Origin of the sequence: Microcoleus sp. Pol11C3, assembly GCF_036701485.1 — a bacterium.
In the GTDB taxonomy this organism is placed as follows: domain Bacteria; phylum Cyanobacteriota; class Cyanobacteriia; order Cyanobacteriales; family Microcoleaceae; genus Microcoleus.
The window spans coordinates 375-58,045 of the sequence record NZ_JAUBQW010000022.1 but is presented as its reverse complement, the minus strand read 5'-3'; the positions used below and the strand labels follow the sequence as shown (position 1 = coordinate 58,045).

Genomic DNA, 57,671 nt, shown 5'->3' with positions numbered 1-57,671 from the left:
CAATAGTATTTGGAGATACTTGCTATCAAGTAGGGCAAACACCTCAAGGAGAATCCCTCAAATACTTAACTCAGTGGGTGCAAAAGCATTTAAATCAAGAAATTTTTTATACAGACTCGCTCACCAAATGCTATCCAGAAGCTGAGGAATTTAAAGACACAGCCAGCGGGTGTTTGGCTATAGCAATATCGCCGACTCAGAAAATATACATTTTGTGGTTTCGCCCGGAAGTAATTAAGACGGTAAATTGGGCGGGCCAACCCAACAAACCAGTTGAAACCGATGAAAATGGCAACCCTCGACTGTCTCCTCGGAAATCCTTCGAGCTGTGGAAAGAAAATGTTAGGTGCAAATCGTTGCCTTGGAAACAATGCGAAATAGACGCTGCATTGGAACTTAAAAAAGCAATGATTAACATAGTGCTGCGCCAAGCTGATAAACTAGAAAAATTAAATACAGCACTAGAAGCATCAGTCACCAGAGAACGCGAAAAAACTGCTAATTTAAAAACCGCGATGTCCGAGCTTAAGCGGGCGCAAACTCAATTGGTGCAAAGCGAAAGAATGTCAAGTTTGGGACAGTTGGTGTCGGCGGTAGCTTATGAAGTCACTAACCCGATCAACTTCATCTACGGCAATGTTAGCTATGCCAATGAATACAGTCAAAAAATGATCAATTTATTGCAGCTTTACGAGCAGCACTATCCGTCGCATTCGCCAGAAATTCAAGCACAAATAGAAGCAGTTGAATTAGAGTTTATAGTTGAAGACTTACCGAAGTTGCTGGGTTCAATGAAAGTAGGAGCTAACCGCATCCGCGAGATAGTTCAGTCGCTGCGAAACTTCTCTAGAATTGACGAAGCAGACATTAAACCAGTTGACATTCACGACGGATTGGACAGCGCTTTGCTGATTTTGAGCAACCGACTCAAACCGAAGCCCGATCGCCCAGCAATTCATCTCAGAAAAGAATATGGCTCTCTGCCTTTGGTTGAGTGTTACGCAGTTCAAATCAACCAAGTATTTATGAATGTCCTGACAAATGCAATTGATGCTATCGAAGAGGCTTTTGTTAACCATAATTTATCGTCGCCCGGCGGGGACAAAGAAGAGCCAGTCAAGTGCGGACAAATTCGGATTGTAACTGAACTTTGTCCCGGAGAAAAAGCCGTAGCAGTTCGGATCAAGGACAACGGTTGGGGCATAGAAGAAAAAGTTCGCCAGAAAATTTTTGAGCCGTTTTTTACCACAAAATCGGTGGGCAAAGGTGCGGGGATAGGTTTGGCGATTAGTCACGAAATAGCGGTAGAACAACACGGTGGCAAATTGACTTGCATTTCCGCCCCCGGAGAGGGAACCGAGTTTATTATTGAGATTCCCTTAAGCCAAACTCATCCCACACCCATTGTCAAGTGAAAAAAAGTCAGCGCTAGCGAAGCTATCTTCCCGCAGGGGTTCCCGAAGCGTAGGCTAGGAAATAGCCCAAATTCAAAAATCGAAAACTCGATTAAAATACAAAAGCAGCTAAGTAGATTTGAGCCCATTCAGAGGAAGCTAGTATGACGGAAAAAAAAACCGCCCAATGGGATGCCGGCAGGTTTCTCAAAACCTTGGCTTATTTCGGCGTCATTCCCTTCATTGGCAGCATTAGCTGGCTGCAACAACTCTTTGGAAGCAGCAGCAAAACTAAAAAAGACCAACCCAAACTGATACTGGTAGCCGGTGCCACTGGCGGCGTCGGGAAGCGAGTTGTCAAGCGGCTGCAACAGCGGGGATATAGAGTACGCTGCCTCGTCAGAGATACCAAAAGAGCAACAGAAATTATCGGCAAAAATGTCGAATTAGTCGAAGGAGATATCACTCTCCCAGAAACGCTAACACCGTTAGTAACCGAGGGCGTGGAAGCAGTTATCTGCTGCACTGGCACCAAAGTTCAACCAGTAGAAGGAGACACACCAACCAGGGAAAAATACTATCAAGGCATCAAATTTTATATGCCGGAAGTTGTGGATGTTCCCGAAATAGTCGAATACAAAGGCCTCAATAATTTAGTGCAAGCTGTTCGCCGCCAGCTAATTCAAGCAGGCGAAAAAACAATTTTTGACTTCACAAAACCCAGCCAAGATTTAAAAGAAACTTGGGGAGCCCTCGACGACATAGTGATGGGTGGCACCAGCGAAAGTTCGATCGTACTTACAGACAATACAGCGATATTCACAGGCAATGTTTCTACCGCCAACTCGGGTGGCTTTGCTTCGGTGCGTACCCGCAACTTCGATCCTCCGATCGATCTGGCAGGATTTAGCGGCCTCCAACTGCGCGTCAAAGGAGACGGCAAGCGCTATAAATTGATTGTTCGCAGCGAAGCTAAATGGGATGGAATTGGGTATTGCTATTCGTTTGATACTGTTTACAATATCTGGATTACTGTCACCATTCCTTTTGATGAGTTAATTCCAGTATTCCGCGCCAAAACTGTTAAAGATGGCTCTAAATTGGATGCCAGCAGTATTTTTTCTTTTCAGTTAATGTTGAGCAAGTTTGAATATGATGGCGCACTCAACCCGAAATTTACACCGGGTATTTTTCAACTGGAGTTAGAATCTATTAAAGCTGATGGGGGACAGACTTTGCCGCGATTTGTGATGGTGAGTTCGGCAGGAGTTACCCGCCCGGGCCGCCCGGGAATTAACTTGGAAGAAGAACCGCCGGCAGTCAGGATGAATGATATGTTGGGGGGGATTTTGACTTGGAAGTTGAAAGGCGAAGATTGCGTGCGATCGAGCGGCATACCTTATACTGTTGTCAGACCTTGCGCTTTGACGGAAGAACCGGGAGGCAAAGCTTTAATATTTGAGCAAGGAGACAATATTAGGGGCAAAGTCAGTCGGGAAGATATTGCAGAATTGTGCGTGCAAGCCTTGGAACAGCCTCAAGCTTGCAACGTTACTTTTGAGGTGAAAGAGGGGGAAAATGGCAGTTCTCCCGGAGACTGGCAGGGTTTGTTTTCTGGAGTTAAATAACATATAGCACTTCTTAGTAAAATGAGGTACGCTTGGTAATTGCTAATTGAGAAAAAGGCGATCGCCGGCCAGCATACCTCACTTCTTTGAGAAATGCTAGGGGATAACCAATATTGATCAAGATTAAATGAACCGCGAAGACGCAAAGGACGCGAAGGAAGAGAAAGAAAAAGATCCAGTTCTTCCTTCGCGCTCTTCGCGTCTTCGCGGTTTAATCATTCCGATGCAACTGGATTTGGTATGATGAGTAAAACAATCACCAATAACTAATAACCAATAATTAATAACTTATTTATGCCTTTGACTTTTTTGCGACGAAACCTGACTCCTTATTTATTTTTGCTACCTGCTTTGTTTATTTTGAGTTTGACTGTTTTGTGGCCTGCGGTGCAAGCTTTTTATTTGAGTTTTACCAACTACGAATATGATTTAACTCAAATGCCGCAGTGGGTGGGGTTGAAGAATTTTGAGAGGTTGTGGGGCGATCGCACATTCTGGCAAACTTTGACGAATACGCTGCTGTATCTCGCTTGCGTTGTGCCTGTATTGGTTGTTCTACCGTTGGTAATGGCGATTTTGTGCAACCAAAAACTTAAGGGGATGAACTGGTTTCGAGCAGCATACTACACGCCAGCGGTGATTTCAATGGTTGTCGCCGGGATTGCTTGGAAGTGGCTGTTTGCTGAGACTGGATTGCTGAATCAGTTGGGGGAATTGTTGGGTTTACCTCCTGTTTCTTGGCTGGCTAATCCGAAGTTAGCAATCTTTAGCGTCATGGCGGTTACTATCTGGAAAGGATTGGGTTATTACATGGTGATTTATTTGGCAGGGCTGCAAGCTATTCCGGCAGAACTGTATGAGGCGGCTGCTATTGATGGTTCTGATGGTTTGGGAAAGCACTGGGATATTACTGTACCGCTGATGAAGCCTTATTTAGTTTTAGTTGCGGTAATTTCGGCTATTTCTGCTACTAAGGTTTTTGAAGAAGTTTATATTATGACTCAGGGCGGGCCTCGCAATAGTTCTAAGACTGTTGTTTATTATCTTTACGAACGGGCTTTTAAAGATTTGGAAATTGGCTATGCTTGTACGATCGGGCTGGTTTTGTTTTTGCTAATTTTGGGTTTGTCGATTTTGCAAGTTAGCCTTCAGGGTTTGACTCGCAAGGATTAAGATTTATGACTGATTAGAACTGACGCACTCCGGGCATCATAAACTCGGTTTCTCGTTCTCATTCCTGTGATTACCAGGACTTTCTTACATTCAGAAACCGGGTTTATTGGTCTAATTTCTACTAATTTTAGACGGGAATCTCGAAGTAATGCGATCGCTCACGGCTTTGGGCAGGTCTTATTGGGGAAATCACAGCTATAAATGTAGGGTTTCTGCCAGTTAAAAGGAATTTCTAATAAATCCCTGGTTCCGGTCATTCCCTGTCCCAGAAAGAGTAGCACAGCGATCGAGTTCAAGATGACATGGATAGTGCGCCAGCGATTCGATCGATCTTTGTAAATATCTTGAACAATCGCCAGCGAAAACACCATAAGCAGCGCAGCGGTGATGCCAATGTAGTAGTGAGACCAATACCATTCATTAGTTAGCCTATAAACGCCATCTTGAGTGCCAAGAATAACCAGGCCAGTACCTGTTAGGGTCGCAAATATGCCGCGCCATAAAGCGGGTGTAGCTCGATATAGCATGACCAAAGAGGCGATAGTTACAACAAACATCAGCACAATGAAAATGACCTGAAACGAGTTTTTGCTCCAAACATCCTTGCTCCAAATATGCTCAAAAATCGGGTAGGCTAGACCCAACAAGGTCACTCCTACCACAGAACCTGACAGAATTCGACCTGCTTTGACGTGTTCTGGACCGACTACAGGTGGAATTTTGCTCTTGGTGTCGATCGCAATTTGCTTCCGACGCTGCATAGTTTGCCATGCCATATTGAGAACAATACCAAGCATAGGAAAAACAATCGCTACAGCTAAAATAGGATGCAGCAAAGCCAGAAAATCTTTAAATTCCATAGATCACCTTTTTGTTGAAGAGGGTTGGCTTCATCAACCCGGTTTTTGCGATACATAATATCATAGCCGGTGATCTAACCACAGTAAGTTTGTAGTCAGGATCAATAGTTATTATTCACCGGCATATAGAGTGCTAAAGTCCTTACTACAAAAACGCTTTATGAGGGGTAATTCACCGGAAATGTTGAGCAATAAGAAGATATAGCAGTTCTCAGTTACGTGAGGTACAGCTTTCTCAATTAAGCAATGGAGCAATTACAATTACCTTGTTCTCAGGCCAATGAAAACTGCTCGCGGTAATGTCAGTGGCGGTTAGCGACTAATTCCCTGCATCACTTTGAGCCTATATCTTACTAGCCTTTGAGTATGGAAGAACTCCTCGCGATAGTCAAAGCAAGTCTGCGCCGAACTCAACCAAATGACCCGGATAATTTACAATTTGAAGACCTAATCTTGAGCGGTTTAACCCGTGAAGTTTATCGAGGCAGTCAACTAATTGAACTCACTGCCAAATAGTTTGATTGGTTAGAATTTATGCTGCGAAATTCCCATCAAGTGATTACCCGCGACCGCATTCTAGAAAAAGTCTGGGATTACGATTTTATGGGCGAGTCAAACATTATTGAAGTGTATATTCGTGGGTTACGGATTAAATTATAAACAACTAACTCCAAACGCCTGCTGCATACTGTTCATGGAGGGGGCTATGTGTTGCGAGATCCCAACTGAGGAGGGGCGGATTTACAAATACTTGGGATATGAAGTATGGATAATGGTCAACCCGCTCCTATTATACTACCTATTGTTTTGTACCAAATAGACCTATAAATCCGGCCGTTCCTGATAATCTTCCGCAGAACTCGGGTCTAATTCCCACCGACTTTCATCTCGATGTTCAAGCATATCTGTTGTGTGCAAAATAGCCCCATCTGGCATTTCTATGCCCGCAGCAGCTCCAAGTTCGTCAACCAGATCCAGGTCGGGAGTAGGCGCAGTTCCGCCCACCGATTGCTCGCCAGTGGCACTTTCTTGTTCCGCAGCCGGATCGCCATCCTCGCCACCGATTCGGGAACTGGTGGAAGAGTATTCCGAACTGCTGTCCTGCAGGTTTGTTATGTCGTCTTGGCTCAATCCCGGTTGATCGATGACGCCGGTACCGTAAGATTCGGTAATTTCTTGAGGCAATTCGCCCAAATTATCGCGTTCTGTTGTTGTTTTTGCGTTGCTTTTCTTTTGCTTGGCCACGATACTTGCTCCTGTTTGTTTTTGAACTCAATTAAATTAAAAATGTCCGAATTTGGCTTTAACTGAATTGTTTTTAGTAATTGCCGATGGCTATAATTAAGTGGTATAATAATTTCTATTTAACCTTTTAGCTTCTATCCTAGGAAATATATTGATTCGGCTCAGCTATTTCATTGGGAATACAAAAAGCGATCGCCCGTTTGACAAGGGCGATCGCTTTTTAATGGGGAGGCTAATTCTATTCGGGAAAATCAGGAATTACCCATTTGGGTGGTTCCGTCCGTTTCCTTCTCACCGCTTCCTCTGCTATTTCTAGCATTTTATCCAAAGAAGTATTTTCAATAAAGTTGGACGTTGCTTCTGCGTATTCCCGCTTCGGGCACTTGTCGCCCAGAACGCAGCCATTGACGCAAGCTACAGCACAATCGACACTGTTCTCCACCATAACTTTTTTCCTTTCACGCTTCCAACAACTAATAGGCAGGTACTCTGGGTGAATTGGTCAAGAGACACCTGTATATCTTTATTTTACTTCACAAATTGTCATCAAAGGTCGATCGCCAGCGCAAAACTGTTATAAAATTAAAGCAACCTACCTAATCTGCCGATCGTGAACAATTTTCTGCGGCGCTTAAAGCTTTTACCTTGGCGAGAAATGCTGCAAATTGCCGCCCTCGTCAACTGCATCGTGGTTGGATTGGAGTTATTTTTAGCCTGGGGTTTCACGCAATCGCAGGCAATCCGCAACGTCGTGACGCTTCTCTACGGTTCCTCCCTGGGGATATTGATACCTTTTGCGGCAGCATTGGGAATGGGAGCTTTAGCAGTGTACTTTTTAGAGTATTGGCAACAACAATTTTTGCTCAACCGAATTAGTTTGTGGGTTTTAGTTGGGTGCGTGCTCTTGGGTTTGGTGTTAAAGTCATTCCTACCCATACCTCCTTTATTAGCAAGTTTATCGGAAGCTGCACTAATCGGAGTTACGGTGGGAGTTTTTTGGAAGGGCCGGCCTTATTGGCGATAGTCATTAGTCAGTAGTCATTAGCCCATATGTAGGGGAGCAATGACATTTTCTTACAGAAAGCATTAGTATGACGCACCTTACCGCTAAGCTGTTCCCCATCTAAATTGTATTTTTTGTGCGGGCTACGAGAACCCACCCTACAAGAACTTTATCAAACTTGACTATACAATTTAAATGCACAACAGCTTAACTATTAACTAATGACAAATGACCAATGACAAATGACCAATGACTAAAAATTATGGCAGCCAAAAATCGGGAAGGAAAGTTTTAGTCAAACTGCGAGTAAACTGATTAATTTTTCTCCCGATTTGAATATGCGGTTCGTCAGCTTCCACGGGAATAATTGCCGCTTTGTTTCCGATTCCGAAACGCGAAATTACCAAATTTGCCGCCTCCAAACCAGTAACATAAGCCTTTTCCTGCGACCAAGAACCGTGACGGGTCACAACCCAATCGCCACTCATCAATACATTATCATAACTTGTTACTGCCGGCAACAAATACTGATAGCTGCCAGGGGCAAAATGCGTCACCGCCCGCGACAGCCGAATCACGCTGCTGTCAATTACTTTGGCCTCCCGAAAAGCCGGAATGCAAGTCCCTAAATCCCCCTGAACTAAGGAAACTATTTCCTCATCTTTTAGGGGAATTAATTGGTTGGCGTGATAAAAGTCAGCTTCGACAACTGTTCCCGGTTCGTCTCGAAATTCGTCGTGCAAAGCATTCAAATCAAAAAACGTCCAACCTGTAGTTGAACTAAATCCAAAACAGGCATTAGAAGGCAGGGGAATGTCAATTTTTCTGTCAAACCACAGGCGAACAGCTAACACGTCAACTGCACCCAAATTCATCGCGTCCCGAAACTCTTGGCGACTTTGCAAAGCTGGACTGCTGCTGATAATTTTTTGCATTCCCGTGACGCCAACTGCAAAAATAACTGCATCTGCATCGAAGGTTTCTTCGCCGCAAACAACGCCTGTTGCTCGGTTGTTGCTGTCAACTATTACATCAGTCACTCGCCGCTGAGTTAATACTTTGGCACCGATTTTTTCAAGGCGCTCCACCCACGGGCGAAAGATTTTTTCTCCGACTGTTCCGCGACACCAAACTACATCAAAATCCGGTTGGTGTGCTAAGATAAAATAATAAAGCATTCCCAAAGCTGCGGCGGCAGAACACTGTTCTCCTGGCGCAAATAAACCTACTAATAACATCGGTTCAAAAGCATCGCGGTAAAGTCTTGCAGAAACGCCAAACTGTTTGAATAATTCGCGGGCTGTGACGCGATCGTACCTGCGCCACGCTTCGTCGGAATTGTCGAAATCTAGGACGGCGTAGAGTAAGGGCAAGGCTGAAAGCCGATCGACTAATGGCAGCCTTTTAAATCTGGTGTAAAGAAAGGTTCCTAACGGTGTGGGAAGGATCGGTTCGTCCTGAAAAATCGGCGATTCTACTTCCAATCCGGCGGGTGAATACTGACAAGAACGAGTCCAAGGCGTGAAGGGATCTAGTCCTAATTCCTTGACTAAGGAAAAGATATTTTTGTAGGGATACCAGAAGCCGTGAATCCCAGCTTCTACGGAACGCCCGCCGGCGGTTTTCCACCCTGCAACTAAGCCTCCCGCATAAGGGCCAGCTTCTAGCAGGGTGACATCATAGCCTTGCTGGGCTAGGTGATAGGTAGCGCCTAAACCGGCCCATCCTGCACCGACGACGACTATTTTGGGGGTTGACGATTCTCCTGACATTGCGTACCTCTTGATAATTTATTAATGATGACATAATTCATAAAATGCGGATTTGATATAAAATGTGTTGAATTATGTGCTAAATTTGCCTTGAGTAAATAATGAGTGTCAAAAACCGCCAGCAAATTAACCTCTTGCTGCTCTTATTTCCTGCCACCGTCTGGCTGATGGTTTTCTTCATTTTGCCCGTGCTAATTGTACTGTTGTACAGTTTCTTAGAACGCGGTACATACGGCGGCGTTACTTGGATATTTACTCTCAGCAACTACCAGCGTTTGTTCAGCGGACTTTTCTTAGGAGTAATTGGGCGATCGCTCTGGCTGGCTTTTCTGACAACGGCCGCTTGCTTATTAGCTGGCTATCCCCTCGCATTCTTCATCGCCACCCGTTCTCCCCGCTGGCGAAATGCTTTGCTTTTGCTGGTAATTATTCCATTTTGGACTAATTTTTTAGTGAGAACTTACGCCTGGATCATACTGCTGCGGAGCGAAGGAGTAGTTAACACAGCCTTGCAAAGCCTGCAAATTATTAGCGAACCGTTAAACTTGCTTTTTACGCCTTTCGCTGTGGCGATCGGTCTTATTTACGGCTATTTACCTTTCATGGTTCTGCCTTTATATTCTAGCATAGAACGCTTCAATTTTTCACTGGTAGAAGCAGCTCACGATTTAGGAGCAAATGATATTCGCACTTTCTGGCGCGTGTTTTTACCATTAACAAGTCGTGGCATTGTTGCAGGCTCTATTTTAGTTTTTGTTCCCGCAGTCGGTGCTTTTATCACACCGGATATATTGGGGGGTTCTAAAACAGTTATGGTGGGAAATTTGATTCAAAATCAGTTTATGAAAGCTCGCGACTGGCCTTTTGGTTCGGCGCTTTCTATGCTGTTGACGGTAATCATATTGATTCCGGTTTTAATTTACTTCCGCGTGTCTGATGAAACTCAATAAGGTAAGGTATAAACGAATCGTTACACCCGGCGTTTAGGTTAAGATACGCTAATGATTAATGACTACTGACTAATGACTAAAACAAAACTAGATTTACTCGTGCGGGCGATCGGCAAAAAGTGGCTTTGGGTACAAGCTGGACTAGCATTTGCCTTTCTTTACTTGCCAATTCTCATCTTAATTATTTACTCGTTTAACGCCTCCAGATTCAATGCCGTTTGGCGCGGTTTTACCCTTGACTGGTATCGCAGTTTGTTTAGCAATGCAGGCGCGACGATTGCTACGAGTAGCAGCGCAGGAATTTTGACAGCGCTCAACAACAGCTTGCTAATTGCAGCTATTTCGACTTTGCTGGCCACCGTTTTTGGTACAATGATCGCGCTAGCACTGGAACGCTTTCATTTTCCAGGGCGCAAAGCAGTAGAAGCTTTACTGTTTTTACCCATTATTATGCCCGAAATTACGATCGGCATTTCGCTGCTAGTTTTCTTTACCCTAGTATTTCGGATCGTAGAAAATCTCACGGGAATTCGCCTCAATCTCGGCTTACCTACTGTAATTATTGGTCACGTTGTCTTTAATATTTCCTTTGTGACTATTACTGTCAGGGCGCGTTTGGCGGAACTAGATCCTCAATTAGAACAAGCAGCTTTTGACTTGGGCGCTAACGAATGGCGGGCTTTTTGGCGCATCACTCTTCCTCTAATTTGGCCCGCTATTTTCAGCGCAGCACTCCTGGCTTTTACTCTGTCGCTGGACGATTTTGTCGTGACATTCTTTACCACCGGCGTCGGTTCAGTGACGCTGCCACTATTTGTTTACGGCATGATAAAATTTGCTGTCACGCCAGCGATTAATGCCATTTCAACTTTGATGCTGTTAGCTTCCTTATTGCTGGTTTTATCATCGCTCAAAGTTCAAAAAAGTTAAATAAATTGCTTTATGTGTCATAATTATTATCTTCTGCAACTAACAAAACCTATGAAACGCCTGCTGACTTTCCTACTTTTGTTTGTGATGAGTGCAACGGTGGCTTTCGGCTGTAGCCGCACAGGTGGCAACCAGCAGCAAGTGCTTAGCATTTACAATTATGCAAGTTATATCGCCCCAGAAACGATCGCCCAATTCGAGAAAGAGAACAATGTTAAAATTCAATACGACACTTTCGAGAACAGCGACGCACTATATGCCAAACTCAAACAGGGAAACCCCGGTTACGACTTAATATTTCCCGCCGATTATATGGTGAAAATCATGATCGCAGAAAATATAATTGAGCCTCTGAATTTAAACAATATTCCCAACCAAAAAAACCTAGAACCTAAGTTTATCAATCAAGCTTTTGATCCGGGGAATAAATATTCCCTGCCCTACCAGTGGGGAACGATGGGAATTGGCTACAACGTGAAAGCAACTAAGGGCGATATCAACAGTTGGGCGGCGATGTTCGATTCTAAATATGCCGGAAAAGTTGCGTGGCAAGACGATGCCAGATACACATTTGCAGGCGTTTTAATGTATTTAGGATTTGACCCAAATACAACCAATCCCGAAGAGATTAACAAAGCCCGTGATTTGCTGATTAAAAGTAAAAACATCATTGCAGCTTTTGTCCCCGACACGGGTCAAAATCTGCTCGATCAAGGAGAAGTAAATCTGACGATGGAATGGAGCGGCGATGTTTTTCAAGTTATGAAAGAAAATCCTAATCTTCGCTACGCTATTCCCAAAGAAGGAACAATTATCTTTTCTGATAACATGGCAATTCCTAAAGGTGCGCCCCAGAAAGAGTTAGCGGAGAAATTTATTAACTTTATTTTGCAACCAGAAGTAGGCGCTAAAGTGTCTAATTTTACCCACTTCGGATCGCCCAACAAAGCAGCAATAGATCAAGGTTTAATTGACCCGAAAGATTTGAAAAATCCTCAAATTTACCCGCCGGCTGAGGTGTTTGGCAAAATGAAATTATTGCAGGATGTCGGGAAAGCAACTGCATTGTACGATCGAGCTTGGACGGAAGTTAAAGCAGGGGCCGGAAAGTAGAGAGAAAACAGGTCGCGGCTGGGGCGGGTTTACTTAAATTTTTAGCTTGTATTGGAGTTGCACCCTTCTCAAGAACAGGCAAGATGCCTGTTCCACAAAGAATAAATTTCTTGTGGAACGGGCATCTTGCCCGTTCATAAAAGCCTTATTGAAAATGGTGAAGTATCTCAGTTTAACCGGGTTCTATCTCAGATTTTTATTACTCATAACTCACACATACTAACACAATGCACGCCGTCGAAGTTTTAGACGTTTCCAAAGTATTTAAAAGTGTCCGTAGTCAAGATTTCTTAGCTGTAGACAACATCAACCTGCAAATTTACGATCGCGAATTCTTTTCTTTACTCGGCCCTTCCGGCTGCGGCAAAACTACAACTTTGCGAATGATAGCGGGTTTTGAAATTCCCACAGCGGGCGAAATATACATTCACGGTCAACCGATGCAAAATCGCCCACCGTTCCACCGCCCTGTGAATACCGTATTTCAAAACTATGCTTTATTTCCGCACATGACAGTAGCACAAAATGCCGCTTTTGGGTTGGAAATGGAGAATTTACCTCAGAAAACAATTCGCGATCGCGTTGCTGAAGCCTTAGCATTAGTACAGTTAACCGAGGTTGAAAAACGCTATCCCCGCCAACTCTCAGGCGGACAGCAGCAGCGAGTAGCGCTAGCAAGAGCATTAGTCAAACAGCCGTCTGTTTTGCTGTTGGATGAACCCCTAGGAGCGCTGGATTTAAAATTGCGTAAAGAGATGCAATTAGAATTAAAAAAAATGCAGCAAAAATTGGGAATTACATTTATTTATGTAACTCACGACCAAGAAGAAGCCCTAACTATGTCGGACAGAATTGCAGTAATGGAGGGAGGAAAACTGCAACAAGTCGGGACGCCTGTTGATATTTATGAATATCCTAAAACGCGGTTTGTTGCTGATTTTATTGGCGACAGCAATTTTTTCAGCGGGCAAGTAGTAGAAAAGCAAAATGGTAAAATAATCGTGTTGATTGACCAGCAGTTGCCCGTGTTAGTGGCGACAGCAGAAGAGTTGCCCGCTGGGAAAGTTGTTACCCTGGTGTTGCGGCCAGAAAAAGCTGCTATTTATCCGGCTAATTATGATGTTGAAAATAGCTGGCCGGGAATAGTAGAAGAGGCTATTTATATTGGCACCGACACGCGCTATACGGTGCGGTTGACTGCTAAAAGTTCGATCGCCCTTCGCCGACAAAACTTGCACAGAGATGACTTGCAGCGACACAAAGTCGGCGACAGCGTTCGAGTGGCCGTGCCGCCGGAAAGTATCTGCATTTTATGAAAGGTTCTGCTTAATTCAAACTCCCTTACTACGGTGATGGCGAAGGAGTTGTCGCTTCTTCGGGCAAGGGAATTTCCGCAGGGTTCGATGCGGGCGACGGCGAGGGACTTTCGGCCCCTGGCGAGGGAATTGCCGCAGGAGTCGATTCTGGCGACGGCGAGGGACTCTCCGAAGGAATCTCAGCCCCTGGCGAGGGAATTGCCGAAGGACTTGGGGCGGGAGTTTCCGGCGGTGGCGGAAGTTGTTCGGGCCCTGGCTGGGTGCTTTCGAGGCTACGCACCCACAAACCTAAAGCGCCGCAGGCTAACATCAGCCCCAACAGCCCCAGTAGGGGCAGCAAAAGCTTGAACCGCCGTTTTTTAACTGGTTCCTCCGGGGCGGGGGAAGTTTCGGGGTACAGCAACTGTTTGGACGATTCACGAAGCGGAGGTTCTGCACGGAGCCCCGACTTCTGGAGGGAGCGCGGCAGGGACATCGGCAACGACACCGACGCTGCTGACACCGGCGCTGATGCCACCGCTGATGCCACCGCCGGATCGAACAGTACCAATCTCTCCGGCGACATCCGACAGTGAGTTGCTACCACAGAGGTGTTGTCATAACCGTTTTTCTCGTTGGCGAGACGAATCCAAGATTGAACCGCGGCTTCCAAAGACATTTTGCCCTCAAGCACCTCTGGGCCATAATTCTCCCAATAGTGCTCTACCAAATCGTTGTCGCTCAAACCGTCGGAACACAGTAGCAGTAAGCCTTCCTCTTCGACAATAAATCGCTGAATCGTCGGGCGCAGGAAATCGCCGTCCCGCGTGCCCAAAGCTTGAGTCAGGGCTCCTGCATCCGATCGCAGTTGAGTTTCCCAGTATAAACAGTGTCCTAGCTGGACTTCCCTTGAGGCTACGTCGTCGTCCACAGTCAGCCGCTGACAGTAATTTTTGCCAATCCAATAAGCGCGGCTGTCTCCAACATTGACTAAATAAAGTTCGTGACTGTTATTCGACGGCAAATCCTCGGAACTTTTCACTTTTTGAGGCAACTGGAGGGCCATCACCAAAGTCGTCCCCATCCGCTGCCGCAACTCTTTTCCCTGCTCGTTATTTTGAGCGGAAATCACATTATTCACAACTCTCACTATTTCTTCGAGTTGCTTAATTACCATTGGTGGCGTCATCAACTCTTCTTGTTGAGTGATTTCTGCGAGCAAATTTTGGATTAAAGCTTTCAGGGACTGGACGGCTAATTGACTGGCAACTTCTCCTCCTTCGTGGCCTCCAACCCCGTCGCAAACCATTGTCAAGTAAGGAATTAATTTGTCATTCCCTGAAGTTTTGCTCGATTGAAAATCAGCAGCAGTTGGATAGCAACTGTCTTCATTTTGGGAGCGCTGCGGGCCGGTATCAGTCATGCCGACTACTTCTAAGTGCAGAGGCAATTTAGCGGCTTGTTCTAATAGTAAATCGTTGAGTTCCAGGGCGATCGCGTCCAAATTCATGCTGCTGCGGCGCATAAACTGACAAATCTCTCCGAGTCTCGACTGCACCTCGGGTTGCGCTGATTCCACCAAACCTGACCACACATCTCCCAAATCCCGCAGCGTCGGTACAAAATTGCCGGGGTGCAGTTCCCGCAGGCGTACCCGCCAACCTTCCACCCGCAAATTTTCCGGTACCAGCAAACTCGAAGCGACTCCCTGTTCCGATAGCGGCGCCCACAGTTGGAGCATTTGCCACAGCCAGTAAACTTGCCGCGCGGCGCTTGTCCCAGACCAAGCTTGTAAAATAGAAGGATACAGGCTGCCGAAATTATTTATTGGCACATTTTCCAACAACAGCACCTCTGTCGCTTCCGGTGCTTCCCCAAGCGAACATAAACCGTATACTTCCGGCGTATGCAGCCGTTGGGGATACAAATGCAGGTAAGGCATAATGCTATCCGGCAGTTGTTCCGGCACGCTGGGAGGCACAGCAGGACGGCTGTCGAGCCAGATTTGGGGTGCAATGACGAAGTATCGATCGGCTATTACCTTACCCGTCGGCACTTCCTCGGCTGCTTGCCCCACCACCCACACATAGCGATAAATTAAATCGGTTTCGCAAGCTGCACACTGCTGGCGGCCAAAGGTATTGCGGGGATCGGCACAGCTAAGATTCGGGCAATAAATGGGTTCGGAGAAACTGCTGATCATATCGAAATAGTTTGTGTAAAAACATTCTGAAGATATATGATTCGCAAGCGCAAATTCATGAGCTTGAGAATAAACTGATTTTAGCCCCTATCAATTTCTTAACTGCCTTTGGGCCCCTAGAAATTGTAGTTTCTGCCAGTCTGCACCGGCTTAAATTGTAATTTAAGTTACTAAACTCAGACTTGGATTAGGATGGAAGCCTCAACCTGGTACGGCTGCGCGAAAAATCGCACTGAGGGCCCCCAAGTGGCAAACCCTTGCAGAGTCAGTTGTTGGCATTTCTTAAATCTTAAATTTCAAATCTAAGATCTAAATAGTATCACCTATTCTTTTTATGATCTTGACTCCGACGCTCCTTTGGCTGCTAGCTGGGTCTTTGCTCTGTTTGGCAGAGCTATTTCTCCCGACTGCTTTTGTGGCTTTTCTGATGGGACTGAGCGCTTTCGCCGTAGCAGTTAACAGCGCCAAAGGTAAGGCCCAAGCGCAAGTTCTGGATGCAGAAGCGCGCCAAAAAGCGACTATTTTGGAGGCGGAAGCTCAACAAAAGGCGATCGTCCTGAAAGCTCAAGCAGAACGCCAAAGTCAGGTTTTGAAAGCTCAAGCTACTTCTGAGGCTTTGCAGATTATCGGCAAAACTCTGCAAAATGACCCCAATGCGCGCGAAGCTTTACAATTTTTGTTAGCTCAAAATTATTTGGATATGGGTTTAAAAATTGGCACCAGCGACAGCAGCAAGGTGATGTTTATGGACCCGCGCAGCATTCCCGCTACGATGGAGGGATTGCGATCGATTGTTGGGGAAGGAAGTAAGGCTGATTAGCCAGTTAACTGTTGACTTTTGACTGTTAACTGTTGACTTTTGACTGTTGTCATTACCTATTACCTATTACCTATTACCTATTACCAAATTTAAGATTCTTGAGCCAAACTACATCGATCGCACAATCCGAAAAACTCCAAAGTGTGATAATAAATCTTGAAAGAATGAGATTGTTGTAGTTGGCTTTCTAAGTGGTGGACGGGGCATTCGTCGATCGTAATGGAGGTGCCACATTCCAGACAAGTTAAGTGATGTTGGTCTTGGTGGGCTGCACCATAGAGAGATTCGCCACTAGCGAGGGTTCTGACGTGAACGAACCCCTCTCGCTTTAAACCGTCGAGGGAGCGGTAAACGGTTGCTAAGCCCATGCTTTGGTCGCTGTTACGCAGTTCTAAGTAGATATCTTGCGCGGAGAGCGATCGATTCAGGACTTTGAGCAAGTTTAAAATACGCTCCTGACTGCGGGTGTGGTTGGTTCTCATAATTTTTTTCTCGAATCTGCTGGAATCAAATCTGTCCCTATTTCTAGGCTATCTTACTTGGGCGAACCAAATGGCGATCGGCGCGCAGCTCAGTTGTAGAATACAATGGGGCTAACTTTCACATCACCTACCGCAACATTCCCGTGACTCAGAAATATCTTGCCCAAATCTATGTTACCCTCCGCCCTTCTGTTTTAGATCCCGCCGGCACTGCCGTACAGTCTGGTTTGCAACACATGGGATACGACAATGTTGAGGGCGTGCGAATCGGGAAGTATGTTGAATTGACGCTGACTGCTGCTGCTGAGTCAGAGGCCCGCGAACAACTCGATCGCATTTGCGACCAACTTTTGGCCAATCCAGTGATTGAAAATTATCGCTTTGATTTGACTGAAATTCCTGTTGCTGTGGAGACAGCGGCGGCATAAATGCGATCGCCCCTAGGGTGTTTTTAAACTCGGAGATCCCCCCTAACCCCCCTTAATAAGGGGGGGACAAGAGGTTCTCAAAGTCTTTGTTAAAAACACGAAAATTCCGAACACTCAAAGTCCCCCTTTTTAAGGGGGATTTAGGGGGATCGAGACTTCGATACAAGGGAGAAAAACATAAAATTTTAGTCTTATGTTGACACCTCTTCCTTCTTCCTGACATCCGTTACATCCGTTACATAATCCGTTGCCGAACTTCCTTCTTCCTTCTTCCTTCAGCTTATGAAATTTGGAGTTATTGTTTTTCCGGGTTCAAATTGCGATCGCGATGTGGTGTGGGTGACTCAAGGGTTACTCCACCAACCGACGCGGATGATTTGGCACGAAGATACCGATATTTCGGATATTGATATCATTGTAATTCCCGGTGGTTTCAGTTACGGAGATTATTTGCGGTGCGGCGCGATCGCCCGTTTTTCTCCGGCGATGCGGGCTACTGCGGAACACGCGAAACAAGGAAAGCTTGTATTAGGCATCTGCAACGGTTTTCAGGTGTTGACTGAAGCTGGTTTGTTGCCCGGTGCTCTGGTGCGGAATGCGGGATTGAATTTTATTTGCGATCGCGCTTCTTTGAAAGTCGAACGCGGTAATACTCGTTGGACTGCGGCTTATACTTCGGGTGAAATCATCGATTTGCCGATCGCCCACGGTGAAGGCAACTATTATGCCGATGCAGATACTTTAGCAGAGTTAGAAGAGCACAAGCAAGTGCTGTTTCGCTACTGCACTCCGGCGGGCAAAATTAACGCTTCTGGGAATCCCAACGGTTCGTTAAATAATATTGCAGGCATTTGCAATCGGGCGGGCAATGTGTTAGGAATGATGCCGCATCCTGAGAGGGCTTCCGATCCGATGTTGGGCGAAACTGATGGGATGAAATTGTTTCAAGGGTTGTTGATGGCAAGTGTTGCTGCTGTTTTGTAGTTGCAATATTTGTCTCTGATTTTATGAACAGGCAAGATGCCTGTTCCACAGTAGATTAAATTTGTTGTGGGGTGGGCCGGAAAGCCCGCCCCAAATCAACAGGCAAGATGCCGGGTCCACAACAGATTAAATTCATCTACAAATAGACATCTCCAATAATTACTGTGGGACAGGCATCCTGCCTGTTCTTGACAAGCTTTAACTGGTTCCCAGGCTCCAGCCGGGGAACCTATATCCAGAGGCTCTGCCTCGCTTTAAAGCGACGCACCTACCAAATTAAAAATGCTAAAATGATTTGAAAGTCAATACATCGGAAAACAGTCCTATGCCTTCACCCTTTCCTGGAATGGACCCCTACTTAGAACACCCCGATTTCTGGCAGGAAACTCATCATTGGTTAATTTCTGCGATCGCAGCATCCTTAGTCCCTCAAATTCGCCCTAAATATGAGGTTGCAATCGACAAACGCATCTATGAAATTACAGATCCAAATGACAGTAACAGCGACTCCCTTTTAGTAGGTATCCCCGATGTCGCGATTAAGCGTCAATCTAATAACCCGAATATTCCTACAGGTTCAGTTGCCACTTTAAATATAACACTTCCGACTACCGTTAAAGTGCCTGCTCCTGAAAAAATTAAACAGACTTACCTGGAAGTGCGAGAAATGGCAACTAAACAAGTTGTCACCGCAATTGAAATTCTTTCTCCTGTCAACAAACGTAGTGGAGAAGGAAGAATTACTTATCTCAAAAAACGCCAGAGTATTTTAGGTAGCTTAACTCATTTAGTGGAAATCGATTTACTACGAAAATGGGAATCTATGCCCATTCTTAATAATTCTATTCAAAGCGATTATCGGGTTTTGGTCAGTCCCAGTAATCGCCGTCCCTTTGCCGAACTTTATGCTTTTAATCTCCGCGATTCTCTACCTATATTTCCGCTTCCCTTGCGCGAGGAAGATGTAGAACCTATTGTTAATTTACCTGAAATATTTGCAGGTATTTACGATCGCGCTGGCTATGATTATCGGATCGATTACAATCGAGAACCCATACCGTCCCTACCGGAAGAAGAGCGGGTTTGGGCAACCCAACTTTTGCAAGAGAAAGAACTTCGAGATAATTAATTATATTTTACTTTATATCCTAGAGTTAGTCGCGATCGACAATCTCTAAATTTACTTGAAAATTTCGCATCGACGGACTAAACGGCAGCCGGCACTATATAATTACTACCAACTTTTAAAAAGAGGAATATTTATTTTATGCCACTAATTGACTTAGCTAATTTTAAAATTAGGGTTATTGGATGCAGTGCGGTGATGGCTGTTGGGCAAGTTATTTCAAATGCGATCGCCAATCCGGCAACTCAAGCAGCAGCGGGTATTATCGGCGGCCCGATCGCACTTGGGGGAGTTTCTATCTTAGCAGCAATTGCTGGTAGTATCGCTGAGACTATGGCCGCTGATGAACTGGCAAATCGGATGACGGAACGGTTGAGCAAAAATCCGAGGATTCTCGACAATCACGATTTGATTAAGGCCGCTGGTGAGGCGATCGGCTATATTTTGAGAGAGGTTGCGAAGTCGGATCGCCTAATTGCGATCGCCGAAACCAAAAATTTGCCTTATCCAGAAACAGCACTCAGTCAATTAGCCGAGAAAACTCCTGAATACTGGCTGGATATTAACACGAATACAGCCGATTTGTCAAGGGATTTAAATATTTCCGAAGACCAGCTAACTCGGATTTTTTCTGCGGATGCCGAGGAGTTCGATCGAGTTACCGGATTGGCAACGGCAGATTGGGCAAGTTTCCTCAACGAATTCGCCGCCAGCGAGGGCAAATCCTTGGATGCGGAAATTGTGGAATTTGTGGCGGACAAGCTGTACGCAACTTTCCCGAAAGCGTACCGCGAAGTGCTGAAACTGGATGCGGCGAAGGGAGGAGAAAAGTTTGCAGCGATGCTGTTGAACCTGCACCAAATTGCTTTGGCGGAACTCAAAGACTTAGGGCTGCAAAATGGGGAAATTCTGCAAAAGTTGGAGGCCGTGGCAACTGGGCAGCAGATTTGTCAAGTGATGGTGAAATTGGAATCCATAGAAATTGGCATCCGATCCGATTTGGGGCAAATTAAAACATCACTGGAACGATTTGTTGATACTTCCGCGCCCAGATTGCCGCTTCCCTACGAGTGCGAAACGATTATTCAAGACCGCACTCAAGACTTTATCGGCCGCCGATTTGTGTTTGAAGCAATTATCGAATTTTTGCAGAAAAATCCCAAAGGATATTTTGTTTTAGAAGCCGATCCTGGTGTCGGGAAAACTTCAATTATGGCAAAGTTAGTGCTGCTGCTGAAGCGGCGCTGTGTTGTCCATTTTAACTCGCAATCTCAAGGCACGGTTAAGGCAAAGCAATTTCTCGAAAATGCCTGCACTCAGTTAATTCAAGCCTTTAAACTGGATTACCCAAAACTGCCAGACAATGCAACTACAGATGGCAATTTTCTCAGTCGATTGTTGGGGGAAGTCAGTGCTAAATTGGGCGGAAAAAAGTTAGTTTTTGTTGTGGATGCCCTCGATGAAGTCGATCTGAGCGATCATGGGCGTGGTAGCAATGTCCTGTATTTGCCAGATGCTTTGCCGGATAATGTTTATTTTATTGTCTCCAAGCGGCCGGAATCTCTGCCTTTGCCAAATCATCAGGTTTTTGATTTGATGCAGTACAGTGCAGAAAGTTTGGCGGATGTCAAGCTTTATATTGACAAACGCACCAGCAACAGCGCGTCAATTCAGAGTTGGATTAACCGTCAAAATTTGCAGCGCGAACAGTTTGTGGCGGCGGTTGCCCAAAAAAGCCAGAATAATTTTATGTACCTGCGCTATGTGCTGAATGATATCGACAGCGGCAAGTACAGCGATGTGAATTTGCAAGATTTGCCGAGGGAGTTGGAAGGATATTATGAGAAGCATTGGGCGCGGATGGAAATGGCGGTTAGAGATAAAGAATTGCGCCGCCGGAAGTTGAAGGTGATTTATTTGTTGACCAAAACTCGCAAGCCGGTTTCCTGCGATATTTTGGCGGATTTTGCCGAGGAAGATGCTTTGGATGTGCAGGAAGTTCTCGATGATTGGGAACAGTTTCTGCGGCGTAGCAGCGACACTCCGCCGGATTACAGTATCTATCACGCGAGTTTCCAAAGATTTCTGCATCGTAAGGATGTAGTGCAGAAAGCTGGGGTTTCGCTGCGGGATATTGAAACGGCGATTTCTGATAATTTGTGGGAGGATTTGTACGGCGATGAGTAAGTTTAAAGAACGGTTGGGGAAACTGTCGCCGAAAAAGCGGCTTTATGCTTTGGAAACTCTGCCGGGGCATTTGGCTGAGAGTGTTCAAGGGGAACGACTGCATCAGTTGTTGACGGATTTTGATTTTATTGAGGCGAAGTTGGATGCGTTGGGGGTTCAAGCGTTAATTGAGGATTACGATTTAGCCGTAAATTCTGATGTGTTGGTGTCGGGGGATCAAAGTCAAACTCTGAGATTGATTCAAGGAGGAATTCGCAAGTCGGCACACGTTTTGGAATGGGATAAAACTGAATTAGCAGGGCAATTGTTGGGGAGGTTGCTAGATTTTGAAGTGCCTGAGATTCAGGGCTTGCTGGAACAAGCCAAGCAGTCGTGGAAAGATAGTGTTTGGCTGCGGCCTTTGAGGGCTAATTTAGAACGGCCGGGAGAAGGATGTCTGCGAACCCTCACCGGTCATACTGAGTCGGTATATGCAGTGGCGATCGCACCAGACGGCAAAACCGTGATTTCCGCTTCATACGATAAAACCCTGAAAATCTGGGACACCGAGACAGGTACGGAAGTTAGAACCCTTACCGATCATACTGACGTGGTAGAAGCAGTGGCGATCGCACCAGACGGCAAAACCGTGATTTCCGCTTCATGGCATAACACTCTGAAAATCTGGGACACCGAGACAGGCACCGAAGTTAGAACCCTCATTGGTCATACTGACGTGGTAAATGCAGTGGCGATCGCACCAGACGGTAAAACAGCGATTTCTGCTTCATATGATCACACCCTGAAAATCTGGCATTTGCTCAGTGGCACCGAAGTTAGAACCCTCACGGGTCACAGTAACTTCGTAACAGGAGTGGCGATCGCACCAGACGGTAAAACAGCGATTTCCGCTTCAGGTGATCACACCCTGAAAATCTGGGACACGGAGACAGGCACCGAAGTTAGAACCCTCATCGGTCATAGTAACTCGGTAACAGCAGTGGCGATCGCACCAGACGGCAAAACCGCGATTTCAGGTTCAGAGGATAACATCCTGAAAATCTGGGACACAGAAAGTGGCACCGAGCTTAGAACCCTCACCGGTCATACTAGCTCGGTAACAGCAGTGGCGATCGCACCAGACGGCAAAACCACGATTTCAGCTTCATGGGATCAAACCCTGAAAATCTGGGACACAGAAAGCGGCACCGAACTGAGAACCCTCATCGGTCATACTCACAAGGTAACAGGAGTGGCGATCGCACCAGACGGCAAAACCGCGATTTCAGCTTCATGGGATCAAACCCTGAAAATCTGGGACACAGAAAGCGACATCGAACTGAGAACCCTCACCTGTCATACCAACTCCGTATATGCAGTGGCGATCGCACTAGAGGGCAAAACCGCGATTTCCGCTTCAGGGGATAACACCCTGAAAATCTGGCACACAGAAAGCGGCCTCGAACTATTAACCCTCACCGGTCATGCTGACTCGGTATATGCAGTGGCGATCCCACTCCATGGGAAAACCGCGATTTCAGCTTCATGGGATAACACCCTGAAAATCTGGGACACAGAAAGCGGCACCGAACTATTAACCCTCACCGGTCATAGTAGCAGGGTAACAGCAGTGGCGATCACACCAGACGGCAAAACCGCGATTTCAGGTTCAGAGGATAACATCCTGAAAATCTGGGACACAGAAAGCGGCATCGAACTATTAACCCTCACTGGCCATACTAAATCGGTAACAGCAGTGGCGATCGCACCCGACGGCAAAACCGTGATTTCAGCTTCAGGGGATAACACCCTGAAAATCTGGGACGCAGAAAGCGGCGCCCAACTGAGAACCCTCACCGGTCATACTAACTGGGTAAATGCAGTGGCGATCGCACCCGACGGCAAAACCGCGATTTCAGGTTCAGGGGATAACTCCCTGAAAATCTGGGACACAGAAAGTGGCACCGAACTGAGAACCCTCACCGGTCATACTAACTCGATAAATGCAGTGGCGATCGCCCCTAACGGCCTCATAGCAGTTTCCGGTTCATCCGATAATACCCTGAAAATCTGGGATCTACTTAGTGGCAAAGAGGTTGCTAGTTTCAGCGGAGATTGTAGCTTCTATTGCTGTGCAATTTTGCCTGATGGGGTGAGTGTTGTAGCGGGCGATGCGTCGGGCTGGGTGCATTTCCTACGATTGGAGGGAGTTAGCGGCGGGCGATAATCGGATTTTTGGGTTGATTCGGGCGATCTAATTTGAAATTATCGGCGCTTGAAATCCCGGCGGTTAGAAACCGCGTCTACACAAACGATGTCCGCCTACGCGGACGAAGAGGGTATTCGGAGATTGAAAATCATCGGCTGAAATTTTCAACCCGCGAAGGCGGGTTTTGTCTGTGTAGACGCGGTTTCAACCGCCGGGGTTTTTGGGTTTCAACCGCCGGGTTTTTGGTGGATGGGCGATCGGGTTTTTTGTGGATGGGCGATCGAAGTTGAGAGAAATGTGCGATCGGGTTTTTTGTGGGTGGGCGATCGGATTTTTGTGGATGGGGCGATCGATTTTGAGAGAAATGGGCGATCGGGTTTTTTGTGGATGGGGCGAACGGATTTTTTGGTTGATGGGCGATCGGGTTTTTTGTGGATGGGCGATCGGGCTATAATACAGAAAACTTGACAACAAAAATGACTGTCATGAGAGAGTTAATCCAACAAGAATTAGAAAAGTTCGATCGAGAACAACTCCAACAAGTATTTGAATTTATTAGCTTCCTGAAATTCCGTGCCAGATTAGTGACTATTCCCGCGATCGATGAAACTAACTTAGCTGCACTCTACAGCGAATTTGCCGAAGAAGACCGACAACTGGCGGAACTCGGAATCAGCGAATATTCAGAACTCCTCAAACATGAGGATTTGGCATGACAATCAGACGAGGTGAAATCTGGATTGCCAACCTCGATCCCACACAAGGTTCCGAACAAGCAGGCGTGCGTCCCACAATTATTTTTCAAAACGATACAATTTCGAGATACACAACTACTGTTCTCAGTATTCCTCTCACAACTAATCTGCGTCGCACATCTCTTCCTTCCTGTGTTTTGATTCCCGGCGGTGAGGGAGGATTAACTCAAGATTCTGTGGCATTGTGCCATCAACTGCGAGTTTTGGATAAAACAAGATTGCGAAATAAAATTGGTGAAGTCAATCCAGAGATACTGGTACAATTAGAAAATATCATATTATTTACCTTGGGTTACTTACCTTAAAAAATAAATCCTCCGCGATTTAAACTGCCATTGAAACCGCCGGGAATCTAATCATCCTCATCCAATCCCAGCGGCACAAAATATTGACTGTAAACCACACTATCCGATGCCCAAAGTGGCCGCCAATAAACATTTTGCATCACCGCCTTCTCACCATCACCCTCAGCAGGCCACTGAAAACTGACGATCGCAATATTGCTATATCCCACAATCTCATCACCCTCTTGCAGCCAGCGATTGCGCCACAACAGCGATATAAAATTCCACAACCTACGCAGCCGTGGCAATCGTTTATCTTTATGCGATCTATTTGACGCAGTTCCCTTTTCTAGCTGCAAAAACATCCGAGCTTTTTGTCGTTTAATCCAGTCAATCCGATATCCCCAATCAGGCAGAGATTGTCTATTCCTGACAGCAGCCGCCAGAGCTTTCTTTTTGCCACTCCTCGGAATTTTCATTAATTCCAGCGGCTCATTCCATCCCAAACATTCGTGCGATCGCTCAGGAAACAGCGACTTAATCTTAGTATGAATTAAATGCGTTTTCCACTCCTCATTGATAAAAGCACTAGCCGTCAACTGCGCCAACACAGAATATTGACAATTTGATTGATAATTCCCCCCCTTCAAAGGCTCAATATTCGCTCTAGAATCGCCAAAATGACAATCAGACCAATAACTCAGTCGCACAGCAGCAGCATAGTGAATATCCCCCGTCAACAGAATCACCCGATCGCGCTGCTTAAAAAACTCCGACAACAGCTTCACAAAAGCCAACTCATGAAAATTCCAAGCATCCCCCGCATCGCTATTAAAAACCTTCCCCTGTTCCACATCCCACTTTTGAACTGCATCAATAATCCACAAACCCACCAAATTTGTCGGCACAACCACCAGCGTCGCCTCAATCTCAAACTCCCCAGTTTTATTCAGCAAATCAGTTTCCTTCAAAGGTTTCTGAATTTGCTCCTCAAAACCTTTGTGAGTCAAAAGCATCGGCGGATCGATCGCGCTTTTCACCGGATACCCCCGCCAACTCCGTGTATCCAGCACAATCACTTCGTGCTTAAAACTTCTGACAGTAAAATGCCAATTCAAAACCTCATTTACACCCTCGTCATCTCGATCCAAAATAAAAACATCTTCATCTAATTTCAACTTCGGCAAATGAGTTTTCGGATCGAGCTCTGGAATTCCCAAATACTTAGCGGCATTCTCCCAAGCAGAAACATCAGTCCCCGCCGAATTCGACCATTTTTCAGCAGCTTTTAATAATTTATCTCCCGGTTTTGCGCGATCGAACTGTGCAGGCGTATTTCCCCAAGCCTGAAACACAGCGTAAGCCAGCAAAGCATTCTGCACCACCCGCCGGCCCAGCGGCTTTCCCAGCACCCGGTAACACCACTCTCGATTCAAATACCAATCGTCGCTAACATCGTGATCGTCGCAAATCATATAAGTAGGAATATTCGCTAGCGCCCTCCTCACCCTCCACAAATTGCGAGCAAAACCGTCAAGTTCAACAACTTCTCTATCCCAGACTTTTGCCTGCTTAGAATTTGGGCAAATATCCTTACCCTTGGGAAAACGCTCGCACCAAAGTATCGGCGACCAAACTAACAAATACATCGCATAATATTCGCCCAAACTAAACAAGTGACTTTTAGCATTGTTGGGTTTATTCACCAACATCGCCGTAAAGCCACCACAATCTCTGGCAATATCGCTGCGAGTCCCCGGCTGTAACTCAATAGGTTTTTTGGACTCATACTCAACATCAGACGGTTTCTGAATTGGCGACTCTCTAAAAATTTCTCTCTCTTGGCCAACTGCATTTTCGTTTTCCGAATTTTTAGGTATACTGATACACAAATTCTTTTTTATTTGGGCATCATCCATCAGGGGTAGACTTTCTTCCCAGCCCAACAGTGTATCGCCAGCGTCAGTCAAAGCCCACAGCATCGCATCGGCAACATCGTCGCCGTAAATTTGGTCGCCCGTTAAAAACAGTTGATGGGGCCTGCTATTTGGCGTTCCTGCAAACTGTTCGATCGAATTATCCAAGATTGGCAGCGCATCTCTGCCGTCTCCGTGGGGCTTGCGACAAGAACCGTGAACAATCCGCAAATAGTTTAAATCCTGCGGTGGCAAGGCAAAAGTCGGCAACTGGTGAGCGAAATAACTAATCGTCTCCGGCCCCAAAGCCGACAAATCAGGGGATGCCGGCCACAGGCAAGAAATGAGATTTTCTTTCTCATTTTCTGGGACTGCAACCCCGACGTTCGACTCGCGACTCCCAGCAAACTCGATGTCATAAGCATAAATTTGCCCAGATGTCAAGACATTGCTATTAATTGGTTTAGCAGTCACCGCCACTACGTGTAGGTATTTGCCGAGCTGCACGGTAGAGTTCGCACCTTGGAGCAATGGTCGATCGACAATTTCGCCGGTTCCGCCCTCTGTCGAATAAACCTTGAGTTCGACTTGGCGGGGTGCTTTCAGAGCGAGCCAAACTGTCACGGCCTGAGTTTCAGTCCGGCGCAAAATCGGGCCCGCAAGGATGAGCGGCAAGTGATGAATTCGATGACTTAAGGGCGTCCACGACATAGGAATTAAAAATTAAAAATTAAATAAGGGGTTTTCGAGCAATCAGATTTTAAGCGATCGAGCATTTGTCACCCGGTTAATTAATGCTAAGTCTGCCAACCCAAGTCTCCAAAATTGTAACAATTCATTAACTTAAATTAATAATCATGCTACAAGAAGAACAATTACAGCATTTCCTAGATTCCGCCCCGCACTCCCCAGCAATTAAAGCATCACAACCCGTCGGACAGCCCAACAGCCAGCCACTTTACTCGTCACCTTTAGATCGGGCGATCGACCGCCACCCCCTCACCGTGGCTCCAGAAACCCCGATCGCCCAAGTGTTAGCTCTCATGAACCCGATGCGCGTCTCCTGTCAGCTTTGTGGGGAAAAACAAAACACTGTTGCAAGCGCAGCCAAGCGCAGTTGCGTTTTAGTCGTGGAAGATAATCGCCCGATCGGCATTTTTACAGAACGCGATATCGTCAAGCTAACTACCGTCGCAGCTTGTACGGTAGGACTGACAATTGCTGACGTAATGACTCGATCGCCCATTACCCTCAAACAATCCGAGTCTCAAGATATTTTCACAGCGATGTTCACGTTGCGCCAGCACCAGATCCGGCATTTGCCCGTAGTGGATGAGGACTCGCAACTTCTCGGCCTCATCACCCGCGAAGCCATCCACGAAGCCCTGCAACCAGTTAACTTGCTAACCAATTTGCGCTGTGCGGCAGATGTCATGACAAATCAAGTCATTTCGGCCCCAGCAACTGCCTCAGCCCTCGATTTAGCCGAGCTGATGGTCAAGCATCGAGTTAGTTCCGTCGTCATTGTCCAAGAGCAAACTCAGCATCCCGAGCTGGCCGCACCAATACAAAATTACCAAATTCCGATCGGCATTGTCACCGAGCGCGACATCGTGCAGTTTCACGCCCTGGAATTAAACCTCTCCCAAATATCGGCTATAGAGGCCATGAGTGCGCCTTTATTTTGCATATCTCCCGCCGATTCCCTCTGGAGTGCCCACCAGTCCATGCAGCGCCACTGCGTCCGCCGTTTGGTAGTAGTTGGCAGCCAGGGAGAACTTTTGGGCGTTGTCTCTGTGACAAGTTTGCCGCAAGTTTTTAACCAATCGGAAATGTACGGGACGATCGAGCTGTTGCAACAAGCCGTGGACGATCGAGCCACCCAATTGCAGAAAGCCAACGAACTTTTGCAGCAAGAAATTGTAGAACGGCAGCGAGCCCAAGAAGCCCTGCGCCAAGCTCACGACGACTTAAAAAAACAAGTTGAAGAACGCACCGCTCAACTTTTAGAATCCAATGAATTGTTGAGACGGGATATTCTCAAGCGCCAACGAGTCGAAGAAGCGCTGCGGCGAAAGCAGGCTTGCTTGAAAAATCAAGCGCTGCAATTAGAGGAAACTGTGCGAAAGTTGCAGCAAACTCAAACTCAATTAGTGCAAACCGAAAAAATGTCTTCTTTGGGACAAATGATTGCCGGTATTGCTCACGAAATTAACAATCCTGTTAATTTTATCTACGGCAACCTTTCCCACGCCAGCCACTACATCAAAGAATTGTTTCAACTGTTGGAACTTTACCAGCAGCACTATCCCGAACCAGTCTCGGAAATTAGGGAAGCAGCAGCAAAGATGGAAGTCGATTTTTTGGTAGAAGATTTATCTAAGATCCTGTCTTCTATGCAAGTAGGAACCGAGCGCATCCGCCAAATAGTGGTGTCGATGCGTAATTTTTCGCGATCGGATCAAGCTAACATCAAACTCGTTGACATTCACGAGGGACTAGATAGCACTTTGTTGATTTTGCAGCATCGGCTCAAAGCTTACGGCGCACATCCAGCTATTGACATTATTAAAGAATACGGTAATTTGCCCCTGATCGAGTGCTGTGGCGGTCAGATAAATCAGGTGTTTATGAATATTATCGGCAATGCTATTGATGCTTTAGATGAAGAAATCCAGAAAGGGGAATGGGCGACGAGAAATGCGAAAAATTCACCCCCGTCAAATCCTAATTCTCCATTGACTGTTCCCACAATTACAATTCGTACTGAAGTTGTTGGCGGCGATTTTGTCGCGATCCGCATTTCCGACAACGGGCGGGGCATACCGGAGGAGATTCGCCGCCAATTATTTGACCCGTTTTTTACTACCAAACCAGTCGGCAAGGGTACTGGGTTGGGACTGTCAATTTCTTACCATTTAGTGGTCGAACAGCATGGGGGGCGGCTCGACTGCGTTTCGGAAGCTGGACGGGGCACTGAATTTGCGATCGAGATTCCGATAGTCAGCAGTCATTAGTCATGAGTTATCAGTCATGAGTTATCAGTCATTAGTCAGATGTTCAAGGAAGAAAGAAGATTTTCCCAATCTCCCCCTCTCTCCCCCTCGGACACTCTCTCCCCCTCGGACACTCTCTCCTCTCTCCCCCTCTCCTCCTCTTCCCCTCCCCAATCTCCCGCCAATTCCTAAAAATTCACAATTTTTTACACAATACTCAAAACCCCAGCAAAATCATCCGCAACAGCCGAAAGCTAACATCACTTTGCCCTCCCCAGACCCAACTGGGCAGAACTCACTCTCCCGTTTACCTCATCCACTAGCGCCTTTGTGCCCGTTCAAGTTACCCGCACAAGCCATCAACTGCCTGCATCCTAGCCCCAAAGCCAAAAGCCCAGATTGTTGGAGAAGTTAATTTTTGTTTTATTTTTGTTTTACTTTTGTACCTCTTTATAGACAAAAAGTATCCTAAAACTAATTAAAAATCTAAAAAAAATCTAAAAATAGATTTTTAGGTCAAAAAAACAGTTAAGATTCCCTAAAGTGCAAAATAAACAAATTTACTAGCATTTTCATTTAGACGCCCCCTTTCTTTTCATCGCAAGTTAGCTAATAATGCTTTCAACGAGGTGAGTTAGGGCAGGCTCCAAAATTGGCCTAACCCAAAGACGGATACAAGTCCCAAACAAAAGTCGTCGAGAGCGAAAAATTTTAGACATTAGGGAAAAACCCCAGATTCATCTGTGGAATCAATCTAAAATCTAAAATCTGAAATCTCAAATCGACTGACAGTAAGGGCACGGTAGTTGGGCTATTGCTACGTCGGCTATTGCAATTGGGCGATTGCAGTTGGGCGATTGAAAAAAAGCATCAAATCCCAGCCCTCATAGTTTTGATAGAAACCTATAGGAGAACAAAGAGTGAAACTCGCAGTTTACGGAAAAGGTGGAATTGGTAAATCGACAACAAGCTGCAACATCTCCGTTGCCCTAGCCAAGCGCGGCAAAAAAGTTTTGCAAATCGGTTGCGATCCAAAGCACGACAGTACATTTACCCTCACTGGGTTCTTGATCCCCACAATTATTGACACCCTTCAGCAAAAGGACTATCACTACGAAGACGTTTGGCCCGAAGATGTCATCTACAAAGGCTACGGCGGCGTTGACTGCGTAGAAGCAGGCGGCCCTCCCGCAGGAGCTGGCTGTGGTGGCTATGTAGTCGGCGAAACAGTCAAACTGCTCAAAGAACTCAATGCCTTCGACGAATACGACATCATCCTGTTCGACGTGCTCGGCGACGTAGTGTGCGGCGGTTTTGCAGCCCCCTTGAACTACGCCGACTACTGCATGATTGTTACCGACAACGGGTTCGACGCTTTATTCGCAGCCAACCGCATCGCCGCCTCAGTCCGCGAAAAAGCCCGCACTCACCCGTTGCGACTCGCCGGTTTAATTGGCAACCGCACCTCAAAGCGCGACTTGATCGACAAGTACATTGACTCTGTACCCATGCCGGTGCTGGAAGTGCTGCCCCTGATTGAAGACATTCGCGTTTCTCGCGTCAAAGGCAAAACATTGTTTGAGATGGCCGAAAGCGATCCTTCCCTCAACTACGTCTGCGATTACTACCTCAACATCGCTGACCAGATTTTGGCAATGCCCGAAGGAGTAGTGCCCAACGACACGCCCGATCGCGAATTATTCGCCTTACTTTCAGATTTTTATCTAAATCCAGTGCAACCGGTGGTCAAGAAGGAGGAAGATGAGCTAGACCTGATGATGGTTTAATAGGTCTAGCGATCAGGATGAGGATAAAGAGGTTATGGCTTTTTTTGATACTTTTTCAGTTGCTCTCAAACAGAAGTGGTTGGACTACTACCAGGTAAATCGGGCTTGGCTGCTCCTGCACATGACGGCTGAGAACACGGTCGCCACACCCGACGGCGGGAAAAGGCCTGTTTCTTACCTCATCCTGGGAATTGCGGCTGCCCTGGAGCCGGAACTCCAGCAATTAATGCTGCCCTTCTCAAAACTGAAGCCGGATGCAGACAGCCTGATCGAAGTGTTGGGGCTAAATTTTGACCCGGATATGGCGCTGGGTATGCCCTCAATTACGGCGCAACACACGGCCAGCCAAACTCCAACAACTGTGGCACCCGCAGCGACTAAAACTGCAACTGCTGCACCCGCAGCGGCTCAAACTGCAACTGCTGCACCCGCATTGGCTCAAACTGCAACTGCTGCACCCGCAGCGGCTCAAACTGCAACTGCTGCACCCGCAGCGGCTCAAACTGCAACTGCTGTACCCGCTGATGCCAAATCTAATAAATTAGGCGGTGCGGCCTTAGCAGCAGCCGGAGTAGTCGCCGGAGTCGCCGGAGCAGCCGGTCTGGCTGCTGCTTCGTCAGCACTGAGTTCCGACGAGGAATCCTTCGATGACGAGGAAGAAGCAGTCTCTGACTTCGACATGGATGACGATGAGGAAGAATCAGTCTCCGACTTCGACATGGACGACGATGAGGAAGAAGCAGTCTCTGACTTCGACCTCGGCGACGATGAGGAAGAAGCAGTGTCCGACTTCGACATGGACGACGATGAGGAAGAAGCCTCGGCTTTGGACGGTCTCGACCTTGGCGACGATGAGGAAGACGCGGTATCTGACTTCGATATGGGTGACGATGAGGAAGAGGCGGTATCTGACTTCGACCTCGGCGACGACGATGAAGAGGCGGTATCTGACTTCGACCTCGGCGACGACGATGAAGAAGAAGCCTTGGGTTTGGGCGGTCTCGACCTCGGCGATGACGATGACGATGAAGAAGAAGCTTCGGCTTTGGGCGGTCTCGACCTCGGCGATGACGATGAAGAAGAATCCTCACAATTTGGGACTTTGACCTCTGGGGATCTCGAAGTGGGGATATCCGATCCGTTTGGGGAAGAAGATGCAGATTTTGTCGCCGAAGAAATACCCGATCCGTTTGGGACAGCGACTTCAGATGACCTAGACATGGATCTGGGCGACTTGGACGACGACGGTATTGACGATTTCTCTGTATCTGATGACGATGACCTCGACGATCTCGGACTTGACGATCTGGGGGAAGCAACTACCGGCGATCCTGACGAAGATGATTTAGATGCTTTAGGTCTCGGCGATTTGGATTCCGACGATGAGGATGAAGAAATTTCGGGCTTTTTGTCGGATTTTAAGTGAGGTTGTTGCGATCGCCCGCGTCTCTCCTAGTCTTGAAGTTTCCCGCTCTATTTGTGAGTTGTGAGTTGCGAGTTGTTAATCTTTAATTAGCTCAAACTCACAACTGCCAAAAGGCTTTTTGCCTTAGCGAGTTGAAGAACACTAAATCCCTGCTGTGAGGGATTATATGCCCTCGCGCAGAATTTTTTAGCCAAAATTTTGGATGCTGTGGCTGCTGCGGAAATATTGAGTGGGCTGCATCTATTTTTCAGAGGAATTACGCCAAAACCAGGTATTTCTATTATTGTTCGCTGCTTCAGGGCGATCGCACAAAATAGGTGTTTTCTCGCCGCTGCGCCTGTTCGCGTTCGAGAGGAAGAACAACCTGGAAAACCACTTATGCTTGTCCGCAGCAAGAGATGCGATCGCACAAAACAGGTATTTCCTCGCTAGGCGCCTGTCCTGTTCGAGACGAAAAACAATTTAAAGGGAGAAGATTTGAGATATGACTGCTATTACTACTAATGAACCAGAAGCTTTAAACTTTGAATGCGAAACAGGCAATTATCACACTTTTTGTCCGATTAGCTGTGTAGCTTGGCTTTATCAAAAAATTGAAGATAGCTTTTTCTTAGTCATCGGTACCAAGACTTGCGGCTATTTCTTGCAAAACGCAATGGGCGTGATGATTTTTGCTGAGCCTCGCTATGCGATGGCTGAGTTGGAAGAGGGGGATATTTCCGCTCAGTTAAACGATTATGATGAGTTAAAGCGGCTGTGCTTGCAAATTAAGCGCGATCGTAACCCCAGTGTAATTGTCTGGATCGGCACTTGCACCACCGAAATCATCAAAATGGATTTGGAAGGGTTAGCGCCGAAACTCGAAGCAGAAATTGGCATTCCCATCGTCACAGCGCGCGCTAACGGCTTGGATTACGCTTTTACTCAAGGGGAAGATACCGTTTTAGCAGCGATGGCTGCTAAATGTCCTGAGAAAGCACCCGTGATGGAATCTCAGAAACAAGAACGCAATGCTATCTCTCAACTGCTGAATTTCGGCAAGAAAAAAGAGGAAGTTGCAGCAGATGAATCGGAATATGTCAAGCACACACCGCTGGTACTTTTCGGTTCTTTGCCCGATCCGGTTGTTACTCAGCTAACTCTAGAATTGAAGAAGCAAGGAATCAAAGTTTCCGGCTGGCTTCCTTCCAAGCGCTACACTGAATTGCCAGTATTGGAAGAAGGTTATTATGTATCGGGTATGAATCCCTTCTTGTCGCGCACTGCTTCTACGTTGATGCGCCGCCGCAAGTGTAAGCTAATTGGTGCGCCATTCCCGATCGGTCCTGACGGAACTCGGGCTTGGATTGAAAAGATTTGCTCAGTGTTGGGAATTGAACCAAAAGGTTTGGACGAACGGGAAGCGCAAATCTGGGCTGGTTTGGAAGATTACCTGCAAATAATTCGCGGCAAATCTGTCTTCTTTATGGGAGACAATTTGCTAGAGATTTCTTTAGCACGTTTCTTGATTCGCTGCGGCATGACTTGCCCGGAAATTGGGATTCCTTACATGGACAAGCGCTATCAGGCGGCCGAGTTGGCTTTGTTAGAAAAGACTTGTCACGAGATGGGAGTTCCTACTCCTAGGATTGTGGAAAAACCGGACAATTACAATCAGCTTCAGCGGATTTACGAGCAGAATATTGATTTGGTGATTACTGGTATGGCTCACGCTAATCCTTTGGAAGCGCGGGGGATTAATACTAAGTGGTCTGTTGAGTTTACTTTTGCTCAGATTCACGGCTTTGGTAATGCGCGGGATATTTTGGAGTTGGTGACTCGTCCGCTGCGCCGGAATAATTCGCTGAAGGATTTGGGTTGGGGTAATTTGGTGAAGAATGAAGCGAAGGTTTAACCGTTTTTAGCGTTGAATAAAAAACCCGGTTTCTTGGAGAAACCGGGTTTTTTCAGTAGAAAATTACTGGACATTTAATGCACAACAGCTAGTGCAACAGCCATAGGTCTTTTTTTTTCTAGTCAAGCCAATTTTCTCGACTCGCCCGTTAAATAGTGCGATCGTCCGTAAGTTGCTGCGAGGTAGGGGATGAGGTGTGCGATCAAATTCGCACTTATGCTCCTCCTCATCTCCAGGTATGGGCTACATCCAATTTGGCGAATCTAGATCCTGACATTTTTTATTATTTTAGTCTCTTAACACTTGACATTGTCAGAAAAATTATCTAGCTTGATCGTAGAAACAAACTCGGAGCCTTGGAGGTTCGACCATGCCCGACGGAGATCTCGTTCACAGTCAGCTTTCGAGAATATACCAGAAGCCTTATCAGATGCTGTGTGAAGGAAAGCTTGACCGCCAGGAATGCGCTTGGTTTGTGATGAAAGCGTTTTTGCAGGACATCAAAAACAACTACGGTGTTCTTTCTGTTAAGTTGGCCAAGCACATGGGGGAGATTTTGGACAAAGCCAGCGAAAATACTGGTGCAAATAGCTCTGTGGATTGGATGGCTTGGAACCTGAAGTTAGAGCGGGTCGCACGACAAGCCACTGTTCCGCATTATGTGAAGGAGCTAATCCTTCGTGCTAGCAAGGGCATACTACATGAGATTCGTTATAACCGGACAGTAGACGCTAGCAATTTGTCAGAAGCGGTTGTGGAGCGGTCTTTTCAAGAAGTATACAAAGCGAATTTTGAGCAACGCATTCCGCTGAGTTCTAATCACCATGCTGATGTTGATAATGCGACCGTTACGGAGCGTGTTGAGGCGATCCGTCCCGATATCTCATCCGAAATCAGGAAATTGGCAAAGAAAGCTGCTGCGGATGAGGATGTGAAAAACTTGCGACGATCTTCACGCAAAAAGGTAAAGAAAATAGACCTTGATGAGGATCTGCTATGAAATACGAACCTTCCATTGAGCAGAGCCTTTACGACAACGCTCCCAGCGATTATACCCTGCATTTTGAACCTGTATCGAACAGTAATGGATCTGTGCGCTTCATAGATCGCTCTCAGGGCAAAGAACTAACTGTTGGCATTAATGTACACGACAAGGCATTCGGGTATCGGGTTCAGACAGAGTTTCCAGCTATCATTGCCGACCTTGTTGACCTCGCCGTTGCAATCCATGCTTCCGATCGACTTGCGCCCCACAATCTGGGTGGAAAACCGCGTCGCCTTCAAGTGATGCTCCCTGTACGTAATCCTGAATTGCTTAGTACCGAACCGTTTCGGACAAAGCTGGAAGACCTGCTTGAATGGGCGACTGGGAGTGAATGGGTTTTCGACTTCCACAAAAGGGTTGCACCGGAACGTTTGGTTAAGCAGCAATTAGTTTTGCCAATAGTACCTCAAGGCTCTGAAGTGGCGCTTTGGAGCGGTGGACTTGATGCCCTTGCAGGTCTGTATACTCGTCTTCAGATGTATCCAGAAAAGCCATTCGTGTTGTTTGGAACTGGCAGTAACAATAGTGTTTATGCCCGCCAGGGAAGAGTAGCAAAGAAGGTTGAGTCTATCTTTCCCGGTCGTTGCCATCTTTTCCGCGTACCGATCCGCTTCCACGATAGCGCTATACAGCAAAAGAATAAGCTTTCTCGTTCGCGAGGTGTTGTATTCACGCTAATTGGTGCCGCGTGTGCATATCTCATGGGTCAGCGGGTTCTGTGTGTTTACGAGAATGGGATTGGGGCGATTAACCTTCCTTACCGCGCATCTGCTGTGGGACTGGATCACTCTCGTTCTGTTCACCCGCTGACTTTACTTATGGTGAGCGATCTCGTCTCAGAACTTTTAGGAGAAGAGTTCCGCGTAAAAAATCCATTTCTATTCTGGACTAAGGCTCAAATGTGCAAAGCATTGGCTGAAGACGGGAGAAACGACTTGCCGCCGCTAACTATGTCATGCGACAGCCCACATCGCCTGGAGCCGATTCAGTGTGGTTACTGTTCCTCTTGTCTTTTAAGACGACAAGCGCTTGCTGCTACCTATATAAAAGATCTAACGCGCTATGTAGTGCTTCACGGAAACCACCCGCCAAAGGAGTCCAGTTTGCATCTCGATCATATGCTTGTGCAGGTTAACACCCTCCGAAATTTGCTTGATGTATCAGATGAAATGGATCTTCAGTGGGAAGCTTTGACACGAGAGTTTCCAGTGCTGGATGATATTGTCGATCGCAGCGCTGGGGCAGAAAGCCTACTACCCATTGATATGCGGGGCCAGCTAATTCAGCTTTATCGAACCTATGTTTCTGAATGGGATACAGTAAAATCCCAAATTGCGGTTTGCCCATTAAATCAATGTGGCAAACCGCAGGTATCAAATAGAAACGCAGTCAACGTTCAGTAAGGTTGAGGAAAAATGTATGACTACGAACATCCTTGACAACATCGACCCGCAGACACTGGGGGAACTTCTTCAGCAGGCACGTAAAAAGTGCGGTATGAATCAGTCTGATGCAGCTAAAGTCATCGATGCTGCACGCACTACTATGGTGGCGATCGAAAAAGGAGAGCGCCGCCTTAAAGCAACTGAACTAATTAAGCTTGCCCGTGCGTATGGGCGCTCCGTTAGTGAATTCGTTCGAGCTCGTCCAGTGGTTCAACCTTTCGAGATGCAATTCCGGGCAGCCTATCAGCGCAGTGAGGGAGAAGAGGTACAGATTGAACCAGCAATTCTGCGTCTAGAGGATTTTTGTCGGAATTACCTAGAGCTTGAAGAAATTATGTCCGCACCACTTCCCCGGAACTATCCTCCTGAGCAGGAGGTGAGGAATATGCCACTCAAGGCTGTGGCGGAAAGCATAGCGATTGCGGAGCGTCAGCGGCTTGGGCTTGGAGATAGTCCTATTTCACGGCTGCGCGACATTCTAGAGCAGGATGTGGGACTTCGCATCTTTTATCTAAAGATGCCACCAAAATACTCAGGGATTTACACCTACGATGAACGACTTGGCGGTTGCATAGCAATCAATGCTAATCATCCAGAGGAGCGGCGGCGTTGGTCGCTGGCTCACGAATACCTTCACTTTCTCGTACATCGGCGAAAAGCTGTGTTGGAATTTGAAGGTCAGTATCAGCGAGTTCCAGAGAGCGAACGACTAGCCGAAACCTTTCCTAAATATTTCCTTATGCCCACTAGCGGCTTGCTCAAGCGGTTCAAAGATATGTCTGGCATACATAACAAGTTCACTCCAGCTCATCTATTCACTCTGGCTCATTACTATGGTGTATCCGTAGAAGCGCTTGCTTATAGGTTAGAAGAAATGGAGCTTTTACCGGCTGGAACTTGGGAGCGATTGCGCGATCGTGGGTTGAAAGTCAGAAAGGTACAAAAGGAGCTGGGCTTAGAAGATATCCCACAGCGCACTGATACGATCCCTCTCCACTATCAGCATCTCGCGATCGAGGCGTTGGATCAAGGACTGATTACAGAGAGTCGCTTTTCTGATTTCCTAAATGTCGATCGCTTGGAGGCGCGCCGCATTGCAGAAGCATTGCGGGAACATTCAAGCGGAATGATGGAGGAAGCCTCTGATTTCGACCTGATTGATATGCAGGAGTAATGGGAGAAGCCAAGTTATGCAAATTGTTCACTCCCACCTTCTTCTTGATGCCTGCTGCGTTCTAAACTTTTGCGCTTCGGGTCAATTACTGGGAATTTTGAAGTCTATTCCTGTTCAGGTTGCAGTTACCCAGGTTGTTCGAGAGCAGGAGTTACAAACACTCCAGCGTCTTGAGGGCGAAGAAAATGATGGTGCGTCTCAATTCGAGGCAGCGATCTCACAAAATCTACTTATAACCGTGGATTTTGAGTCGGAAGAAGAGGCCGAATCATTTGTGAATTACGCCGCTATTTTAGATGACGGCGAGTCAGCGACTGGCGCCATCGCAGTTCACCGACAATGGGCAATGGCGACGGATGATAAAAAAGCGATATCGTTTTTTCGGAACGAGACACCACAGCTTCAGGTTTTATCAACCCTAGAGATAGTTAAGCATTGGTCAGAGGAAGCAGGTATTGATTCGCAAACACTACGCGATGTACTGAATTTAATTCGAGTTAAGGGGCGATATATGCCACCTAAAAGCCACCCTTTGCAGAGTTGGTGGGAAACTGCGAAGCAGTGAGGCTGAAAGTTTAAGCTGAGCGTTAGTTAAAGGGTCATATGAAAGAATTAAGGTGAAGGCGAGGGAGTTTTTTATTAACTGCCGATTAACCCAGATAAAGAGAGCGATCGCACTTTTCCCCAACCTTTCCAGAATCGCAGGCTACAGGCCAGTAACACGATCGCAAGTACGATCGCCTATAATCGAAACTAGCCCAACTCTCATCAGTTGAGAAACCGCCATGAGTCAAGACAACGAAAAAACTACCTATTCAGAGAAAACAGAACGTCTCAGAGTTATCCGTCAGTTTATCAAAACCGTGACACCGATGATTTGGACGATCGTAATTTTAGTAGTCATCATTCCCCTATTAGGTAACTTTCTAATTTCCAAGTCACTAACCAATACCGGAACCACAGCAGTTTTCGTCTCGCCGCCGCACGATTTTAGCAAAGTCAACCAAGACATTAAAAACGCTATCCAACAATCCCATACAACAGCCGAAACTTTCGCCTCAAAAGAATTGGACAAATGGGAAACCGAAGTAATTGCACGACTAGACAATAGTTTCCTCGATTGGTACTTTGATTACTTCAATCAAAAAAAGATGGAGTTTACTGTACCTTTTAATTTCGTGAAATCTGCCGTACTCAACAGATTTGATATGACAGCAGCTTCTCAAGCTGTTTCCGAAAAATTAACCGAAGACTTTCAAAGAGAATTTGCAAACCGCGTGCTGGTGCCAAAAAATGCTCAACTGCGCTTTCAATTAATCACTCAAGATACTGCTAACCTGTACATAGCCGAAGTTAGCAAGAATGTGAAAGTAGTTCAAAACAATTATAATATACCGCAACTACAGTGGGACAAATATTTAAACGATATTGCCACCACAATTAGCGACAAAGGAAACGTCTCGAATTTATCATTAAAAGTATTAGTTGGGGGCAGCGGCTACTTAATTGCTAAACCCTTAATTTTGGGAGTAGCAGCTAAAGTTGGCAGCAAAGTTACGGCAAAAGTTGCCAGCAAAGCCGCCGCCAAGGTAGCAACAAAAACAGGCGGTACAGTTGCTAGTCAGTTGGGAGTAAGTTTAATCGACCCGATTGTCGGCATCGGGATTATCATTTGGGATTTGTGGGATTACAATCACACAGTCAAAGTAGAAAGACCGATTTTGCGGGAACACATTGTAGAATACTTAAAAGATGTCAAAAAGTCCCTGCTCACAAATCCTGAAAGCGGGATTATGGCAGCAATTTATCAGTTGGAAAGCGGTATTTTGAAGTCCCTCCAATCTTAATAACTTCCTAGAGAGGACAGAAGTCCTCTCCCTTAGTTTGAATCAATAAGGACTAAACTTCTTACTACAAACCTCAAAATTTAGGTCCTTAAGAACAGTTTAAACCTGGTAAACACTACCACAATTAACGCCAGAATAGTCGTATATCCCAACCCCCTCAAAAACCCCATAAACGGATTGGTTGAAGTCAGCTCAACAATCACCGGTTCCAATTTACTTAAAACCAGAATCGGCCAGATAATATTCGCAAATCCTGCATAACCAATCATCGGATTCACCCCGTTATCAATAAACAACTGCAAAAACCATTTTCTTTGAAACACATCGATAATTATCATCAACCCAATCAACAGCAAAATCGCCATTCCAGCCGTTAAAAACAAGTAACTCATCGTCGCTGAATCTTTCTTGATGCCGCCTTCATAAGGCTCAAACAGCAAACCCAAAACCACCCAATAAAACCCCCATTTGTAAAGGCGATTCAATAAATTTTCGGTGACATTCCCTGGCTTTCTCAACAAAACCAAAGCGCACAAACACAGCACAACCGTCACTAATGCAGTCTGCCACACCCATCTAGCTTGCAGTCCAATTAACAAGACTAAATTGACAGCAAACATCACAACCATAAGGCTGAAATAGCGCCAACTCTTCCAGCTAGCATAACTCGCCTCTTCCGGCGAACAATACTCTATCCACCGACCCAGGAAATCGCCCACAATCGTACCGGGAATCACCACAAACAAATACTTTAAATAATCAAATTGAAACAGCCAAGGTGCAGGAGAGTACCGCCAAACTAAATTAATCCAACCGTCAGTAGGAGAAGACAGCCGCGCCGCCAACAGCAAGCCCAAAAATCCCACTCGCAACCACGTATTTGAACGAGTAAACAGCCAAATTAGCGAGCCAAAAACGGCCATATTTGCTAGTACAATCAAGATAATATCGCTACGGCTAACTAAAAATCCTACGCCGTTGGGATATTTGATGTAAGATACGAAGCCAATCCCGGCACTCCAAGCAACAAGGGTTAAGGATCTCCGCCGCCACACAGACCACCTGGACGGCCAGCGAACATACATTAAAAATAATATTAAAAATCCAAACAAGGCCATCCACCACTTCTGCAGGATGGATGCGTCTGGGTTAATTATAGTCGGGCGAATGTGCTGGAGAAATATCGCAAATGATGCTAACAAAAATCCTCTTTGCAAAATAGATAAAATCACTTTTTTTGTATCCCATCCCTTGGCGATGCGACGCGACAAAGCTAGCGGTATCGCGGCCCCCATTGCAAACAAAAAGAAGGGGAAAACTAAATCAACCCAGGTTAATCCCGGCAGTTTGTTATTAAAAATGTGGTCGGGCGGTGGCAGTTGGGCGTGATACATCCACGCCGGCAATGTTTTCCGGGCTATTGTACCGGATAAAACCATTGCTAATACTGCTACTCCGCGCAGGGCATCCAGCGCGTCTGCGCGTTGGGAAACGGCAGCAACTGCTAAACTATTTTCTTGTTTCACCATGTCTTTTACCTCTGATGTTTGGGATTCTAATTTATATCAAGTACGGTTAGTTGCAGGGCTCTTTCATTCTTTGTGGCAATCCCTCGTGAAGATCCCCGATGGCCCAAACACCCATTCAATCGTTGGTAGAGGGGGTAGGCACTCTTAGCACTACCCCTACAAAATGATGTTTTTGGTGAGAATGAAACAGCCCTGCGGTTAGTTGACCGCCAGATATCAGCCGGGGCGGGTTTACTGGACTTTTTGCACTTTTTGATAGATAATGATGAACCTAGCCGGGATCGGAATAACGGTTAATTTACCGCACATGATATTACTAAAAATCTTATTTATCAATAGTCCGGACTGTTTTTAGTTCTTAGGCTGAAACCCTCGATTTTCCGTTGGTAGCGAACTTGCCTTGGAGCCTTGAAATCCTTATTCTACGGTTGGCAATCAAAAACTGTCCGAAGTATTGATGTATTCAAAAAGAATAGAATATCTCCGGCTTATTTGCCAATTAATTTGTGCAGCCAGCTTCCTGAAGCTAGACTGCTGAGTCTTTTGGCGGAGTGTTTTTTATTGACTGTCAACCTCGAAATTCGGTATTTATTGGGTGAAAAAAACCGCAGTTTTAATTTTGAACTGTCGTACAAGTATCCTGATGAGAAATATTTGGCAACGTATTTGTCAACTTGTTTGTTGACAGCGCCAAACGGGTAGGCTATGTGTGAGGCGACTGTTCGATTTTGGTCTAAATCTTGGGTGCATTTCCTCAGTCTAATTTGATCTTCAGATAATTCTCGGTCTAATGCTGTCAGAGAAATTTTTGTTAAATTTTCGTGATTCAGTCCGTGGGATTGAATATCATAAAAACCTTTTTGCATTCCGTCTCTCAAGTCTTGACAAGTTACCTTTTTTATGAGCGAGTCCTGATGGCCCAAGAAGCCGGAGTTGATAAATACAACTACTTTGGTTTTTTTGCCGTATTTATTTTCGAGAGTTTCTAAAATCGGCAGTAAGTGCGTATAAATGCTTTTATTTCCGTCGTCAAAAGTAATCATGACTTTTGGGCGATCGCGATATTCACTCGGCACCAGTTTTTTGGGATTTGCTATGAAGTACTCGTAAAGCTCTTGGGATGACAAAAACCAATAGTTATGGCTAACTAAATTATCTAAAAAAGGTTCCAAATTTTGCTGGCTGTAGTCGCCGGGAAATTCTCGCCGCAGCGGCGGTATTTCCTGGGGATTCTGAAGGTCAACAATATCGTGAAAGCCGAAAATCGGAATTTCTACTGTGATGATTTCTAAGATTACTTGATAAGTGATGAAAGTTAGGAGAAATGCTAGTAAAAAGCTAATAATGCGTTTTTTTCGGAGCGTAATACCCTGTTGAAAATACTCCGGCAATTTGTTAACTAAATAATTTACCATTGACAATTACAACCTCATGAGGTAAAAGGTTCGGATGGGAGTAAGAGGGTTTTTCTGGCTGAGCTGCAGGGAGCATCTAGATTGTCGATCGCCCGCGTTTCCCCTAAAGATAAGCTGGTCAACTCCAGCATGATACAATTTGTCTCGATCGCACTTATCCCTCAACCTCGGTTCACAGGACAGAAGTGGTGCTAGAGGAGTGGCGATCGTCCGTTTAGCTCAAAAATGATCATTTGAGATAGATTAGCCAGTATGGGCGATCGACAGCAGCAATTCCGACAGCACCCTCCAACCCCTAAACTGCCCCCTGTTCAAAGGTTCCAAAAAGTCCAACTTCATCTTTGCACTTTCAAGGCGAAGTTGAAGTCAATTTTCTCAGCAGCAGTGAACAATACCTCTCCCCGCTCGAAATTTTATCGGTAAATTTTTATCGGTAAATTTTTTACTTGTGATTTACCTCCCGAGGTGGTACCATATTTGACCGAAAGCCATATCCCACAACCATGATGAAGATAGCGGTAATTCTGCCTGTTTACAACGAAGCAAATTGCATAGCCCAAACCTTTGACAGAATTTTAGAATTTTCTCACAAAAATCCTGCTTACAATTTTATTATTGTTAATGACGGCTCGACCGACAATACGCTGCAAATTCTCGAAAACAAACTCAAAACTTTCCCCACACATCACATCAAACTAATTTCTTACAGCAACCGTCAAGGTAAAGGATATGCCGTCAAAAAAGGCAGCGAATATGTTGACGCCGACTGCATTTGCTTCATGGATGGCGATTTAGCTTACTCCCTCGAACACCTCGAACTCTTAGTCAAAAAATTAAAAGAAGTTGATGTCGTAATTGGTTGCAGAAACCTCGACGGAGAAAACTTCCGAAATCTTACCTTACTCAGAAAAATATCAGGTAAAATATTTAACTTAATTTCGGGAAAAATTCTGAATCTACCATATAGAGATATGCAAGCCGGACTCAAAGGATTTAACAAAATACCAGCCCAAGAAATATTTAAAACACAAACACTTACTGGATTTTGTTTTGATGCAGAACTGCTTTTTTTAGCAAAAAAAAAAGGATATACAATTGCTGAAATCCCTGCCAAAGTTGGCCAGCACCACCTATACAAAAATTCTCAAGTCAATATATTTAAAGATTCCCTAAAAATGCTGCTCTGCTTATTTAAAATTAGAGCCAACGACCGCGCAGGCTACTATGAATAAATCAATCTTGGTGAGCTTTGACATAGAAGAATTTGACATCCCCGAAGAATACGGTCAACCCCTGGAATCCGACATCAAATTTGAAATTTCTAACCGAGGATTGTCAAAAATTATTGCACTTCTAGAAAAATTAGATATTACAGCCACATTTTTTGTCACAGCTAACTTTGCACTCCACAACCCAGATACAATCAGAGAAATTTCAAAACACCATGAAATCGCCTCCCACGGCTTTTACCACTCTCAATTTTGCCTAGAAGATTTACAGAAATCTAAACAAACCTTAGAACAAATAACTAATACTGAAATCACTGGATTCAGGATGGCCAGACTTCAGCCCGTTGACGACGCAGAAATAGAAAAAGCAGGCTACGAATACAACTCATCAATGAATCCAACTTACATCCCCGGCAGATACAACAACCTATCTAAACCCCGAACTGCATATTATACCAATAAACTGCTCAACCTTCCCATTTCAGTCACTCCTATGATCAGATTTCCTTTATTTTGGTTGAGCTTTAAAAACTTCCCCCTCTCAATGATAGAATTAGCAACCCAGCTAACCCTAGAAACAGACTCCTATCTGAACATCTACTTTCACCCCTGGGAATTCACAGATATTTCCCAGTTTAAATTACCCAGTTACATCAAAAAAGACTCAGGCAGCAAAATGGTTGAAAAACTAGAAAAATATCTCACCAAGCTGAAAACCCAAGGCAAATTTATTTCTATTTCCGAATTTAAGCACAACTTCAGTCAACCTTAGAGCAAATATCGGGTTCAGCAAAAACTATGAAATTTAAACCTCTCGACTACTGGAACAATCAAACAGGATTGCGTCAAGTTACAATCCTAGCCACCCTCTTTTTTATATTAGTTTTAACTTTTAGCATAATCCGCTACGAAAGCTTCTTAGCCACCTACGATCACGGTCTATTTAACCAAGTATTTTGGAATAGCATACACGGCAGATTTTTTCAAAGTTCAATGTCCTCAGCAGCCTCCAGCGCCTCGCTGATGGACAGACAACTTTCCTACCCATTTTATATCCATTTAGGCCAACACTTTGTCATTGATTTTCTAATTTGGATGCCGATTTATGCCTTATTTCCATCTCCCATTACCCTGATAGTTTTGCAAGTTACTTTAATTGCTGCAGCCGGAATAGTCCTGTATTTTTTAGCAAGACACTATCTATCTGTTCCCCTGTCGGTAATGATAGTAGCCAGCTATTACGGAGCAAATGGTGTCATCGGCCCGACCCTGGGAAATTTTTACGAACACTGCCAAATTCCTCTATTTCTATTTAGCTTGCTTCTAGCATTAGAAAAGCAGCGCTGGCCGCTATTTTGGCTGTTCGCAGTTTTAACATTAGGCACTCGCGAAGATGCGGGGATTAGCTTGTTTGGGATCGGAGCGTATTTAATTGTCAGTCGGCGCTACCCCCGCGTCGGCATAGCTTTGTGCGCTCTCAGCTTTAGCTACGTGGTGTTCATAACTAATACAATCATGCCGATTTTTTCGGCTGACAATTCCCGCTTGTACTTAGCTAATTACTTTAGGCAATTTGTTAAAACCGAGAACCCGTCAACACTAGAACTGCTTTGGGCGATTATCAGTCAACCTCAGCTCATAATAGAAGTATTTTTTAAAGATGCAAGTAAGCGAATTTTATATCTTTTAGGTCATTGGTTGCCGCTAGCATTTGTACCTACGATCGCTCCTAGCGCCTGGTTAATGACTGTTTTTCCTTTACTGGTTCTGTTGCTGCAAGTCGTTAATCAGGCCGCTACTTCTATCAACACCCGCTACACATTTGCTGTAATTCCGGGGTTATTTTACGGTACAATCCTGTGGTGGTCGCAACATCAAGATAAATTCAAACCCAGGTTCCACCGCTTCTGGATTGGGTGTATCGGTCTGTCAATACTGCTTACGTACACTTCCAATCCGAATCGAGCTTTGTATTTCATCTCTCCTTATTCTTTTCAACCTTGGGTTTATCAATCTTTGCCGGCTCAACTCGGACACGCAGCTAATGTCAAAAAAGTCTTAAGTTTGATTCCCCAAGATGCTAGCGTTTCTACAAGCGGTTATATCGTTTCCCACCTTTCGGGTCGCCGGAACATCATCCGTTTAGAAGTGATGCAGATGAAAGACGAAGAGGGAAAAGTAGTCGATGTCGATTATGCGCTGTTAGATTTGTGGCAGTTGCAGCAAAACAATTTAAAAGTTCCCGTTGACCGAGGTAGAGTTCGGGGGGGAGTGCGTTTTACCGATAAAGCTCTACGGCAAGGTTTGTACGGAATTGCTGAAGTATTGGACGGAGTTGTTTTAGTTCAAAAAGGTATAACTTCTAAGCCTGAAGTTTTGTCGGCTTGGTCGAAATTGCGGCAAGAAATCGAACCGTTGATGAAATAGTCGAAAGTCAAGGATCGAGTCGGCAGTTGCGATCGCCCCCTGAGACTAAAATCAAGTAAAATTGCAAGTATTGGTCGATCGACCCCCGTTACTCGACTAGATTTTGATTAAAGGTTTGCTATACTCCAGAAATAGACACATATTAACCTTTGGAAAATCAATAGGCCGGAGCTATGACATCCTATGCAACCTCTACAGCAAGAGCCGAGATGAGTGAGATCCGGCGCTTGAAAAATATACTGCCCCCAGAACTCCAAAGTTGGGTAACAGTAGAAAAAACTATAGAAGTTAATCCTACCCTGATCCGCAGCGAAGAAATAGGCAAAGACCAGGTAGAAATCCAAATAGACCTGATCCGCTGGGAACAGCTAGCAATGGATCAGCGCAACCTTTTATTTTGGCACGAAGTCGCTAGAATCCAAAACGACACCATCGCCAGAGACGGTTGGGAAATGGCAGCCCTCGCCATTGGTTTAGGCGGCGCCGTCGGTGAACTTTGGGTGCAAGACGGCTTACTGCTGATACTGGCCCTATCCCTGTGCGGCGTCTCGGGCTGGAGACTTTACCAAAAAAACAACGGAGAGAAAAGTTTAAAAGAAGCAGTAGACGCCGACGAAAAAGCCCTCGCCCTAGCCACCCGCTTCGGCTACACTCTCCCAAACGCCTACAAAAGCCTCGGCAGCGCCTTAAAAACATTAATCGAGCAAACCTCCAAAAAACAGCAGCGGGCCAAATACGAAGCTCGTCTCCAGGCCTTGAAACGCAACGCAGCAAAAGCCAAAGCCAAAGTCAAACCCATTACCCGCGAAACCTCCCAGTCAGAAAACGTTTACAATTCTTAACCTCATCCCCCGATGCTTGCTACAGGGGTTTTCCACTTAACGGTTAACTGTTGACTTCTGTGTTAGCTGTTAACTGTTAACTGCGGTGGCTATCCGCTGCAAGACAGGCACAAAAATTATTAACGACAAGATTAATCGGCCTGAATCCACAAAAATCTTGAAGCCGATGTAGTTAAAGTTTCGCAGCGGCTGCGTTTAAAAATCTTTGAGTCAAAACTGCGACTGGTAAACTCAAGCCTAGCGTTGCCTTTGATATCACGCTCGGCGGGCGAGTTTTAAGATCTTTTTATAAAGTTTGTATAAAGCTAGCATAAGGAGGAGCGGCTAGGACAGAATAGGCTAAAGACATCAGCTTGAAATTTGAAACTAGGACTTCATGGTCAGTCACACCCCAGAGGCAGATTTTCGGGTTACTTACTTGGACGAGATTCCCTCTGTTCACATACCCGTGCGCTTGAGCGTACTTGAAGCCGTAAACTTCAAGACAACCTGCCAGCAACTTTTCTCTGGAAGCACCCCCAGCAAAATTGTCCTAGACTTCAGTCAGACGACATTCATAGACAGTAGCGGGATCGGTGCTTTAGTCAGCAATCTGAAATTTGCCAAACAGCGCGGCAGCGACTTGGTGCTCCGGAGCCTCAAGCCACAGGTGATGGCAGTATTTGCTCTCACCAGCCTAGATCAAGTGCTGACGATCGAGCAGCCCTCTGCAACCTCAACTCCCACAGAGACCAACCCCTCGGACAATCTGCTACCGATGACCCACCCCTCAGTGCAATCGTGGCTGAAGCGGCTGATAGATATCGTTGGGGCAATAGTCGGTTTGATGATTACAGGAATTTTGCTCGTACCTATAGCCGCAGCTATCACAATCAACGATCCAGGCCCGATATTTTTCGGTCAAACCCGCTGCGGCTGGATGGGCAGAGAATTTCGGATTTGGAAATTTCGATCGATGTGTACCAACGCCGAAGCCATGAAAGCCCAAATCCAAAACCAAGCTTCTGGCGCATTTTTCAAAAATGACAACGACCCGCGGATTACCAAAGTCGGGCGCATCTTGCGCAAAACCAGTCTCGACGAACTGCCGCAGTTTTGGAACGTGCTCAAAGGCGAAATGAGTCTCGTCGGCACTAGACCGCCTACCCCAGACGAAGTTGAGCGCTACGAAGTCCCTCAGTGGCAGCGTTTGGATGTCAAACCCGGGATGACCGGGGAATGGCAAGTCAACGGTCGCTCTCAAGTCCGCGATTTTGAAGATGTCATCCGTTTAGATTTAAAATACCAACAAAACTGGAGTCTGGTGTATGACTTGACACTAATTGTTAAAACTGTAACAGTCCTGTTTAACAAAAATAGCGGCGCTGTGTAGGAGCCCTCAACAACCCACCACTGAACTTTCAGGTGCGGTTGCCGACGGGCGGCCCGAACTCGAACTCGATACTTAGTCAAGCAGACGATCGCTAGCGATAGCTACGTTAGCATTAAGTGTTAAAATTCACACGCCCAGAAAATGCACAGCTAGTTGCCAGCTCTGCAATCAGAGCATTAATAATTAGCAATTGGCGAGTTCGAGGTCATACTCGAATGATCCCAGCATGATTTTCGAGGACGAGAAGAACTCACCTGTGTTTAGAAAAGTAGCGACTGCTAACACGGTCGAAGTTTAAATCACTTCCTGGCAAGCTGACTCGGGAATTTTCCCTATTTAAACGCCCTACCGAGGCGGGTTACAGTATCGGAAGTCTCTCATTTGCTGTGCGAGTAAATGGTGCGAAAGGAATGCTCACCTTGAGGCAAAACGGGCTTCTTCAACTCAAGCTTGACTTAACTAATATGTTGCCAAGACCTTGCCCTCCTTTTTCTCTCCCTCCGCCGCTGAGTAAAGCGGTGGTGGGGGCCGACCAGGGGGAAGAAAGATGAAAGACAAGCAACCAAATGCCGAGTGGCACCTTCAGGTTGAAACAGACCTGAATGCTTTAACATCCGTTTTGGAATGGTTGGAGAATATCGTTTTGCCCATGATACCAGCCGATTTTTGGTGGCAGTGCGAGCTGATAATCACCGAAGGCTTTACAAACGTTGTCCGCCACGCTCACCAGAACCTGCCCCAAGCGACGCTGATAGACCTTGAGGTAAAAGTGTTTGCCGATTACTTAGAAATTAGGATTTGGGACAGGGGTCAACCCTTCAAATTAGAAGCAAAGCTGCACTCGATCATGCAAGAGCAGCACGATCCGAAGAGTGAAGGAGGAAGGGGACTGTTGTTCATGTACAAGCTCACAGACGAGCTTCGGTATATCCGTACCGACGATCTCCGCAACTGCCTGGTAATGCGCAAAAACATTACATGAGGGCGCGATACCCGCCCGGTCACGGCGGCTTCTTTCGCAAGGAGTGGAAGATCCTAACGTCGCCCCCTGTTTTGCTACCGGGAACCCAACCACATCCTCTGCAATTCTGCGGGTGCAGGCTCGATGTACGCGGCGGCCGGACAGTTTGCTTCAAAATAAATATTATGCGTATTCTAATTTATTCCTATAACTATTATCCAGAGCCGATCGGCATTGCCCCCCTGATGACAGAACTAGCGCAAGGCCTAGTCAAACGCGGTCACCAAGTCCGAGTAGTCACAGGAATGCCCAACTATCCCCAGCGCCGGATTTATCCGCAATATCAGGGCAAATTGTACCTCACCGAAGAACACAACGGCGTCACAATTCAGCGCAGCTATCTGCGCGTCAACGGCCCCCACCCCAGCCTCCTAGACCGACTTTTGCTAGACGGCAGTTTTGTCGTCTCCAGCGCCGTCCAAGCCTTCAGCGGCTGGCGTCCCGACGTGATTTTCTCGACAATGCCCCCTTTACCGATTTGCGTCCCAGTCGCCTTTTACGGCTGGATTCGCGCTTGCCCGATCGTCCTCAACGTTCAGGATATCGTCTCAGAAGCAGCCGTGCGCGTCGGTTTGGTCAAAAAAAACGGACTGCTAGTTCGCATTGCTGACGCCCTAGAAAAATTGGCCTACAGCACAGCCAGCCAAGTCAGCGTCATCGACAGCGGTTTTATCAAAAAATTGCACTCTCAGGGAGTACCCCCGGAAAAAATAGTTTGCCTTCCCAATTGGGTAGATGTCAATTTCATTCGGCCCTTACCCAAGGAAAGTAACTCATTTCGAGAAACTCACAAACTCAAGGGCAAATTTGTCGTTCTCTACGCTGGCAATATTGCCCTCACTCAAGGCTTGCAAACAGTTGTCCAAGCAGCCGCTCGTTTGAAACATATACCCGAAATCGCTTTTGTAATTGTGGGGGAATCAACAGCACTCGCCCGCTTGCAACAAGATTGCGAAACTTACAAAGCTAATAATGTAATGTTGCTGCCATTTGAACCGCGAGAAAAATTGCCGGAATTGTTAGCTGCTGCTGACGTTAGTTTAGTAGTACAAAAGCGCCGCGTTACTAACTTCAATATGCCTTCAAAGATTCAAGTAATTCTCGCCAGCGGTCGGGCAATTTTGGCGTCGGTTCCCGAAACTGGTACCGCCCAGAAAGCAGTGCAGCAAAGCGGTGGTGGGGTGGTGGTAGCGCCGGAAGATCCGCAGGCTTTGGCTGAGGCTGTTGAGGATTTGTACCTGCACCCTGCTAAGGTGGATGTGTTGGGTCAGCAAGGCAGAAATTATGCTGTGGAGAATTACGGATTTGAGGAAGCTTTGAATCATTATGAAGCTTTATTTGCCGCGGTGGCAGCGAGTCATGCTGAGAAAATATTGGCACCGCTGCCAAAGTAATCAGATAATTAGGTTATTGAACACTAACAATTATCTGTTGCTTGGTCAGCCCTAGACGCACTCGGACTCCTAGGGGCAGTTTTATCCTCTCCAGCCTCGTGTTTTAGCGAATATACGGGCTGCAACCAAGTATTTTGGTAAAAAAGGCGGTTTCTGCCTACCCGTGCCTCCACGGCTGATTTAGCACAAAAAGAGGCGATCGCACCCAACGAGAATTAGAGCAGTTGCGGACTCAATTGCGATCGGCTGGAATTGAACCGGAATTGTAAGCGAAATCTTGACGGGGCGGTGACTGATGTCATGTCCAGTTAAATCATTATCATTAAGTTTGTAGTAACGCAAGTTTTCAAATCCCGTCCATTGTTGATCGCCATAATTTCATTGTGACTCAGTGCGGTTAGTAATAATAATGCCGCAGACGATCGCCAATGTACTAAAAATATGCACCAACGAAATCGCTTCACCCAGAAACAGCCACGCAGCAATGCCGCTAAAAACCGGAATCAGGTAATAGATTAAGGCCGTGCGGTTCGGGCCAATGAAGGCGATCGCCTGATTCCAGGCTAGAAACGCCACCACAGACGACAGAACCCCCACATAAAGTAGCGCCAGGGCGATCGAAGGATTGAACGCCACAGGGTGATAAATCCAACATTCCAGCGCATAGAAGGGCGATAAAAACAGCAGCCCCAAGCTAAAAGTGCATAAAGTGAAGGTTGTCATCCGCAGGTTGGGCGGCTTGCGCTTTACCAGCATCGTGTAGCCAGCAAAGATGATAGATGCCAACAGCATATACAAATCGCCGATCGCAAAAGAAATGCTCAGCAGCCTCTCTAATGAGCCTCCCGCGATTAACAGTACAACACCGCTGACTGCGATCGCCATACCTGCGGCGCGGGTTAACGAGATAGTTTCTCCGTAAAAGATACGGGACATGAGTACAATAAAAACCGGAGAAGAAGTGGCAATTAACGCCATGTTCACCGCTAAGGTTGTGTGACCGGCAACGTAGATTAAAGTATTAAAAGCAGTCACGCCTAACAGTGCCGATACAGTTAAGTAAGGGAGATTTTTTTTAATCATTTTCCAGTCATAAATAGCCGTGTGCACCGTGAAGGGAGCCAAAGTGGCCACAGCAATTGCCCATCGCCAGAAAGCTAAACCCACCGGCAAAATATCCTGATTTAAAGCTCTAGCAACGATGAAGTTGCCAGCCCAAATAACCGTCGCAACTACTGCCATAAAATAACCGATTGACCTTCTATTATTCATTTAGTTAGGTGAATTTATATGAGGTGGTTTAGCCATTTTCATTTGAATCAAGTTAAATAAGGGAATGAGATACAAATAAAAGGCATAAGGGATAAAACCTGAATTAACGCCCAAGACAGTTGCAGGAACTAATCCGGCAATATTCCAAGGAATTAAGGGAGAAATTACAACAGCGGTATTTTCCAAATCTACGGCAAGTTGATCGTCATCTAATCCCTGTTTTCGGTATTTTTCCTCAACTAACTGATGTGTCAGGAGGATGGCGATCGTTTGGGTGCAGCCAAAGGCGGCTGATAAAATGCTGAGGACTGTTGTTCCCAAAAACAAATCGCCTCTCGATCGAGCTTTGTTGAGATACACTTCAATAAATTCAAGCGTTCTCGTTCCTGCAAAAAGACCGGCAAATGCTGTCGATACAATCACAACTGTGGAAACTTTGACCATCGACAAAATGCCTCCTCCCGCCACAATATTTTTTAAACTAGAAGTTGGTTCTAGCTTAAATCCGGCGATCGCGAATTGCAGAACTTCGAGCGGCGAATAACCTTGGACGAAAATCGCGATCGCACTTCCGGCAATTATACTAACAGCCATTGCAATTTTGACTTCAACTCGCAACACACAAAGAATTAAAATTGTCAAGGCTGGCAGCAAAGTTATCGAGTTGAGATTGAAGGCTTTGCCAATTTCAAAAGCCAGGGTGCTGCCAGCAAGTTCAACGGGATTTGCCAAGGATAAAATTAAATACAATATGCTGGAAACTATCAGCGGGTAGAAAGCTGTTACCGCCATGTTTTTGAGGTTCGTATAAATTTCTGTGCGGGTAATGGCGGCAATCAAATTAGCGCTAGAAGACATTGGAGAACACCGATCGCCAAAATAAGCTCCCGCAACAATTGCCCCCGCAACCATATTGGGATTGACACCGCTGCCCCTTGCCGCGATCGTTAATGCGATACCGATCGTGCTCGCAGTCCCAAAGGAAGTTCCCAGCAGCACAGAAACAATGCTAGTTAAGATAAACGCCGAAAATATAAAATACTGAGGGCTAATCAATTTAATTCCCCAATACACGAGAACCGGAACCGTCCCCGCAGCCATCCAGACAGCCATGACTGCACCGATTAAAAGTAAAATACCGATTACTGAAAAAGACTTTTGACTTCCAGTCACAGCCATTTTGATTAAGCTTTTTAGTTGAAATCCTCTGTGTAAAAAAATAGTAATAAAAATTCCCATAGAAGCAAGCAGCGGATAAAGGACAAAATAACCTTTGATGGCACTAACTAAAAGTAGAAAAAATGAGAGAATTACAAAAAATAGCAAGTCCATTAGACTATTTGTTCGGGTAGGGATAGTTTTGAAGAGACTTGAATTGCCAGCATTCGCAAATAATCATGAAAAGCATCTGCGTTAATCTGCGTTAATCTGCGGTTTAAAAAAGTGTATCCAAGATTTCTGCGATTCAAGTCTAATATTTAAGCAGTTACCAGAAAAGATAACGTATCTCCCAAAAAGCCGATCGCCCCCTTCGCCCCCTTCACCCCAATCATCCCAAATATCACCACAACCCTGCGTGCGCGACACAACAGCCGATCGAAACAAAACGCTAAAATACTAGATATCACACAATTTCGGAGTTAATACTTGGCACTTGCACCCACGCGCGAAAACGTCCTAGCTTGGCTCTCACACCGCGTTCCTGCTGCCCGCATCACACATATCCTCGGAGTCGAACAAACAGCAGGTGACTTGGCTCGCCATTACGGCCTCGACGAAGCAAAAGCCCGATCGGCCGGTTTGTTGCACGATTTGGCAAAATACTTCAAACCTCAACTGCTGCTGCAAATGGCCCAGAAGGAAGGTTTAGAGTTAGACTCAGTGTTGGAAGCACACCCGCATTTGCTGCACGCAGACGCGAGCGCGATCGTAGCTAGAGACGAATTCGGGGTGGTCGATCGAGAAATTTTGGACGCCATCGCCAATCACACCCTCGGCAGACCAAACATGAGTCAGCTCAGTTGTACCGTATTCATAGCAGATACCGTAGAGCCGAGCCGTGGCAACACAGCCGAACTAGAAGCACTGCGCGAGGCAAGCTTGCAAAATCTTTATGCAGCCGTGTGGCAAACTAGCGATTATTCTCTTAAATATTTGCTAGAAACTCGCTGCTACATCCACCCCCGCACTGTACTTACGCGGAATTGGGCGCTGCAAATGGCTCGCGACTCGCAGGAAACAGGAAATTCGACGGAGAAGTCGATCGAACAAATCACAAGTTAAAAGTAAAATTTATCAGCAATCCTGTCCTTACTTTTGGCTTCAACCTAACTCCTATTTCCCGTCTCAAACTGCCAACAACCGAAAGCGAATAGCGCACCCATTCTTCCTTACAGTATCAATTAGGAAATTAAACACTTAATGTCAGATCTAACTCAACTCGAATACTCCAGGGCCCAGTCTACAGCAACGGGCGACACCTCCTCAGACGAAGCCCGCGGCCTGATCATGACCGTTGCCCAAGCAGCCGATGACCGCAAAGCAGTAGATATTGTATTGCTCCGAGTGGCCGAAGTATGCTATTTGGCAGACTACTTTGCGATCGTCACCGGATTTTCCAACGTGCAGGTACGAGCCATCTCCCAAGCGATAGCAGACCAAGTGGAAGAAGAGTGGCAGCGCTTGCCACTGCGTACACAAGGCCTATCAGACGCTAGTTGGGTCGTCATGGACTACGGCGACGCGATCATTCACATTTTGAAGCCTCAAGAGCGGGAGTTCTACAATTTAGAAGCGTTCTGGGGACACGCCGAACGCATTGACTTTTCCCCCGCGCCGTGAGGAGGGCTAATGTGAAAAACGTTTCTGCTTCTATTTGTCCGGTTCCGCAAGAACAGCGACCGATCAATGAATACCAAGAACTTAAAGAATCCTGGTTTTTTAGCTGGGTAACACTCAATTGGCCCGGATACCTGGCAAAACTAGCTTGGGTGTGGGCTTGGAGTTGCTTGGTATCGGGGCCGATAGCTGCTTCTAGCTTTGCTCCTGTCAAGTATCCAGCTCAGTTTGTCCTGTGCGGTGCCGCAGGTGCCAGTTTTATTCTAGGATTAGCTTTGCTGCGACTCTACTTGGGTTGGTTTTACGTGCGATCGCGCCTTTCAAATCCCACGGTCGTCTACGAAGAGTCTGGCTGGTACGATTGTCAATCTTGGCCTAAAACTCCCGAAGTTTTGCTTCAAGACCAGTTGATAGTCAACTACCAACTAGAACCAATTCTCAGGCGTCTGCGGCAGACATTTTATGCTTTGACAGTGTTGCTGGTTGCCGGGGGACTAACTTGGAGTTGTTTGTAATCGGGAATGGAAGGGAGTTTTGAGTTTTGAGATTGCCGCGCACAGCCAACAACACACACGGAGTGCATGAGTGAGAAACGATCACAGAAAGATTAACTTTATAACTCTTAACTGGCAGCTCGCAACTCATAACTTCCTCAACCTCAATCTAAAATCTAAAATCTAAAATCTAAAATTGATATGACAAGGGGAAAACGAACCCAAGCTCCCGAACTGGAAGTCACACTGCTACGCGAAGGTATTGTGGAATCGAAGCACCGCGCCCAGGCGGCTGTCTGCGACAAGCGCGGGCGCGTTCTGTCTGTTGCCGGTAACTCGGAAACGGCCTCATTTGTCCGTTCTTCACTCAAGCCGTTTCAAGCTTTGGCGGTGACGGGGACTGGCACTTTAGAACGCTACGAATTGACCGATCGAGATTTAGCGATTATTTGCAGTTCCCATCAAGGTACGATCGAGCAATCGCGCCAGGTATTTAACGTCCTGTGGCGCTGCGACATTGACCCCTCTAAACTTCAATGCCCCATTCCCGAAGGCAAAAAGAGCGCCCTGCAATACAACTGTTCCGGCAAACACGCCGGAATGCTAGCTGTCTGCCAGCAACTGCACTGGCCTCTGGACACTTATTTACGCCGCAAACATCCTGTCCAGCAGCTTATTTTGGGCAAAGTGGCTGACTTGCTGGCAATGCCTGCCGAAGAGTTTATCAGCGCTCGTGACGACTGCGGCGCTCCTACCTATCTGTTGCAATTGGGGCAAATGGCGTCTTTGTACGCTAAGTTGGCCTCTGGCGACAATGTGGAGATGGAGCGGATTGTCCGCGCTATGACTCATCACCCGATGATGGTTGCCGGTGAGGGCAAATTTGACACGGAACTGATGCGTTTGACTCAAGGAGAATTGGTGAGCAAGTCGGGCGCCGAAGGGGTGCAGTGCATTGGCCGCGTTGGCGAAGGCATGGGCTTGGCAATTAAGGTGACGGATGGAGGAAAGCGTGCTCAATTTGCTGTGGCGATTCACTTGCTCAAGCAGTTGGGGTGGATTACTCCGACGATCGCCGAAACTCTTTCGGAAACTTACCTCACTCTCAGTGACTTCAAGCGCTTGGAGGTAATCGGGGAAGTTTCGATGCTTTAGGGCGATCGAGACTCTGAGCCGATTTCAGCAACCCCTCCCACAATCTAAAAAGTTTTTTTGATTGTGGGGTTGCTATTTTCAGAAAGATATGTTTATATTAGAAAGAGACAAAGCGACGCGGGATAGAGCAGCCTGGTAGCTCGTCGGGCTCATAACCCGAAGGTCAGTGGTTCAAATCCACTTCCCGCCACCAAATTCAAGCGAACCCTGTAATTGTTAAGGTTTCAGGGTTTTGTTTTTGGAAACCACTAGAGATAGACAAAGCGACGCGGGATAGAGCAGCCTGGTAGCTCGTCGGGCTCATAACCCGAAGGTCAGTGGTTCAAATCCACT

50 protein-coding genes, 1 tRNA gene and 1 pseudogene (1 of these 52 only partly in view) are annotated in these 57,671 nt (G+C 46.2%); 40 read left to right on the top strand and 12 right to left on the bottom strand.

What is annotated here, in order from left to right:
• The 3 genes from QUA40_RS08170 to QUA40_RS08160 form a co-directional block, all read left to right on the top strand.
• Positions 1-1,415, top strand: the 3' portion of a protein-coding gene (locus QUA40_RS08170; RefSeq protein ID WP_333123812.1) for an ATP-binding protein. The gene continues 1,108 nt to the left of window position 1, outside the view; only the last 1,415 of its 2,523 coding nucleotides appear in the window; the start codon falls outside the window, past its left edge; it ends in the stop codon at positions 1,413-1,415.
• 143 nt (positions 1,416-1,558) lie between these two features.
• Positions 1,559-3,022, top strand: coding sequence for a CIA30 family protein (locus QUA40_RS08165; protein WP_333123810.1), 1,464 nt, complete (start codon positions 1,559-1,561; stop codon positions 3,020-3,022).
• A gap of 294 nt (positions 3,023-3,316) precedes the next feature.
• Positions 3,317-4,195 (top strand): sugar ABC transporter permease, encoded by an 879-nt coding sequence (locus QUA40_RS08160; RefSeq protein WP_333123807.1) that lies wholly within the window; start codon positions 3,317-3,319, stop codon positions 4,193-4,195.
• Between the two features lie 158 nt (positions 4,196-4,353).
• Here the strand turns inward: QUA40_RS08160 and QUA40_RS08155 are convergent, their stop codons facing one another.
• Positions 4,354-5,055: a DUF4079 domain-containing protein gene (locus tag QUA40_RS08155; RefSeq protein ID WP_333123804.1), complete on the bottom strand. Its 702-nt coding sequence runs from the start codon at positions 5,053-5,055 to the stop codon at positions 4,354-4,356.
• A gap of 366 nt (positions 5,056-5,421) precedes the next feature.
• On the opposite strand from QUA40_RS08155, the gene QUA40_RS08150 reads away from it, so the two are divergent.
• A complete protein-coding gene (locus QUA40_RS08150; RefSeq protein ID WP_333123801.1) occupies positions 5,422-5,571 on the top strand; it encodes a hypothetical protein in 150 nt (49 codons plus the stop codon).
• A 12-nt stretch (positions 5,572-5,583) separates the two neighbouring features.
• A pseudogene (locus QUA40_RS08145) lies at positions 5,584-5,715 on the top strand (winged helix-turn-helix domain-containing protein); the annotation flags it as partial.
• Between the two features lie 162 nt (positions 5,716-5,877).
• On the opposite strand, the gene QUA40_RS08140 reads toward QUA40_RS08145, so the two are convergent.
• Together QUA40_RS08140 and QUA40_RS08135 are read right to left on the bottom strand one after the other, a co-directional pair.
• Entirely contained in the window at positions 5,878-6,300 is a 423-nt protein-coding gene (locus QUA40_RS08140; RefSeq protein WP_333123799.1) for a DUF6335 family protein, read from the bottom strand.
• 238 nt (positions 6,301-6,538) lie between these two features.
• Positions 6,539-6,745 (bottom strand): hypothetical protein, encoded by a 207-nt coding sequence (locus tag QUA40_RS08135; RefSeq protein ID WP_333123798.1) that lies wholly within the window; start codon positions 6,743-6,745, stop codon positions 6,539-6,541.
• 165 nt (positions 6,746-6,910) lie between these two features.
• Between QUA40_RS08135 and QUA40_RS08130 the strand changes: the two genes are divergently transcribed.
• On the top strand, positions 6,911-7,324 hold the full coding sequence (locus QUA40_RS08130) for a peptide chain release factor 1 (protein ID WP_333123796.1): 414 nt from the start codon (positions 6,911-6,913) through the stop codon (positions 7,322-7,324).
• A gap of 239 nt (positions 7,325-7,563) precedes the next feature.
• On the opposite strand, the gene QUA40_RS08125 is transcribed toward QUA40_RS08130, so the two are convergent.
• Positions 7,564-9,075, bottom strand: coding sequence for an FAD-dependent oxidoreductase (locus QUA40_RS08125; RefSeq protein WP_333123793.1), 1,512 nt, complete (start codon positions 9,073-9,075; stop codon positions 7,564-7,566).
• Positions 9,076-9,176: 101 nt separating this feature from the next.
• Between QUA40_RS08125 and QUA40_RS08120 the strand changes: the two genes are divergently transcribed.
• The 4 genes from QUA40_RS08120 (at position 9,177) to QUA40_RS08105 (ending at position 13,384) form a co-directional block, all read left to right on the top strand.
• The gene (locus tag QUA40_RS08120; RefSeq protein ID WP_333123789.1) at positions 9,177-10,025 is read left to right on the top strand and encodes an ABC transporter permease; all 849 of its coding nucleotides are present in this window, start codon (positions 9,177-9,179) and stop codon (positions 10,023-10,025) included.
• Positions 10,026-10,097: 72 nt separating this feature from the next.
• On the top strand, positions 10,098-10,955 hold the full coding sequence (locus QUA40_RS08115; protein ID WP_333123787.1) for an ABC transporter permease: 858 nt from the start codon (positions 10,098-10,100) through the stop codon (positions 10,953-10,955).
• A gap of 51 nt (positions 10,956-11,006) precedes the next feature.
• On the top strand, positions 11,007-12,068 hold the full coding sequence (locus QUA40_RS08110) for a spermidine/putrescine ABC transporter substrate-binding protein (RefSeq protein ID WP_333123785.1): 1,062 nt from the start codon (positions 11,007-11,009) through the stop codon (positions 12,066-12,068).
• Positions 12,069-12,295: 227 nt separating this feature from the next.
• Positions 12,296-13,384, top strand: a complete 1,089-nt coding sequence (locus QUA40_RS08105; RefSeq protein ID WP_333123782.1) for an ABC transporter ATP-binding protein — start codon at positions 12,296-12,298, stop codon at positions 13,382-13,384.
• A gap of 28 nt (positions 13,385-13,412) precedes the next feature.
• On the opposite strand, the gene QUA40_RS08100 is transcribed toward QUA40_RS08105, so the two are convergent.
• Complete coding sequence (locus QUA40_RS08100; protein WP_333123779.1) at positions 13,413-15,566, bottom strand: protein phosphatase 2C domain-containing protein; 2,154 nt, start codon at positions 15,564-15,566, stop codon at positions 13,413-13,415.
• A 334-nt stretch (positions 15,567-15,900) separates the two neighbouring features.
• Here QUA40_RS08100 and QUA40_RS08095 point away from each other — a divergent pair, with 334 nt between their 5' ends.
• Positions 15,901-16,386 carry a hypothetical protein gene (locus QUA40_RS08095; protein ID WP_333123776.1) on the top strand — a complete coding sequence of 162 codons (486 nt, stop codon included), beginning with the start codon at positions 15,901-15,903 and terminating at the stop codon, positions 16,384-16,386.
• An 89-nt stretch (positions 16,387-16,475) separates the two neighbouring features.
• On the opposite strand, the gene QUA40_RS08090 is transcribed toward QUA40_RS08095, so the two are convergent.
• Positions 16,476-16,868 carry a Fur family transcriptional regulator gene (locus tag QUA40_RS08090; protein WP_333123774.1) on the bottom strand — a complete coding sequence of 131 codons (393 nt, stop codon included), beginning with the start codon at positions 16,866-16,868 and terminating at the stop codon, positions 16,476-16,478.
• Between the two features lie 143 nt (positions 16,869-17,011).
• Here QUA40_RS08090 and purS point away from each other — a divergent pair, with 143 nt between their 5' ends.
• The 8 genes from purS (at position 17,012) to QUA40_RS08050 (ending at position 24,841) form a co-directional block, all read left to right on the top strand.
• A complete protein-coding gene (gene purS, locus QUA40_RS08085) occupies positions 17,012-17,296 on the top strand; it encodes a phosphoribosylformylglycinamidine synthase subunit PurS (protein WP_333123771.1) in 285 nt (94 codons plus the stop codon).
• 282 nt (positions 17,297-17,578) lie between these two features.
• Entirely contained in the window at positions 17,579-18,280 is a 702-nt protein-coding gene (purQ, locus tag QUA40_RS08080; protein ID WP_333123768.1) for a phosphoribosylformylglycinamidine synthase subunit PurQ, read from the top strand.
• A 325-nt stretch (positions 18,281-18,605) separates the two neighbouring features.
• Positions 18,606-19,409 (top strand): DUF4058 family protein, encoded by an 804-nt coding sequence (locus QUA40_RS08075; RefSeq protein WP_333123765.1) that lies wholly within the window; start codon positions 18,606-18,608, stop codon positions 19,407-19,409.
• Between the two features lie 138 nt (positions 19,410-19,547).
• Positions 19,548-21,593, top strand: a complete 2,046-nt coding sequence (locus QUA40_RS08070) for an ATP-binding protein (protein ID WP_333123762.1) — start codon at positions 19,548-19,550, stop codon at positions 21,591-21,593.
• Complete coding sequence (locus tag QUA40_RS08065; RefSeq protein WP_333123760.1) at positions 21,586-23,799, top strand: hypothetical protein; 2,214 nt, start codon at positions 21,586-21,588, stop codon at positions 23,797-23,799. The genes QUA40_RS08070 and QUA40_RS08065 overlap by 8 nt, the downstream gene beginning before the upstream one ends.
• Positions 23,800-24,030: 231 nt before the next feature.
• A complete protein-coding gene (locus QUA40_RS08060) occupies positions 24,031-24,249 on the top strand; it encodes a hypothetical protein (protein WP_333123757.1) in 219 nt (72 codons plus the stop codon).
• An 8-nt stretch (positions 24,250-24,257) separates the two neighbouring features.
• Entirely contained in the window at positions 24,258-24,497 is a 240-nt protein-coding gene (locus QUA40_RS08055) for a hypothetical protein (protein WP_333123754.1), read from the top strand.
• Positions 24,494-24,841 carry a type II toxin-antitoxin system PemK/MazF family toxin gene (locus QUA40_RS08050; protein ID WP_333123751.1) on the top strand — a complete coding sequence of 116 codons (348 nt, stop codon included), beginning with the start codon at positions 24,494-24,496 and terminating at the stop codon, positions 24,839-24,841. The genes QUA40_RS08055 and QUA40_RS08050 overlap by 4 nt, the downstream gene beginning before the upstream one ends.
• A 47-nt stretch (positions 24,842-24,888) precedes the next feature.
• On the opposite strand, the gene QUA40_RS08045 is transcribed toward QUA40_RS08050, so the two are convergent.
• A complete protein-coding gene (locus tag QUA40_RS08045) occupies positions 24,889-27,447 on the bottom strand; it encodes a PhoD-like phosphatase (protein ID WP_333123748.1) in 2,559 nt (852 codons plus the stop codon).
• A 146-nt stretch (positions 27,448-27,593) separates the two neighbouring features.
• Between QUA40_RS08045 and QUA40_RS08040 the strand changes: the two genes are divergently transcribed.
• From QUA40_RS08040 to QUA40_RS08000, 9 genes are all read left to right on the top strand, one after another.
• Positions 27,594-29,753, top strand: a complete 2,160-nt coding sequence (locus tag QUA40_RS08040; RefSeq protein ID WP_333123745.1) for a CBS domain-containing protein — start codon at positions 27,594-27,596, stop codon at positions 29,751-29,753.
• A gap of 899 nt (positions 29,754-30,652) precedes the next feature.
• Positions 30,653-31,519 carry a ferredoxin:protochlorophyllide reductase (ATP-dependent) iron-sulfur ATP-binding protein gene (gene bchL / locus QUA40_RS08035; RefSeq protein WP_006634709.1) on the top strand — a complete coding sequence of 289 codons (867 nt, stop codon included), beginning with the start codon at positions 30,653-30,655 and terminating at the stop codon, positions 31,517-31,519.
• Positions 31,520-31,553: 34 nt separating this feature from the next.
• Entirely contained in the window at positions 31,554-32,945 is a 1,392-nt protein-coding gene (locus QUA40_RS08030; RefSeq protein ID WP_333123742.1) for a DUF5331 domain-containing protein, read from the top strand.
• 484 nt (positions 32,946-33,429) lie between these two features.
• Positions 33,430-34,839, top strand: a complete 1,410-nt coding sequence (locus tag QUA40_RS08025; RefSeq protein WP_199292772.1) for a ferredoxin:protochlorophyllide reductase (ATP-dependent) subunit N — start codon at positions 33,430-33,432, stop codon at positions 34,837-34,839.
• 370 nt (positions 34,840-35,209) lie between these two features.
• A complete protein-coding gene (locus QUA40_RS08020) occupies positions 35,210-35,839 on the top strand; it encodes a hypothetical protein (RefSeq protein WP_333123739.1) in 630 nt (209 codons plus the stop codon).
• Positions 35,836-37,287, top strand: a complete 1,452-nt coding sequence (locus QUA40_RS08015; protein ID WP_333123736.1) for a 7-cyano-7-deazaguanine synthase — start codon at positions 35,836-35,838, stop codon at positions 37,285-37,287. The genes QUA40_RS08020 and QUA40_RS08015 overlap by 4 nt, the downstream gene beginning before the upstream one ends.
• Positions 37,288-37,303: 16 nt before the next feature.
• Positions 37,304-38,503: an XRE family transcriptional regulator gene (locus QUA40_RS08010; protein WP_333123733.1), complete on the top strand. Its 1,200-nt coding sequence runs from the start codon at positions 37,304-37,306 to the stop codon at positions 38,501-38,503.
• Positions 38,504-38,519: 16 nt separating this feature from the next.
• Positions 38,520-39,068, top strand: a complete 549-nt coding sequence (locus QUA40_RS08005) for a hypothetical protein (protein WP_333123731.1) — start codon at positions 38,520-38,522, stop codon at positions 39,066-39,068.
• 220 nt (positions 39,069-39,288) lie between these two features.
• Positions 39,289-40,350, top strand: coding sequence for a hypothetical protein (locus QUA40_RS08000; protein WP_333123728.1), 1,062 nt, complete (start codon positions 39,289-39,291; stop codon positions 40,348-40,350).
• Positions 40,351-40,430: 80 nt separating this feature from the next.
• On the opposite strand, the gene QUA40_RS07995 is transcribed toward QUA40_RS08000, so the two are convergent.
• On the bottom strand, positions 40,431-41,879 hold the full coding sequence (locus QUA40_RS07995) for a DUF5009 domain-containing protein (protein ID WP_333123725.1): 1,449 nt from the start codon (positions 41,877-41,879) through the stop codon (positions 40,431-40,433).
• 488 nt (positions 41,880-42,367) lie between these two features.
• Positions 42,368-43,294, bottom strand: coding sequence for a polysaccharide deacetylase family protein (locus QUA40_RS07990; protein WP_333123722.1), 927 nt, complete (start codon positions 43,292-43,294; stop codon positions 42,368-42,370).
• 503 nt (positions 43,295-43,797) lie between these two features.
• Here QUA40_RS07990 and QUA40_RS07985 point away from each other — a divergent pair.
• The 7 genes from QUA40_RS07985 (at position 43,798) to QUA40_RS07955 (ending at position 51,579) form a co-directional block, all read left to right on the top strand.
• Positions 43,798-44,526, top strand: a complete 729-nt coding sequence (locus QUA40_RS07985; protein WP_333123719.1) for a glycosyltransferase — start codon at positions 43,798-43,800, stop codon at positions 44,524-44,526.
• A complete protein-coding gene (locus QUA40_RS07980) occupies positions 44,519-45,295 on the top strand; it encodes a polysaccharide deacetylase family protein (RefSeq protein ID WP_333123716.1) in 777 nt (258 codons plus the stop codon). The genes QUA40_RS07985 and QUA40_RS07980 overlap by 8 nt, the downstream gene beginning before the upstream one ends.
• Positions 45,296-45,321: 26 nt before the next feature.
• Complete coding sequence (locus QUA40_RS07975) at positions 45,322-46,950, top strand: DUF2079 domain-containing protein (RefSeq protein ID WP_333123713.1); 1,629 nt, start codon at positions 45,322-45,324, stop codon at positions 46,948-46,950.
• 173 nt (positions 46,951-47,123) lie between these two features.
• Positions 47,124-47,792 carry a DUF3318 domain-containing protein gene (locus QUA40_RS07970; protein WP_333123710.1) on the top strand — a complete coding sequence of 223 codons (669 nt, stop codon included), beginning with the start codon at positions 47,124-47,126 and terminating at the stop codon, positions 47,790-47,792.
• A gap of 376 nt (positions 47,793-48,168) precedes the next feature.
• Positions 48,169-49,164: a sugar transferase gene (locus QUA40_RS07965; protein ID WP_333123707.1), complete on the top strand. Its 996-nt coding sequence runs from the start codon at positions 48,169-48,171 to the stop codon at positions 49,162-49,164.
• A gap of 547 nt (positions 49,165-49,711) precedes the next feature.
• Entirely contained in the window at positions 49,712-50,146 is a 435-nt protein-coding gene (locus QUA40_RS07960) for an ATP-binding protein (RefSeq protein WP_333123705.1), read from the top strand.
• Between the two features lie 164 nt (positions 50,147-50,310).
• The gene (locus tag QUA40_RS07955; protein ID WP_333123702.1) at positions 50,311-51,579 is read left to right on the top strand and encodes a WcaI family glycosyltransferase; all 1,269 of its coding nucleotides are present in this window, start codon (positions 50,311-50,313) and stop codon (positions 51,577-51,579) included.
• Between the two features lie 378 nt (positions 51,580-51,957).
• Here the strand turns inward: QUA40_RS07955 and QUA40_RS07950 are convergent, their stop codons facing one another.
• The 3 genes from QUA40_RS07950 to QUA40_RS07940 all read right to left on the bottom strand — a co-directional run bounded on the left by QUA40_RS07950 (position 51,958) and on the right by QUA40_RS07940 (position 54,479).
• Positions 51,958-52,821: a DMT family transporter gene (locus QUA40_RS07950; protein WP_333123700.1), complete on the bottom strand. Its 864-nt coding sequence runs from the start codon at positions 52,819-52,821 to the stop codon at positions 51,958-51,960.
• A 30-nt stretch (positions 52,822-52,851) separates the two neighbouring features.
• Complete coding sequence (locus tag QUA40_RS07945; protein ID WP_333123697.1) at positions 52,852-54,183, bottom strand: Na+/H+ antiporter NhaC family protein; 1,332 nt, start codon at positions 54,181-54,183, stop codon at positions 52,852-52,854.
• A 146-nt stretch (positions 54,184-54,329) separates the two neighbouring features.
• Positions 54,330-54,479, bottom strand: coding sequence for a hypothetical protein (locus QUA40_RS07940; RefSeq protein ID WP_333123694.1), 150 nt, complete (start codon positions 54,477-54,479; stop codon positions 54,330-54,332).
• A 19-nt stretch (positions 54,480-54,498) separates the two neighbouring features.
• On the opposite strand from QUA40_RS07940, the gene yqeK reads away from it, so the two are divergent.
• From yqeK to QUA40_RS07915, 5 genes are all read left to right on the top strand, one after another.
• Positions 54,499-55,134: a bis(5'-nucleosyl)-tetraphosphatase (symmetrical) YqeK gene (gene yqeK / locus QUA40_RS07935; protein ID WP_333123691.1), complete on the top strand. Its 636-nt coding sequence runs from the start codon at positions 54,499-54,501 to the stop codon at positions 55,132-55,134.
• 138 nt (positions 55,135-55,272) lie between these two features.
• Entirely contained in the window at positions 55,273-55,692 is a 420-nt protein-coding gene (gene rsfS, locus QUA40_RS07930; protein WP_333123688.1) for a ribosome silencing factor, read from the top strand.
• Positions 55,693-55,703: 11 nt separating this feature from the next.
• On the top strand, positions 55,704-56,204 hold the full coding sequence (locus QUA40_RS07925; protein ID WP_333123685.1) for a CGLD27 family protein: 501 nt from the start codon (positions 55,704-55,706) through the stop codon (positions 56,202-56,204).
• Positions 56,205-56,384: 180 nt separating this feature from the next.
• Complete coding sequence (locus QUA40_RS07920) at positions 56,385-57,338, top strand: asparaginase (protein ID WP_333123682.1); 954 nt, start codon at positions 56,385-56,387, stop codon at positions 57,336-57,338.
• A gap of 116 nt (positions 57,339-57,454) precedes the next feature.
• Positions 57,455-57,531: transfer RNA gene (locus tag QUA40_RS07915), tRNA-Met, on the top strand.
• The last annotated feature ends 140 nt before the right edge of the window (positions 57,532-57,671 follow it).

What these genes read in the sequence shown, in the direction of transcription:
- QUA40_RS08165 (WP_333123810.1), top strand. Translation starts at nt 1,559, where the DNA reads ATGACGGAAAAAAAAACCGCCCAATGGGATGCCGGCAGGTTTCTCAAA.
- QUA40_RS08160 (WP_333123807.1), top strand. Translation starts at nt 3,317, where the DNA reads ATGCCTTTGACTTTTTTGCGACGAAACCTGACTCCTTATTTATTTTTG.
- QUA40_RS08155 (WP_333123804.1), bottom strand. Translation starts at nt 5,055, where the DNA reads ATGGAATTTAAAGATTTTCTGGCTTTGCTGCATCCTATTTTAGCTGTA.
- QUA40_RS08150 (WP_333123801.1), top strand. Translation starts at nt 5,422, where the DNA reads ATGGAAGAACTCCTCGCGATAGTCAAAGCAAGTCTGCGCCGAACTCAA.
- QUA40_RS08135 (WP_333123798.1), bottom strand. Translation starts at nt 6,745, where the DNA reads ATGGTGGAGAACAGTGTCGATTGTGCTGTAGCTTGCGTCAATGGCTGC.
- QUA40_RS08125 (WP_333123793.1), bottom strand. Translation starts at nt 9,075, where the DNA reads ATGTCAGGAGAATCGTCAACCCCCAAAATAGTCGTCGTCGGTGCAGGA.
- QUA40_RS08120 (WP_333123789.1), top strand. Translation starts at nt 9,177, where the DNA reads ATGAGTGTCAAAAACCGCCAGCAAATTAACCTCTTGCTGCTCTTATTT.
- QUA40_RS08115 (WP_333123787.1), top strand. Translation starts at nt 10,098, where the DNA reads ATGACTAAAACAAAACTAGATTTACTCGTGCGGGCGATCGGCAAAAAG.
- QUA40_RS08110 (WP_333123785.1), top strand. Translation starts at nt 11,007, where the DNA reads ATGAAACGCCTGCTGACTTTCCTACTTTTGTTTGTGATGAGTGCAACG.
- QUA40_RS08105 (WP_333123782.1), top strand. Translation starts at nt 12,296, where the DNA reads ATGCACGCCGTCGAAGTTTTAGACGTTTCCAAAGTATTTAAAAGTGTC.
- QUA40_RS08100 (WP_333123779.1), bottom strand. Translation starts at nt 15,566, where the DNA reads ATGATCAGCAGTTTCTCCGAACCCATTTATTGCCCGAATCTTAGCTGT.
- QUA40_RS08095 (WP_333123776.1), top strand. Translation starts at nt 15,901, where the DNA reads ATGATCTTGACTCCGACGCTCCTTTGGCTGCTAGCTGGGTCTTTGCTC.
- QUA40_RS08090 (WP_333123774.1), bottom strand. Translation starts at nt 16,868, where the DNA reads ATGAGAACCAACCACACCCGCAGTCAGGAGCGTATTTTAAACTTGCTC.
- purQ (WP_333123768.1), top strand. Translation starts at nt 17,579, where the DNA reads ATGAAATTTGGAGTTATTGTTTTTCCGGGTTCAAATTGCGATCGCGAT.
- QUA40_RS08075 (WP_333123765.1), top strand. Translation starts at nt 18,606, where the DNA reads ATGCCTTCACCCTTTCCTGGAATGGACCCCTACTTAGAACACCCCGAT.
- QUA40_RS08070 (WP_333123762.1), top strand. Translation starts at nt 19,548, where the DNA reads ATGCCACTAATTGACTTAGCTAATTTTAAAATTAGGGTTATTGGATGC.
- QUA40_RS08065 (WP_333123760.1), top strand. Translation starts at nt 21,586, where the DNA reads ATGAGTAAGTTTAAAGAACGGTTGGGGAAACTGTCGCCGAAAAAGCGG.
- QUA40_RS08060 (WP_333123757.1), top strand. Translation starts at nt 24,031, where the DNA reads ATGGGCGATCGGGTTTTTTGTGGATGGGCGATCGAAGTTGAGAGAAAT.
- QUA40_RS08055 (WP_333123754.1), top strand. Translation starts at nt 24,258, where the DNA reads ATGACTGTCATGAGAGAGTTAATCCAACAAGAATTAGAAAAGTTCGAT.
- QUA40_RS08050 (WP_333123751.1), top strand. Translation starts at nt 24,494, where the DNA reads ATGACAATCAGACGAGGTGAAATCTGGATTGCCAACCTCGATCCCACA.
- QUA40_RS08045 (WP_333123748.1), bottom strand. Translation starts at nt 27,447, where the DNA reads ATGTCGTGGACGCCCTTAAGTCATCGAATTCATCACTTGCCGCTCATC.
- QUA40_RS08040 (WP_333123745.1), top strand. Translation starts at nt 27,594, where the DNA reads ATGCTACAAGAAGAACAATTACAGCATTTCCTAGATTCCGCCCCGCAC.
- QUA40_RS08030 (WP_333123742.1), top strand. Translation starts at nt 31,554, where the DNA reads ATGGCTTTTTTTGATACTTTTTCAGTTGCTCTCAAACAGAAGTGGTTG.
- QUA40_RS08025 (WP_199292772.1), top strand. Translation starts at nt 33,430, where the DNA reads ATGACTGCTATTACTACTAATGAACCAGAAGCTTTAAACTTTGAATGC.
- QUA40_RS08020 (WP_333123739.1), top strand. Translation starts at nt 35,210, where the DNA reads ATGCCCGACGGAGATCTCGTTCACAGTCAGCTTTCGAGAATATACCAG.
- QUA40_RS08015 (WP_333123736.1), top strand. Translation starts at nt 35,836, where the DNA reads ATGAAATACGAACCTTCCATTGAGCAGAGCCTTTACGACAACGCTCCC.
- QUA40_RS08010 (WP_333123733.1), top strand. Translation starts at nt 37,304, where the DNA reads ATGACTACGAACATCCTTGACAACATCGACCCGCAGACACTGGGGGAA.
- QUA40_RS08005 (WP_333123731.1), top strand. Translation starts at nt 38,520, where the DNA reads ATGCAAATTGTTCACTCCCACCTTCTTCTTGATGCCTGCTGCGTTCTA.
- QUA40_RS08000 (WP_333123728.1), top strand. Translation starts at nt 39,289, where the DNA reads ATGAGTCAAGACAACGAAAAAACTACCTATTCAGAGAAAACAGAACGT.
- QUA40_RS07995 (WP_333123725.1), bottom strand. Translation starts at nt 41,879, where the DNA reads ATGGTGAAACAAGAAAATAGTTTAGCAGTTGCTGCCGTTTCCCAACGC.
- QUA40_RS07990 (WP_333123722.1), bottom strand. Translation starts at nt 43,294, where the DNA reads ATGGTAAATTATTTAGTTAACAAATTGCCGGAGTATTTTCAACAGGGT.
- QUA40_RS07985 (WP_333123719.1), top strand. Translation starts at nt 43,798, where the DNA reads ATGATGAAGATAGCGGTAATTCTGCCTGTTTACAACGAAGCAAATTGC.
- QUA40_RS07980 (WP_333123716.1), top strand. Translation starts at nt 44,519, where the DNA reads ATGAATAAATCAATCTTGGTGAGCTTTGACATAGAAGAATTTGACATC.
- QUA40_RS07975 (WP_333123713.1), top strand. Translation starts at nt 45,322, where the DNA reads ATGAAATTTAAACCTCTCGACTACTGGAACAATCAAACAGGATTGCGT.
- QUA40_RS07970 (WP_333123710.1), top strand. Translation starts at nt 47,124, where the DNA reads ATGACATCCTATGCAACCTCTACAGCAAGAGCCGAGATGAGTGAGATC.
- QUA40_RS07965 (WP_333123707.1), top strand. Translation starts at nt 48,169, where the DNA reads ATGGTCAGTCACACCCCAGAGGCAGATTTTCGGGTTACTTACTTGGAC.
- QUA40_RS07960 (WP_333123705.1), top strand. Translation starts at nt 49,712, where the DNA reads ATGAAAGACAAGCAACCAAATGCCGAGTGGCACCTTCAGGTTGAAACA.
- QUA40_RS07955 (WP_333123702.1), top strand. Translation starts at nt 50,311, where the DNA reads ATGCGTATTCTAATTTATTCCTATAACTATTATCCAGAGCCGATCGGC.
- QUA40_RS07950 (WP_333123700.1), bottom strand. Translation starts at nt 52,821, where the DNA reads ATGGCAGTAGTTGCGACGGTTATTTGGGCTGGCAACTTCATCGTTGCT.
- QUA40_RS07945 (WP_333123697.1), bottom strand. Translation starts at nt 54,183, where the DNA reads ATGGACTTGCTATTTTTTGTAATTCTCTCATTTTTTCTACTTTTAGTT.
- rsfS (WP_333123688.1), top strand. Translation starts at nt 55,273, where the DNA reads ATGTCAGATCTAACTCAACTCGAATACTCCAGGGCCCAGTCTACAGCA.
- QUA40_RS07920 (WP_333123682.1), top strand. Translation starts at nt 56,385, where the DNA reads ATGACAAGGGGAAAACGAACCCAAGCTCCCGAACTGGAAGTCACACTG.